We start from the raw sequence: 56,871 nt of genomic DNA on the forward strand, positions 1-56,871 counted from the left end.
CTCCTTCCAAGCCACTGAGGGCAAGGTGACCTGAGCCACACCCGGCCCTCCCGGGCCGGACAACACCTTACGGAGGTGACCTGGGCGGAGGTAAAGCACCAGGGCGGCCTTCGACGGCTGGATCTGTTTCGAGGACGAAGCAGGGTTCACCCGCAGACCGCCCAAGGGACGCACGTGGGGACGGCGTGGCATCACCCCGGTCGTGAAGGTCTCCGGCCGCGGCTCGGGACGGGTCTCGGTCGCTGGACTGCTCGCGATGCGCCCGGGCTTCCGGACCCGACTGTGCCACCGGCTGCGGCGCCACAGCGGGCGCAAGGGCGAACGCCGCAGCCTGTCCGAGCGCGACTACATCGGTCTGATCGACGGGATCCACCAGCTGGTCAGGGCGCCGATCGTGCTGGTCTGGGACCGGCTCAACACTCACGTCTCCTATGCCATGCGCGACTTGATCAGCGCGCGGGGCTGGCTGACGGTGTTCATCCTGCCCGCATACGCACCCGAGCTGAACGCGGTCGAGTACGTGTGGGCCCACGTGAAGCACGGCCTCGCGAACCTCGCCGGCGTCGCCCTCGATCGACTTGCCACGCTCGTCCGCAATCGACTCAAACGTCTCCAGTACCGCCCCGACGTCCTCGACGGCTTCCTCACCGGAACCGGACTCTCCCTCGACCTACCACCCTGAAAAGCCGAAGTCAGTAAGATCCCACGATGAGGATCTGGACGGAGCGCCCTGCCAAAGCCGACGTCGAAGCAGTCGTCTGTCGCTACTTCAGTCTGCTCCGAACCGAGCGGATCCCCGAGGCCGTGGAACTCGTCGATCACACCTCGGTCCGGCATGTGCTCAAGTCACTATGGGCCAGCTCGGTCGAGGCGAACGCCGACGAGGACGCCGACGAGGACAAGGACGACACAAACGGCAGCCCTGCTGCCGACGAGTGGGAGCAGGACTTGTCCTGGCTCCGCGAACTCGATCTCGCGGACTTCCACTGGGGCCACGAAGACACCGGTTTCTACGTCGAGATCACCTACCGCGCGCGGATCATCGAGGTGTCATTGAGCTTCTGGGTCAAGCCCACCGACGCTGGCTGGGTCCTCTCGGGGCCGGCCACCCTCTGGTAGGAGGACGAACAAAAGAGCAGTTCAGACGGTCGCCGACTGGAGCTGGTGCGGCATGTTCCAGCCCTCGGCGAGCCTCGACGGGTGAACGTTGTCTCCCCCGCCGAAGAACTCGCAGAACTTCATGATCAGCGGGTCCCAGCCGAGCGGGTCCACGTAGTGCGTCCCGGGGATGACGAGGTCCTCTTCGACATGGGCGCGAAGGACCTCGACCTCGAAGGCGGTGGCGTGCGGCTCGGGACCGCCGAAGGGGTGGGCCGAGACGACCTTGCACTCCAGCTGGACCGGGCATTCCGCGACCCTGGGGGCTCGGACCAGGTCCGACGCCTGTTCGGTCAGCTGTGCGACCGAGAACTTGTCCGGCTCGTACCGGTAGCCCTGCTTCACCTTGTAGTCCGCCACGGTCGGCTTCCCGGTGGTGAGCGCGATCCGGTCGACGGCATCGACCATCGCCGACGAGGGCAGGTTGAGCACGCACTCGCCTTCTCGCAGCAGGTTCGCGGTGGTCTGGCCGTTGTTGCCGAGACCGAGCATGCAGGACTGGCCCAGCCACCACACCGAGGACATCGGCGCGAGGTTCGCCGTACCGTCCTCGTTGAGTGAGCTGATCAGCACCACCGGAGTTCCGAAGTACAGGACCTTGAGCCCGGGGACGACGGGCATGCGCTGTGCCTTTCGCGAAGTGCCAGACGAGCAGGTCCGCGATCAGGAACACGAACCGTCGCCGACTCTCTCCCGAGCGGGACACCGGCGCTGGCGGAAACGCGACACCGCGTTTCGGGGGTGGCGAGTCGGCGAACACGCTGTTCAGGCACGTGAGGCAGGCAGAAGGGCCACCCAGTCGAGGGCAGCCCTTCTGCGGCTTCTGCGGCGCGGGTCAGCGAGCGAGCAACTCGCGCACGGCGTCGCTCACCTCGGGCAGCTCGCCAGGGAGGGCCCACTGGTAGGCGTCGTGCTCGGTGAGGACGACGGGCTCGGCCTTCTCCACGGTGACGGCGAAGTTGAACTGGCGGGTGGTGCCACCGCGGCTGTTCTGGTAGTCGAAGTGGCCGACGTAGCCGATGACCTGACAGATCGTCAGACCAGTCTCCTCGCTGGCCTCGCGGCGCAGGGCGCCCAGAATCCCCTCCCCCTCTTCGACCGTCCCGGAGGGAATCTCCCACAGGCCGCCCAGGTAGTCGCCGGGGTTGCGCCGCACGAGCAGGACCCGGCCCTCGTGGTTGATCACGGCGGCGGCGACGAAACCGGTGATGCCTGCGGATTCGGCGTCGGCCGCGAGCCGGGCCGCGAACTCAGGAGACGGGGAGGGGGAGGGAGAGGCGGTGGTCACAACAGCTCCTCGTGATGGTCGCTGATCTTGATGGCCGCACGGACGTACTGCTCGGCCAGTTCGAGATCCTGCTCACGATGCCAGACCGGAAGCTTGATCATGTGCGCATGGACGCGCCCTGCCGCGCTCCCACAAAAGGACCGGCGGGATCTTCCTCACCTACGACGGCCCGCCGTCACCCACCAACCCGGCGGCGGAGGCCGACCGTCAGCTCCGGGTCTCCTGCCGGGTGGAGGTGATGAACTGCAGCAGGTGTTCGTTGACCAGGTCGGGGCGTTCCAGGTTGAGGCCGTGGCCGGCTCGTTGCACGATCTCGGCCCGGACTCCCGGGATCAGCGCGGTGACCCGCTGGAGGACGTGGCGCGGGCGGAGCAGGGCGCTGCGCTTGCCCAGCAGGACGAGGGTGGGCAGACGGATGGAGCGAAGTTCCTCGTCGGTGAACGGCCTGGCGGCGGGGCGGGTGTTCGGCTTGTAGCTGCGCATGCCGAGCATCAGGGGGGCGATCATCTCGGGCGGCGAGCTGAGTGCGGGGTTGGCGAGCAGGCGTCCCAGCGCGGGGCGCAGCGGCCGCGGGGCGAGCATGCCGAACAGGCCGCCGATCATGTGGGCGTAGAACCGGGCGGGGACCTTCTCGATGCCGCCGGGGTCCATCGGTGCGATCGACGCGAGGCGTTCGGGTGCGTGGATGGCCTGGTTGAGGGTCAGCCAGCCGCCGTAGGAGAGGCCGACCAGGTGGATGCGGTCGAGTCCGAGGCCGGCGAAGACCTCGCCGAGCCAGGCCGCGTTCTCCTCGGAGCCGGCCGCGACGGCGCGTTGGACGCTGCGGCCGGGGTCGTCGAGCGTGTCGATCGCGTAGACGGGGTGGTGTTCGCCCAGGGCGGCGATCTGCGGGTACCAGTTGGACGGATGTCCGGCGTGGCCGTGCAGCAGCACGATCGGTTCGCCGGCTTCGGGTCCGTCGGGTCCGTCGGGTCCGTAGTGGTGGACGTGGACGGTGCCGTAGCTGGTTTCGACATCGAGTTCCCGACGGGGGCCGGGCCACAGCTCCATCGCGCGGTCGTAGGCCTCAAGGAACTTCGTTCGGGCTTTCTCGCTGACGAAGTGTCCGACGCTGGTCCTGGTCATGTTCCCTCCCGGTGCTCGGAATGCATGAAACAGCAGCACTTGATGGTATGTTTGTACCATAAAAACGTTTGGAGGGAACCCGATGCCGAAGCTGGTGGATCACGAGGAGCGGCGGGCCCACATCATCGACGCCCTGCTGCGCACGGCGGCGGACACCGGGCTGCACGCCGTCACCATGCGGTCCGTCGCGGTCGAGGCGGGCGTCTCGGTGCGGCTCGTGCAGTACTACTTCGACACCAAGGAGCAGCTGCTGCTCGCGGCGCTCACCCGCCTGGCCGCACGGATGGGCGAACGGATCCAAGAGCGAGTCCAGCAACGGATCCAGGAGCGGGTCCAAGAACGGGTCCAGGAAAAGACCCAGGAACGGGTCCGCGACCGCGCCAGGGCGGCCGGGCCCGCGGCGTCACCGCGCGACATCGTCGAGGCGGTCCTGCTGGAGTCCGTGCCGACGGACGAGGAGAGCCGGACCTTCCACCTCGTCTACACCGAGTACGCGGTGCTCTCCATCACCGACCCCGCGCTCGCCGGCCAGTCGTTCCTCACGGCGCCCAACGAGATGGAGGACTTCCTGGTCGGCCAGTTGACCGCCGCCCGGCAGGCCGGGTCCACCGATCCGCGCATGGACGCCCGCCAGGAGGCCGTCGTCCTCCTGGCGGTCTCCGCCGGCCTGGGCCTGAGCGTCCTCCTCGGCCAGCGGACGGCGGACGACGCGGTGGCGGTCCTGCACTACCACCTCGGCCGGCTCTTCCCCGGCTCGTAAACCCTCGACGGCGACGCCATCGACGGAAGCGGCAGCCGACCGTAGGCACCCCCGGCCGGGGCGTCAGAGCCGTTCGGGGACGGGGTTGCCGACGGCCTCGATGGCGCGGCGGACGGGGACCTTCAGCAGGAGGACGAAGCCGATGAGGAAGAAGACCAGCAGCGAGATGATCGCCGAACGGTAGCTGCCGGTGATCTGGTAGGCGAGGCCGAAGACCAGCGGGCCCATCCAACTGGTGCCGCGGTCACTGACCTTGTAGACGCTGAAGTACTCGGCTTCCCGGCCCGCCGGGATGAGGTGGGAGAACAGCGAGCGCGAGAGCGCCTGGCTGCCGCCGAGCACCAGTCCGATCATGCAGGCCAGGGCGAAGAACCAGACGGGCTGGTGGGCGGGCATCAGATACCCGAGGGCGAGGGTGGCCACCCAGCCGACCAGGGATCCGAGGACGGTCCGCTTGGCACCGTAGCGGCGGGCGATCCGGCCGAGGAGCAGCGCGCCGCCGATCGCCACGATCTGGACCAGGAGCACGGCGGCGACCAACGTGGTCTGGTCCATGCCGAGTTCCTCGCTGCCGTAGAGCGAGGCCTGGGAGACGACGGTCTGGATGCCGTCGTTGTAGCAGAGGAAGGCGCCCAGGTAGAGCAATGTGAGCGGGTACTGGCGCATGCCCCGCAGGGTGCGGGCGAGTTCGCGCAGGCTGCCGGCGGCGGGCCGGTCCGGCGTGGCGGCGGGCCGGTCGGACGTCGCGGCGGTACGGCCGGACACGACCGGCGTACGGCCGGGGGCCGCGCCCGCCCGGGAGGGCAGCCGCAGCATCGGGACGATCGTGAACAGCGCCCACCACAGGCCGGCCGAGGCCAGGCAGATCCGCACGGCGGTGCCGGAGGACAGGCCGAGCGCGTCGTGGCCCTGGAACAGCGCCAGGTTGGCGATCAGCAGCAGTCCGCCGCCCGCGTAGCCGTAGGCCCAGCCCTTGGAGGAGACCGCGTCGCGCTCGTCGGGGGTGGCCAGGCCGGGGAGGTAGGCGTAGGAGAGCGCGACCGACACCGCGTACGCGATGTTGGCGACCACCAGCAGTGCGCCGCCGAGCAGGTAGCGGTCGCCGTCGAGGAGGAACATCCCCATCGTGGCGACCGCGCCGACGTAGGCGAAGCCGCACATCAGTTCCTTGTGCCGCCCGGTGCGGTCCGCGACCGTGCCGGTCAGCAGCATCGCCGCGACCGAGAGCAGCACGGAGAAGGAGACCGTGTACGGGAAGAACGACCCGGCGCGCACCGACAGTCCGAGCGGGTGCACGTCGCCGGCCGCGTCGGCGGCGTTCTTGGCGACGGTGGTCAGGTACGGCCCGAGGAAGACCGTCAGGACGGTGGCCGAGAAGGCGGCGTTGGCCCAGTCGTTGATGTACCAGCCGAACCGTATCCGGCGCAGGGCGCTGTCGTCGGCGGCGGCCGCGCGCTCCGGCGGGCCGTCCGGAAGATCGTCCGGCAGACGGTCCGGCAGGTTGTCCGTGGTGCTCGTCATGGGGCTCCCATCACCGTGCTGGAGCCGGTGCTGCCGTCGCTCCAGCAGCCGCGCTCGCCGAGGACGTCCCGCAGGACGTCTATGCGATCGGCCATGATGCCATCCACACCGAGGCCGAGGAGAGCCCTGATCCGTGTGGGATCGTCCACAGTCCAGACGTGAACCTGGAGGCCGAGGCGGTGGGCGGCGCGCACGAAGGCCCGGTCGACGACCCGGACGCCCCGGTGCCGCTCGGGCACCTGCGCGCACACCCCGGCGAACCGCGCCCCGAACCGCGCCCCGGACCGCGCCCCGCGCCCCCGCAGCAGCGGCCCGGCCAGCGAACGCAGCCGCAACCGGGCCACCTCGCGCGGGCCGAGCGAGGTGGCCAGCCGGGGGCCCGCGGCGGCGCGGACGGCGGCGAGACGGCTGTCGGAGAAGCCGCCGACGCAGACCCGGTCCCAGGCGCCGGTCCGGCGGATCGTCTCGACCAGCGGCCCGACGGCGGCCGCCGCCTTGACGTCGACGTTGAAGCGGGCCCCGGGGAACGCGTCGAGCAGGTCCTCCAACAGCGGCACGGGCTCGGTGCCGCCGATCCGGGCCTGCCTGACGGTGTCCCAGGGCAGTTCGGCCACCGCCCCGGTGCGGTCGGTGACCCGATCGAGGCGGGTGTCGTGAAAGGCCACCAGCGCGCCGTCGCGGGTGGCGTGCACGTCCGTTTCGAGGTAGCGGTACCCGAGGGCGACGGCGGCCGCGAAGGCGGCGAGCGAGTTCTCGGGGTGGCCGAGGTCACCGCCCCGGTGCGCGAAGGCGAGCGGCCCGGGGTGGTCGAGGAAGGGGTGCATGTGGTGCTCCGAGCTGCTGGGATGCGCGTTACAGTATTACGCACCCTGTCAAGCAGTAACGCCGGTACCGCCAGTAGCCCCATCAGTGCCATCAGTGCCATCAGCACCAGCAGTACCGCTACCGCGCGGATCGTCGACGCGGCACAGATCGTAGAGGTACGACTTGCCGGCCTTCCAACTGCGCCAAGGGCCGAGCGGAGGGAGCAGCTCCTGGTCGTCCGTCCGCCCCGCCAGCGGCCCGGAGTTGGCGACCCCGTCGGCACCGAGGGTGCACCAGCCCCGCTCCGGCAGCCACCGGCACCACACGTCCAGGTCCAGCCGCTTGTACGACGGCCTGCCGTTGAACACGCCGTCCGCGCGGAAGTGGTACACCAGACCGTCCAGGCGGCGAACGAACTCGATCGACACGGCGGCTCCCCCCATCAGGCACCCGAAGGGCCAGGCTACGCCGCGAGCCCGACGGAGGCAGCGAAAGTACGTTGCACGGCCGCCGACCGGACGCATAGTCTCGCGCCCATCGACGTGTAGCTCAGCAGTAGAGCACCGGGCTCTGGACCCGGAGGGCGCAGGGGCGGAACCTGCCACGTCGGCTATGGACGACAACGCTGACCAGCAGCGCCCCGCCGGGGCCGGGACATCCGTGCACTACCCGCAGCGCCAACTGGCCCTGGCCCAGGCGTTCCTGACCTCACCGGCCGACTCCCACACCAACGCCGAGACCCGGCGCAGCACCGAGACCCGGCGCAGCGCCGAGGCCCGGGTCGCCCGCTGGCGCGCCGTGCTCGCCGGCATCGCCGACGGCCGGCTGGCCATCGGCTCGCGCACCCCGGTGGCCGGACTGCCCGCCTGGGTGACGCCCGAGGTCGTACGGGGCGGCTTCGCCACGTCCGCCGCGAGCGCCGAGGGCCCGCTCCAGCCGTACGAGCGCGAGGCTGCGGCCCGGGCGGGGGTGGCGGCCGAGCGCGGGGCGCTCTTCGCGTACTGCCTCACCGAGCCCGGCCTGTCCCGGCTGTACGACCTGCTCGACAGCGGCCGCTACGAGGCCGCCGTGCCGGAGGAGGCGGCGCTGCTGACGGTGGCGTGGCTCGTACGGGCCGGGGACGCGGCCGGCGCGCTGGAACTCGTCGACGTCCTGGAGCCGTTCGCCGACCGGCTGCGCTTCACCCCCCGGCCGTCCGTACTGCCCGCGCCGGACCCCGAGGCGGTGCACCGGCGCACGGTCGGCGACGCCGTCACGACCCTCACGGGCCGGCGGCCGAACGCCGCCGTGGAAGCGCAGCGCGAGGCGCTCACCGTCTGGCAGCCGTTCGGCGACCAACTGCTGGCCCACTGGCTGGAGACCGCCGAGGCCGGCCGGGTGCTGGAGCGTACGCCCGACAGCGCCTGGCTGGAGCGCGGCGCGATGCTGCTCCGCCGCTACGACGAACTCGCCGCGACCCACACCCGCTGCACCAAGCACCGCGACCCGAAGGAGAACCTCGGCATCCTGCGCGGCGCCCTGGCGGAGACCGCCGCCGGCCGGCCGCTGGACGCGCGCCGCCTCGGACTGCTGCGGCACGCGGTGGCATCCATGGTGCGCCGCCGCGGCCGGCCGGGCTCCGACCGGCACACCGAACTGCGCACCCGCCAGGCCGTACAGGCGGCCCAGCCGTCGCACCACGACCTCGCCCAACTGGTGCTGCGCCGCCTCTCCGGGCTGCACCAGGAGACGGGCGTGGCCGACGTGGCCCCGCTGGTCGCCGACGTCTCGGCGCACGAAGCGCACACCGGCAACACCCGCCTCCCCGCAGGCACCCCGGTGCCCGCAGCAATCCGGCAGGTGGTCGAGGCCGCGCTCAGCGCCCCGCTCGACACGCTCGTGGAACGCGGCATGGTGCCCTCGGCCGAGGTCCTGGCCGAACTGGTCCCGCAGCTCGTCGCCGTGACCACTTCCCAGTCCTACCCGGACGAGACGCTGCGCACCCTGATGGCGGCGAACTACCGGGCGTTCCGCAACCGCCGCTCGCTGCTCCTGAGCGACCTCACCGGGCAGGTGCGGGTCGACGAACTGCCCTGGGTACGGGCGGTGGCCGGACATCGCGTCGGCGAGGACGGCCGCGCACCCGCGCGTACCGCGCTGCACCAGCTCGGCGAACTGGCCGTGCAGGCGTTCCCCGGCACGCTCCTGCCGAACCCGCTGGTGCGCGAACTCGGCGTGCTCGCCCGGCAGGCCAAGCTCGACGCACCGTTCGTGGAGGAACTGGCGGCGGACATCTTCACGGGCACCTTCACCCCGAAGTACCTGGCGGCGGCCCGGGCCGCCGCGGAACTGCTCAGCGGCACGCTGTACGAGCGCTACTACGCCATCGACTACGCGGCCGTCCACGACCTCGCGACCGCCGAGGCGGGCGAGGCATACAAGGCGGGCAAGCCGGGCAAGGCCCCGGCGCGAGGCCGACGCCCCCGCTCCTCCCTCGGGTTCACCGAGCTGTGCGCGCAGCGCGCCGAGGTGTCCGGAGGATGGTCGATCGCGTCCAACGGGAAGATCATCGAGCAGGCCCAGATCCTCACCACCCACAACCTGGCCACCCTGGTCACCCGGGTCGGCATCAGCCCCGAGCCGGGCTGGGACGACCTGGCCTGGCGCAGCTTCACCACCGTGTGCCACGCGACGGCCCGGATCCACGACAACCCGCGGCCGCTGTCCACCATCAAGGACGCGGCGTACGCGTGGCGCCAGCTGGTGTTCCACCTCTCCCTGTGCGAACCCGCCGCGCAGGCCCGGGTCATCGCCGGACTGCGCGGGGAAGCCGCCCGCCACCCCGCCCACGTCGCGGCCCGTCTCGCCCCCGCCCTGGCCGGCCTGCGCCAGGCCGCACGCGGCGGCGCCGCGGACTCGGACGCCGGCCGCCGCCTCCTGGGCTGGACCACGGGACCACACTGGCTCCACCCGGCCCCCAGGACCTGACCACCCCCGCATCACCCGAACCGGCCTCCCCTGCTCCACCAACTCCACGAACCCCACGAACGAGACGACGTGACCGACCAGACGACCGACCGGCCCGCCGAGAAGCCCCACGGCCTCCAGGCGATCTGGGCAAACACCCTGGAGCCGGTGGCCCCGCTGCCCTGGTACCGCAGGCTGTCCCTCAAGGCCGTAGTGGCGGCGACGCTGGCCGTGGGCCTCCTGACCGCACTGGTGGTGGCCGCCGTGACAGGCGCCGGCGCCCCGCCGCGGCACCGGATCGCGCTGCCAGACCGGATCGGGGACCAGGTCCATCTGCCGGACGACGGTTCAGTCCAGACGGCACGCTCCAGCTACCAGCAGCGGATCAGGGCGCTGAGCCCGTACCGGGAGCTGACGGTGGGCGGTTACGGCACGACCGGATCGTCCAAGACCACGCTGCTGCTGGTCGGACTGACCGGGAGCTTCGCGGAGCCCCAGCGGGAACTGAACAAGTACTTCGGACGGCTGGCGGCCTCGGACGTGTTCAACGACACGGTGACGGAACGGCAGAACTACCCGACAGGCCCCCTCGGCGGCGCGTTCGAGTGTGCGGTGCTCACCTACCCGTCCACGTCCGAGACGACCTGTGTGTGGGCGGACGGCAGCACGGTCGGCATCGTCGTCGACAGCACCGGCGAGAGCTCCCCACAGGAACTGGCCGACCGCGCCCGGGACATCCGCGCAGCCGTCGAGGTCCCGGCCGAGGACTGACCCGCCGCCGAACCAGGAAGCCGCCGGCGCCGGCAGGTTCGGCGTCGGCCGCCGGTTCTACGGCGGCCACCAGAAGGTCGCACCTACGGATCCTCGGCGCGGTGGCCGCTCCGGAGCCCGCGAACTGCCCGCTGCCCACTGCCCACTGCCCACTGCCACCGTTTCAGAAGGTCGTCGTCCGCAACTCGCCGCTGACGGGGTCGAGGCCGGCCTTCCACCTGCGCTGCTGCTCGAACCAGTGCACATAACGCGGCGAGGCGCCGCGCAGGTCGATGCTGAGCGGGTAGGGGTCGAACTCGTCGAGGAGCAGCTTGCGGAGGAACTCGACCATGCCGCACGGGAACAGGGTGAAGTCGTCGGGGGTGTGGCGGCCGCAGACCAGGACGGGCCACTTGTCGGGATCCGGGTCGGTGGTCAGCCAGCACAGGATGTCCGGGCCCGAGGTGACCCCCCAGGCGAGGATGTGGTCCGGGTCGATGTCGAGGCCTTCCTGGCCGTCCAGCATCTCCCAGGTGTAGCGGGCGTTCTCCGTCTCCCCCTCGAAGGTGCCAGGGTCCCACTGGATGTACTCCTTGGGGAGCGGCATCAGAACGCAGACCTCGTTGAAGGAACCGCCCCCGTACACCGACATGAAGGCCTTGTAGTCCCGCGGAAGCCGCGTGCCCCACCGCGCCTCGGCCGCCGCCCAGTCGACCTGCTCGTCGGCGCCGGGATCCGCGGGGAGGATCTCGGCCAGCGCTGTGATGCCCGTCGGGTCTTCCACGGCAGTCCCCTTCTCTGTCTCTCGAGTCGCCGAGAGCCTAGGGGACGGTACCGACATGCCCGGAAACCAGCGCCCGGCAGCTGGCACGCCGCAGAAGAAGACGAGTGCACCCTCAGCACGAATCAGGGCGCGAACCCGGGCAATTCCCAGGCCAGGAATACGGGCGAAATCACCGAAAAGAAAAGGTGGAGATAGGAATCGAACCCATCTAAACGGCCCTGCAAGCCGTCGCCTCGCCACTCAGCCACTCCACCGCGGCAACGAGGGAAACATTACACGAGCATGAACGGGGATTCCTCGGCGACGCCGATCTTTCACTCTAGAAGGCTCTTAATGCGTCTAGTGCTATTTCTCTCGACATGGTGTCGACAGGGTCCTGCGGGCCAGCGCGGAAAAGTCACGGTGCGCTAGCCTGTGCCGATATCTCCGACCCGATGGGATTTCACTGATGGCCGTCGAGGAATCATGGTTCACCCGTACCACGGAGCTGCGTTGTGGAACCGCTGCGAACCGGTGCCAGTACAAGAGCCTCCCCCTGCGCGACCTTCCCCCGCTCGGTGTCGTGCGCCGCGCGCGGATCGTCCGCGAAGGCCTGCGTGAGCGCCGCGACGCCGTCCCGACGCCCGGCCGGCCCTCCCGCTTCACCGAGGGGGACTGGGTCCGGGTGAAGGACGAGGCCACGGTGCGCGCCACCCTCGACGCCAAGGACCGCCATCGCGGCCTGTGGTTCACCCGCAGCCAGTGGTCGTTCTGCGGCGGCGTCTACCAGGTCGAACGCATCGTGCGCCGCATGATCGACGACCACTACCGGGTGCGGCGCCTGTCCGGCACCGTCGCCCTGGCCGGCGCCACCTGCCACGGCGCGGACGGGGCCCAGGGCTGCGGACTGGACTGCGCCCTGCTGTTCCGCGACGAATGGCTGGAGCCCGCCCCCGCACCGGTCCCCGCCGCCCGGCCCGCCGCCCTCTGGGCGACCGTGCGCAGCCTCCCGGAGATCCGCGCCACCCTCGACCCCGACGGGCGGCTGGACGGCGTCCCCTTCCAGCCGGGCATGGAGCTCCACGCCGACACCCGCCACAGCGCCACCGAACTGCGCCACCGGTCCCTCGCCTGGTGGCAGCACCCCACCAAGGGCCGCTGGTTCATCCTCAACGGCCTGCGCTGCGGCGGCGAACCGCTCGCCACCGGCTGCGACCGCCGCTGCGCCCTGCTGTGGCACGAGTCCTGGCTGCATCTGGAACCCGCCGCCACCACCCACTGACCTGCCGGGCACCACCAGGCATCACCGGGCATCACCCACTGACCGGCCGCCACCACCCGCCGACCTGCCGGGCACCGCACTCCGCGGTGCCCGGCAGGTTTTCGTCGCCGGCAGGTCCTCGCCGGCCGTCAGCGCCGCCAGCGGTCGCGCACCAGCTTCGCGGCCAGGTGCAGCGGCCCGTCCCGGTCCCCGACGTAGCAGCGGGGAAGCGCGTACACCCCGCTGTGGACCCCGGGGCTGACCGCGCACCCGTACCCGTAGCCGGCTTGCGCCACCGCCTCCACCGCGGCGGCGTCGAGCGAACCGTAGGGGTAGCAGAATCCCTCGACCTCCTGCCCCGTGAGGTCCTCCAGCACGCGGCGGCTGTCGGCGACCTGGGCCGCCAGCTCCCGCGCGCCCAGGCCCGCCAGCCGCCGGTGCGTCAGCCCGTGCGAGCCGATCTCCAGCCCGGCGGCGGCGGCCTCGTGGACCTGGCACGCCGTCATCAGCGGCTTGCGCGGGCCCTGCCGGTCCCAGTCGTTGTATCCGCCCAGCCGGTCGGCCACCACGTAGACCGTCGCCGTGAAGCCGTACTCCGCCAGCGCGGGCATGGCCTCCTCCACGAAGTCGCGGTATCCGTCGTCGAAACTCAGCCCGACCATGCCCGCCGCGCTGCCGCCCCGGTGCGAGCGCATCAGGGCGCCGACCGACACCCCGCGCAGCCCGCGGGCGGACAGCCAGCGCAGCTGGCGGCGAAAGCGCGCAGGGTCGACAGTAATCAGATAGGGATCCTCACTCGTTGACGCCACCGAGTGGTACATCAGCGTCCACGGAAAACGTGCCGCACCTCCACCGGCCGCTTCTTCCGGGCTGTTGCGTGGTCGAATGATTCGCATGTTCTGCTCCAGCTGTCCGGCGGCACCGCCTGTGCAGGTGGCCTTCAGGGAAATTGCATTCTGGCAGCGTCGAACCCGGCTTCCATTCGCGCCAGGCGACTCCGCCCCATTTCACCCGGATGCCAGCCCAGAAGTCGCCCGACGAGTGCCCGGCCCGCACGGCCCGAATACCGGTTCCACTCCGTCCGGAACCGGCCGGCGTTTCACCTGGCCGCGACAGCGGCCGGTGCCCACGCGGCGGCTCTGGCGGCAGCGAGCGAGGCCCGGACCCGCGCTGCTCCTGCGGAGGCGATTCCCGTCGTGCGGCTGTCGCCCGCAGGACGGCTGACGAGGCCCGCACACGCGCGGCAGATGCCGGGTTGAGGGACTGGGTCGTGGCACTGGGCGCACTCGGCGTAGCAGGCCGCTGCGGGCCGTGCAGCGGCCCGGTCGGGCGGCATCTTGTGCTCCAGGCGGTAGCGGAGCACCGCGACCGCCGAGTGCATCGGGGCGGGCAGGCCCGGCAGCAGGGCCTGGGCGAGGTCGGCGGCTGTACTGCCGCGTTCGAGCCATCGGGCGACCAGGGGTGCGAGTTCACGTGCTTCGGCCTCGCCCAGACGCAGGCGTGGTTCGGGGCGGATCACCCGGAACAGGGTGGCGACCGCGTCGCGGAGCTGTTCGTCCGGCGCGTCGTCTTCGGAGTCCCCCTCCCGCCCTTCCGTCCCCGGCGTGGTGACGGGCTCTCGGGACTGCCGGGAGGGGTGGGTGGATTCTTTCGCCGGGTTCTTTACCAGGGCGTCAGCGCCGCCGGTGGTCGCCTCACCGGGCGCCGGACGGGTGGCACCCGGCGTGGCGACCACCGCGAGCGCCGTGAGCTGCGGGGTGTCGTAGACGTGGGTCTCGGTGATGATCGTGCCGTCGGGCATCCGGATCTTCTCGACCCGGTAGAAGCCCGCCTCGGTCAGTTCCTTCAGCGCCTTGCGGATGGCGCTGCGCCCCTGGGGACTGGTGTCGGCCATGTGCCGGCCGTCCTCGCGCCAGCCGTCCGGGCGGGAGAGGAGGTCCGCGAGCAGACCGCGAGCGGTGTAGGACAGCCGCCGGTACTGCAGCATGGTATTGGGCAGCACGGTGAAATCGCGCACGTGGGCGCTACGATGAACACGCATCGGGAGGTTCGTTCCTGTTGCCGGACCCCGGAGCGTTGCCGCGCTGCCGGGGTCACCTATTTGTGGTTAGGCCACGGAACGTACCACAACTACCTGACACACCAAGCGCGTTGACGCCAGCGGCCGGATCATATTCAAATCCTCCCGCCGACGGCCGGCACAAAGTGCGGCCAAGACCCCGCAAGCACCCGGTCAGCGCCGGCGGCCGAGCAGCTCGGCGGTCTCGGCGCGCCGGTTCCAGGCGATGACGGCCAGCGGCACCATGAAGATGAACGGGGTCCCGGCGTTCTCACCGTGCATCGCGGTGAGCTGGGTAACGAACGCGAACACCAGGAAGACGATCAACGCCGTGGCTGCCGGCCCGGCCAGCCGGCGGACCAGCAGGCCGACCGCTCCGGCCAGCTCCACCAGCCCGGTCAGGTACATGAACCAGTGGCCCACACCCATGGCGTCGAAGACGGTCGTGGCGGCGGGGACCGCAAGCAGCTTGGGCAGCGCGCTGGCCACGGCGAAGAAGAGCGCGAGCAGGATCCGCAGCGTCCAGACCACCCGGATCACGGCCTTGCCGGAACTCGCGGCCGTGGTGGTGGTGCTGGTGGAAGTGGTAGCGGCGGTGGCAGTGGCGGTGCTGGACATCTCAGGTCTCCCCGGTCGGCTGTCGTTGCTTTCCCAGGTATGACCGCCACCACCGCCCGAACTCATCGGTCCCGGAAGAAAAATTTTCCGGCAGCCCCAACTCCAGTGCCAGCAGCCCGCCGACGGCCTGCCGACGGCCTGCCGACGGCCTGCCGACGGTCCACCGCCCGCCGATTCAGCCCGGCCCGATCGCCCTCGACCTCTTCGCCGAACTCAGGGTGTGCCGCCGCGTCGACGGCCGGTTCGGCACTGCTGCGTTGACCGTCAACGACGAGTGCGCGCAGAGCACACTGCGGAACCGCACGGCAACTACGGTTCCTGCACGGCCAGAAGGTCGAGCCCGCGGAATCCCCGGTTGCCACCCCGGCACGTTCGCCTGGGGAGGGAGCCGCGGGATCCTCAGCGAAAGGAAGCCCGAAGTGCACCGGACAACTGCGCACCAGCTGCGACGGACGACGGCGTTGCGCCGGATCGGGGTCGGGATCGGGTCGGGCCGGGTCAGGAACGTGATCGCGGCCACGCTGACCGGAGGCGTCCTGCTCCTGGCCGCCCCGGCCCCCGCCGGGGCGGTGGAACTGGACTGGCGGGGCGTCGGGGTCAGCAGCCTGTCCTACATGAAGACGGTGACGGTCAACGGCAACACCTACGACGTCACCAGGGGCCTCGACAACGGCATCTGGTTCCGGTTCAACAACGGTGCCTGGCAGCCGCTGGGCGGCTTCCAGGCCCAGAGCTACTACTCCCCCGCCATCGTGCAGTGGCAGGACCGCGTCATGGTCGCCCACCAAGGGGTGGACAACCAGATCTACTGGACCGCCGTACAGAACCCGTCCGCGAACCAGTGGGAACCGTGGCACCGCATCGAGGGCGACGCCGCCGCCTGGGGCGGCATCTCCCTGGAGAGCCTGGGCAGCACCGTGCTCTTCGACTGGGCGGACGTCAACGGCCTCTACCGGATCACCAGCGTGCACACCCGCCCGGACGGCACCCGCTCGCAGACCGCGATCAGCTTCCCCAACAGCCAGTGGCACGTGGGGCCGCAGGGAAGCGGCACGACGGGTACCCGGCGACCGAGCCCGATCATGGCCTGGAACGAGGCGGCGGGCGGCGAGATGGAGCACATCTATCTGGTCGGAACCGACAACCACGTCTGGCAGATCTGGCGCAACCCCGCCACCGGGGCGACCGGAGCCGCGAGCCAGGTACCGGGCGGGGCCGTGTGCATCTCCGGGGTGTCGGCCGCGCGGATGGGGTACCAGGACTACACCGTCGCCCCGGGCGACCCCCAGTACGCCAACCAGCGCCGACAGATGCTCGCCTGCATCGGGGCCGACGGCTACGTCTGGATCAACACCTCCTCCACCGGCGGTGACACCTGGGACGGGTGGCACCAGCCCGCCGGCGCCCTGGCACCGTCGACGGACACCCCCGCGATCAACGCCACCGTCAACGAGTTCAGCATCGACATCAACTGGAACGGAGCCCGCAGCGGCCTCTTCCCCGACCACGCGATCGTCGAGAAGACGATCCGGTAGCGGGACGAGGGCACCGCGAGCGACGGCGAGGAGGCCCGGACGGCTCGCCGCGTGAGGCATGGGGCGTCGGGCTGTCAGCCGATGGACTTCGCGTCGTCCGCCAGCACTTCGACGAGCCGCCGCTTGACCGCGTCGCGGTGCGGGACCTGCCGAAGCGGCTGCCCCGGCTGCGGCGGGACACCGAGGTCGGTGAGGAGGTAGAGCATCCGCAGGGTGCGCAGTGCGTTGGACACGTATGTCGGAGTGGTGCCCCGAGCCACGGCCCGGAAGTCGGCGCCGATCTCGTCGAGCCAGGCGACGGACTGGTCCGCGGTGAGCTTCGGGTTGGTGAGGGTCAGCGCGATCGCGCGGGCGAGCCGGTCGTCCTCCCGTTCGGCGTACAGGTAGTCGGTGGGCGCGAGGAGCCGCGCGGTCGCGAGGGCCAGCATCTCGACCGGCTCGACCTCGCGGTGGCGGCCGAGGGCACCGAGCAAGTCGGCGCCGTGCGCCACGGCGTGCAGCCAGCCCAGCTGCGCGTCGTGTCCGCGCAGGTCGCTCTCTGCGGGGTACCAGCGGGTGAACGCGTCCAGCCATTCCTGGCGGAGGTCGCCGCGGCTGACGATCATGTCCAGGACCAGCGGCGCGAACGTGCGGGCCTGAATCGGCGAATCGGCGGCGAAGCGGGCCGCCATGTCATCGCCCAGGCGGATCCGGCGGTCGCCGTCGATGACGTCACGCTCGATCCAGGTCCGCAACACGACGTACGGGTAGCCGTCGCGCACCTCCGGGTCCGGATCCCGCAGGCACTCCGCCAGTTCTGCGGTGAGCTCGTCCAGATCGCCGCCCGGGGGCACCGCACATGCGTCTGAGTAGATCTTGTACCAGTCAGTCACGAGCAGCGAGGCTAGCCCGCCGCAGACGGCCTGACCAGTGATTATCCGGATCCACCCACGGCGGCGACCGTAACGGCAGCGGCCTCGGGCGCCCGCGTCCGTCATCCGACGTAGTTCAGGCCGAGCCGCGCCTCACACCGCACCGGACGGGGCTCCACCGCACCAGGCTGGGCCAGTGCACCGGAGTGGGAGGTCGGCCGCACCAGGCTGGGCCACTCCACGGGCTCCTCACCATCCACGACCACCCGGAGAAGACCATGCCCGCATCGGCCCGCCCGGCCACCGACCCGACGGCGGCGAGCCACCGCGCCGTCAGGAACCTGATCGCCCGCTATGCCGAACTCGTCGACGACGGCGACTTCGCGGGCCTCGGCGCCCTCCTCGCCTACGCCACCTTCACCGGCAGCGGCGAACCGGTGCACGGGCGCGAGGCGATCGAGCGGACGTTCCGGGACACCCTGATCGTCTACGCCGACGGCACCCCGCGCACCCAGCACGTCACCACCAACCTCGCCGTCGAGGTCGACGAGCCGGCGGGCACGGCCGTCGCGCGTTCGTACATCACCGTCCTCCAGGCCCTGCCCGACTTCCCCTTGCAGCCCATCGCCGCCGGCCGCTACCACGACCGCTTCGAACTCCGGGGCGGCCAGTGGCAGTTCGCGGAGCGCCGGGTCCGCCTCACCCTGGTCGGCGAGGTGAGCCGCCACCTGCGCCAGGCCGCCGCACCCCGGTAGCCCCCGACCTCACGGGACAGGAAGGCTAGGCATCCGTCCGCACGACCGCCGTGAGGGTCTGCCCAGGGCTGCCGTCGGCGGGCCGCGCGGTCACCGGGTCGCTGTTGCGCCCCGCGGTGCTGGAGGTGAGCGCCCAGCCGGCGGGGTTGACCACGGCCTGGCGGGCACCGTCGTAGCTCCACCGCTGGGCCGCGGAACCGTCGCAGGCGGCGCGCACCACCTGGCCGCCGACGGCCGCGGGTGCGGCCAGGCACTCGTTGCCCTGGGCGGTGTGCAGGCTGCCGTCGCGGGCGAAGACGAAGAGCTGGTTGGCGTTGGGCGTGGTGGCGCAGCGGTAGCTGATGGCGCCGTTGGCGCCGCCGCGGTCGAGGCAGGCGCCGTTGGCGAATCGGAGCGGCCAGCGGGCGGACTGGCCGAGGCCGAGTTCGGTGAGCAGGGTGCCGTCGGGCTGCTTCCGCTGGCGGATCATGTCGTCGCAGGCGCCGCTGGTCGAGGTGCCGGTGTTGGTGGCGGTGAGGGTGCCGCCGTTGCCGGTCATCGGGCCCCAGCGGTTCTCGGAGTACGCGTTGTCGTTGCAGACGTAGGCGGGCCTGTTCCAGTCGAAGTACTCCACCCAGCTGTTCCAGTCGTGCTTGATCTGCTGCGACTTGGGGAGCAGGACCGAGCCGAGGACGAAGGAGGTGCCGGCGGTCTCGTCGGTGACGGTGGCCGTCACCCAGTGGGTGGCGGGGTCGATCCGGACCTGGAAGGCGTACGTGTGGCCGGTGACCGGGCGGCCCTGGTTGACGGTGCTGTTGGCGCACTGGAGGTGCTGGCCCTCGCCGGTGCTGTTCCAGCAGTGCGAGCCCTGGGTGCCGTCGGCGAACTGGAGCTCGGTGTCGGCCCAGGTGGACCAGTTGAACAGGCCGTCGTTCTGCTGCTTGTCCTGGAGGCCGATGTAGGAGAGGTTCCCGTCGAAGTTGAACTGGCTCGACCAGAAGACGTCGCCGTCGCCGGGGGTGGTCACCACCGTGTTGCGGAAGGTGACGTCGGTGAGGACGGTGTCGCCGGCGATGGTCCAGTAGGAGTACGAACCGGGCGTCTGGCCGTAACGGGGCTGGGCCGCGGCGGCCGGCGCCGCTGGCCCCGCGAGGGCCGAGGCCGCCGGTTCCGCGACGGCCGGGGCTCCTCCGGCGGGCAGGCCGGTGAGGGCGAGGCAGGCGAGCGGCAGCGCGCACATGGCGCGGCGCCGGGAGACGTGCGACATCCGTTGCTCCTGACAGGTCAGCGGCGGCCGCAAGCCGTCGGCGCCGCACGGATTCCCCAGCGCGACCCTCACCCACCCGGTCACGGTCCGCAACACATGAGGTCGCCAGGAGTGATCGGGTGCCCCGGAGATTCAACAGGCACCGATCACCCATTCGGCTGATTGGTGCAGGCCGCCTCCCCGAAATGATCGTTCCGGGGCGCGCGCATCCTCCTCGCCGGGGCACCCTCCCCGGCTCGGCTCAACCACACCGGACCGCGCGAAAACCGAACGGGCGATCGGCGATCGGACGCGCAGCGGAGCAGCCGGGCCCGCCGCCACCCGATCGGGCCTCCTCCGGCCGCGACACGGCGCAGCGCCGCGACAACGGCGGTCCGGATGCGGAAGGCTGACGCCACCCTGCCCGGGGCCTCGCGGTGCGGCTGCCACGGCCGGCCGGAGCGACCGGAGCGACCCGAGACCGGAATGGTGGCATGACCGTTCAGGACACCCCGCCCACCGGGACCACCCGGCGCGGCGACTTCGCCGAGCTCCACCGGCGCGTCTCCGACGCCGGTCTGCTGCGCCGGCGTCCCCTGTACTACGCGGGCCGGAGCACCGCGCTGTTCGCCGCCCTGGCACTGCTCCTGGCCTGGTTCGTCGTGCTCGGCGCGAGCTGGTGGCAGCTGTGCCTCGCGCCCCTGTTCGCTTTCGTGATCGGCCAGTTGGCGCTGCTCGGGCACGACGTCGCCCACCACGCGGTGTTCGCCGGCCGGCGGGCGACCGACCTGGCGGGCATCGTGCTGGGCAACCTGGTGGTCGGCATGAGCTACGGGTGGTGGGTGAGCGACCACAACCGGCACCACGCGCACCCGAACCGCGAGGGCCACGACCCGGCCGCGGACTCCCTCCTCTTCGCCCGGACCACCGAACAGGCAGGCCGCACACGGGGGTTGAGGCGGCTCGCGGCCAGGTACCAGGCCGAACTGTTCTTCCCCCTGCTGTCCCTCCAGGCACTCGGGCTGCTCGTCGCCACCTGCCTGACCCTGACCCGCGGCACCGTCCGGTACCCCGCCCTGGAGCGCACGCTCGCCGTGCTGCACTACGCCCTGGCGGCGGCCCTCCTCGCCGTCGTCCTCGCACCGCTCCAGGCGCTGGCCTTCGCCGTGCTGTTCGGGGCGGTCCTCGGCGTGTACCTGGGGTGCATCTTCGCCCCCAACCACAAGGGCATGCCGATGACCGGCCCGGACGCGGAGCGTGCCGACTTCCTCCGCCGGCAGGTGCTGCCGTCGCGCAACCTGCGGGCCGGCCGGTTCGTCCACTTCCTCTTCGGCGGCCTCGGCTACCAGATCGAGCACCACCTCTTCCCGGCCATGCCGGTCGCGGCGCTGCGCCCCACCTCGCGCATCGTGCGCGACTACTGCGCCCAGGTCGGCGTGCCGTACAGCGAGGCGGGCCCGGTCGCCTGCTTGCGGGAGATCCTGCGGGACCTGCGGGCCATCGGCCGTTCCCTCCCCGCCGACCCGGCGCAGTCGGCCCCACCGACCCGGCCTTCCACTCCAGAGCCGACCCGACCGACCGACCCGGAGCCGCAGGCCGCGCCCGAAGCGGAGGCGGCGGCACGGTGAGCGGAGTCCTGTCCGGGCCGGCGGCGCGCACCGCGGACGGCCCGGCCCCCGGCGGCGAACGGCTGCGCGTCCTGATCGTCACCGAGTCCTTCGCCCCGCAGCTCAACGGTGTCGCCCACAGCGTCCTCCGGACCGCCGAACACCTCCTCGCCCGGGGCCACACCCCGGTGGTGGTGGCACCCGCCGTGCGGGCACCAGCCGCGCGGGCCGCGCGACGACACGCGGGCGACCTGCGCCGCGACCTGCACCGCGACCAGCACCGAGAGCAGGCGTACGGCTACGAGGTGGTCCACGTCCCGTCGGTGCCGCTGCCCGGCTACCCGGAGGTGCGGGTCGCGCTCCCAGGGCGCGGGGTGGCCGACGCCATCGAGCGGCACCGCCCGCACGTGGTCCACCTGGCCAGCCCGTTCGCGCTCGGGGCGGTCGGCGCCGCGGCGGCCGACCGGGCAGGGGTCCCGTCCGTGGCGGTCTACCAGACCGATCTGGCCGCCTACGCCAGGACCTACCTGCCGGCGCTGGGCGCGACCGGACCCCGGCTGGCCTGGTGGCGGCTGCGACGGGTGCACACCTTGGCAGCCCGGACGCTGGCACCGTCGCAGGCTTCGCTACGCGCCCTGCTGGCGCACGGCATCCCCCGGGTCCACCTGTGGCCGCGCGGCGTCGACTGCACCCGGTTCCACCCCCGCCACCGCGACGAGACCCTGCGCCGGCGCCTCGGCCACCCCGGAGACGTCCTGGTCGGGTACGTCGGACGCCTGGCGCCGGAGAAGCACGTCGACCGGCTGGCGGAGGTGTCCCGCATCCCGGGGGTCCGGCTGGTGGTCGTCGGAGACGGCCCGTGCCGCGCCCGGCTGGAGACCCTGCTCCCTGACGCGGTCTTCCTGGGGCTCCGATCCGGGCACGAACTCGCCCGGCTCTACGCCTCGTTCGACGCCTTCGTCCACGCGGGGCCGTTCGAGACCTTCGGCCAGACCCTCCAGGAGGCCATGGCAAGCGGGCTGCCCGTCGTCGCCCCGGCGGCCGGCGGACCGCTCGACCTCGTCCGCCCGGGCCACACCGGATTCCTCGTCCCGCCCGGCGCGGCGGACGGGTTCCGGGAGGCCGTCGAACGTCTCGCCCGCAACGACGAACTGCGGGCGGCGTTCGGGCGGGCGGGGCGTGCCGCGGCGACACAGCGCAGCTGGGAGACGGTCGGCGACCGCCTCGTCGAGCACTACCGGCTCGCCCGCACCGAGACGGCCGGGCCACCCCTGCGCCGCTGAGCAGGCCGGCAGGAGAGTGCGGACCCACCCCGAAGAAACGGACCTCCATGCACCACCCCCTCGCCGCCGAGTACGTCCGCAGCCCCGCTCCGGCCGCCGGCACCGCCGTCTTCCTGCACGGACTGGGCGGCTGGACCCACAACTGGGCCCACCTGATCGACCTGCTGCGGACCTCGGCGCACTGCCTGGCCCTCGACCTCCCGGGCTTCGGAAGGTCGGCGCCCCCGCCCGACGGCGACGTCACCGTCGAACGCCAGGCCGCAGCCGTGGCCGGCCACCTCGACCGCCACCTCGACCGTCACGTTGACCGTCGCCTCGGCCGTCACCCCGACCGGAACGGGCACCGCCGCGTGCACCTGGTCGGCAACTCGCTCGGCGGCCTGATCGCGCTGCGCCTCGCCGCCCAACGGCCCGACCTGGTCGCCACCTTGACCCTCATCTCGCCCGTGCTGCCGACGTTCCCGCCCGCCCCGGCCCTACGGGTGGCCCTGCTGGGCCTGCCGGGCGCGCCGCGACTGCACGCCCGCCTCCTGGCCACCCAGAGCCCCGACCGCCAACTCGACGACCTCTACCGCCTGATCTACGCGAACCCCGCCCTCGTCGGCACCGAGCAGCGGTCGGTGGAGGCACGCGAGCGCCGACGCCGCGCCGAACTGCCGTACGCGCAGGACATGCTGGCCGAGGGAGTGCGCTCGGTGGTCCGCGCGTCCCTTCGACGGGGCGAGGCCTCGGCCTGGCACCTGGCCCGCCGCGTCACCGCCCCCACCCTGCTCGTGTACGGGCGGGACGACGCCCTCGTCCCCTTCCGTACGGCGCCCCGGGCCTACGCGGCCTTCCGCGACGCCCGCCTCCTCACCCTGCCCGGCGTCGGCCACGTCGCCATGCAGGAACGGCCGGCCCCCGTGGCCACGGCGATCCGCGCCCTGATCACCGAGGCGAGCCCGCGCGGCACCGTCACTGCGCCGGGATCGGGCGCACCGGGTGCTTGCTCAGGATCGACACGCGGTTGAAGGCGTTGATGGCGATCGCCACCCAGATGACCGCCGAGATCTGGTCGTCGGTCAGGACCTCGCGGGCGGCGCCATAGGCGGCCTCCTGCGCGACGGCGTCCGACAGATCGGTGGTCACCTCCGCCAGGGCGAGCGCGGCACGCTCCTGCGGTGTGAACAGTTCGGTGTCGCGCCACGCCGGCAGCGTGCCCAGGCGCTGCGCGGTGTCGCCGGCCTGAAGAGCGGCCCTGGTGTGCACATTGAGGCAGTAGGCACACCCGTTGATCTGGGACACCCGCAGATTGACCAGCTCCACCACCCTGCGGTCCAACCCGGCCTCCGCCGCCCCCACCCCGGCCGCCTCGGCAGTCGCCCGCAACGCCCGGTAGGCCTGAGGGCTCTGCTTGTCGACGAACACCCGCCGGCGCACCGGGGCAGCGGTCACATCGGTGGTCACATCACTCACGGGAACTCCTCTGACGGATCAGCAGATCAACGGATCACTCGTGGCCAGCATGTCACCACACCATCATAGTTGAAAGTGAAACCACTTTGGAAGGCGAAAGCGGCAACCCCGAAGGCCACAACACGAGCCCGGCTCTCCGGCCGAGGCCCCTCTGCAGGCCCCGGCCGCGTGCTGGTGCACACGCACGATCGCGGAGTCCACCGAGACCACCCAGTCCAGGTCCCCATCGACATCGGCCCGGGCCATCAGCGCGACGAACACCCGTTCCCAGGTCCCGTCGACGGCCCACGTCCGCAGCAGGTTGTAGACACCCCGCCAGTTGCCGCACTTCTCCGGCAGATGCACCCACCGCGACCCGGTCTGGAGCTTGAAGGCGATCGCGTCGATCACCTCACGGTGGTCACGCCACCGGCCACCGCGCTTCGACGTTCGGTCCGGCAACAACGGCTCAATTCACGCCCACTGCACGTCAGTCAACGGCACACCCAGACCAACGACCAGATGATCCAAACGAAACTGCCTAGACCTCGAAGCCGGCACCGCCACCATCCGCCGCTCCCTCCAGCGCGCCGCCTGACCACCCTCCCCACCAAGACCCTCAGCTCCGAACGCCGTATCGCCCTGCCCGCTCCCTGCCTCTGCTCATTGCGCGACCACCTCGACCAGCAGGCCCAAGAACGGGAGAAGGCTGGCGAGAACTGGAATGGAGAGCGGTCACGTCTTCACCCCGCCCGACGGCCACCCGATCGAACCCGCCACCTTCACCCGGCACTTACAGGCGCTCCTCCGCCGAGCGGGACTCCGTCAGATCCGATTCCACAACCTCCACCACTCGACCGCGGTCCTCCTCCTGGATCAGGGCGTCGAACTCCTCGTCATCAACGAAATCCTCAGCCACACCCACATCGATGCCACCGCCACCGTCTACGCTCACGTCCGCCTCCGCCTCCAATGCGACGCCATCGATCTCCTCAGCCGCACGCTCGGCCAAACCTCCGAGGCCGTAATCGAGCCCGACGACGGCGACGACCCACCGCTCTGTGCGGCACCCGTCCGCTGACGTTGCCGTCAAATACTGCCGTCAAGAGCCCTGGAAGCCCCGCCGAATAAGCTCGGCAGGGCTTCCAGGCCTATTAGCGCCAATGTCGGATAGAAACTCACTCCCACACGAAGGCGAGCGGTCGCGGCAAGGCCAGGACCGTCACCCACACGCCCCCAGGTGGGCAGCCCATCGAGCTGCCCACAATTCCCAGGAAGGGCCGAATGCTACCTTAATTCCATGTCGGCGCTTGAGATGCGACAACCCCATCATAATAAATCCAATGAGAGCAATGCTTATAGGTCGCCAATTTCCCAACCAGTCTCAATTGGGACAATCGTGGCGCTGGCAGCGATGACCACTCGGGGTCAATCCGCCAGATGTGAGACTTGCCACACCTGCTCCACGCTCAGGTGCCGCACATCCCAAAGCAGCGCAGCAGTGTCGATAACTTCCTCAGGATGCCTGCGGCTTGCCGAAATTTGCGACATGCCCGCCAAAGAAGCCAGAACAGTGACTGGAACGCCGAGAACGGCCGCGAACCCATCGAGAAGATCAGGGTCAAGTTCCTTGACACCACGTCCTATCGCCCCAATGGTTGCAGCCGACAGATAAACATCAGACATCAAATACATCACCTTGGCCGCCGAAGACCATCCCAGATTTCGGAGGGCGAGCATTCGCACAAAAATCGACCCGAAACCCGGAGGGTACTGCTCAAATGAGCGCATCTTCCCGGGAGGGGCAATATGCGGCACATCGGCCAGAGATCGGGCGTAGTCCCGCAATCGCCGGCGGCTGGAAGCGGGCAAGGTGAGTGCGCGCTGCACCAGTTTGGGGAGCGCACGACTGGCCGCCTCGTCGAAGTGTAATGCATCGTCCGGAAGAGCTAGACCCGCAACGAGGAAGAGGTCATGTCTCTGCATACCGACCTGCCCCGCCAGTCGACTGAGAAATTCCTCGCGAGAGGGTTCTCCAGCACGAATTGGTGACAGCCCGCCGTTGGTGCGTTCGATTTCGCCTACGGGACCGACCCCCTGAATATGAGCGAGGCGCGCAAGGAGTACGTCAGGGCTGGGGCATGCCGGAAGTTCCATTGTCACCGCCACATGGAGATAGGTAGTCCTACGGGGTTTTCAAGCCAAATGGGGGCAGCCTCCACGAGACTGCCCCCCACCAGAGTTCGCTAGTTCAGCGGCCCGGTAGGCCCAGAATAGTAGCTCCAGACATCGTCCGCGAATTCCCACCCGTGCCCTTAAAGGCTCTACGGGTGACATCAAACAATGGTGTGTGCCCTGGAGAATCCGTCGGGCGATGTGGCCGGTCTGCGCCATTGCCGGGCAGATCACCGAGCCGTGGAATCCCATAAATTGCATTCGGGTGCAGTCGTTTATCCCACTGCTGGGCACTACTGCGACGGGCTCAGCTGGACGAGGACCAACGAGACTGCGGAACCGCCTCGGCCAGCACCAACCAAATATCGTAGCCGTCGAAGCAGCCGTCAGCTTCATACCTACAGCCCTTGGAGTCGCGTTCAAACACTGCGACCCCAAGGGCTGAGATAATACAGACGACTACTGCGGATTAAACGCCCCGACCCAAAGGTTCAACTCGGAGCGAATTTCACCTTCTGAAATTGAATCACGGATACTTTCCAACGTCCGCATGATCTTCCTCAGCACAGCAAGATCAGTGATCCGAAGCTTAGACCCAGGATTCCCTTCGGAAAACTCTCGAACCTCATTCGCCACAGATTGAACGTTTTCGCCAGAGTCGACTAGCTCATCAAAGACCCTAGCGCAAATATCATTCGCGTCGCCAAAATCATCACTGCCATCAAGCCATGCAGATACCTGGACTTGGACTCGACGCGCTAGAAGTTCCACTCTCCTGATCAATCCAGAATCGGCCGCAGCATCCAGGATGGACACCAAGGCTCGCGCCCACTCAATAGGCTGCGGGCCAGCATCGTCTGCCACAGAGAGCGTCAGGCACGAACTGCACGCAGAGATCGCCGCTGTCCACCAGCCAGCGGACGCCTCAGAAAGATCGTCCCTGGCCAGCAGCGCAGCGAACCCACTAGGGCTGTCAATGAGGAACACGTCCTCAGGCGACGGAAGAGCCATTACCCACCTCCAAGCAAGCTGAACGGCGTTGCGAACACATCGATGCCAGCTCGCCCAAATGCTGCTTCGCCTATCGGTAGCACCGAATCTTCAGGAGTGAAGTGACCACTCCAGTTGGTTATAGAGGTGCCGAACAAATCATCAAGCTGTCCGGATCCCGCCGATAGGACCGACTCGCCAGGCTGCGCAAGTACTGTGTGAGCCATTTCAATCCGAGGCCATCCGCCTGATTCTCCTCCAGCATGAGCGGACATTACCCTTAGCTCTTCACCAGCAGAACCCCTGACAACGGCCCACTTAAAGTCGGTTTCCCCGCCCAACGCAGCCTGCAGGCCGCTCAGTCCGGTTCCATCACCAAGCACAGTGGGAACGACACCTCGCTGTGCTGCTGCCTTCCGCTCAAGGGCCTGCTTCGCCGGGCTCGCATTATTTGTGAGCTCGCACTCATTGTGCACCAAGATCGGGGTGCTGCCTGCGAGCACATAGTACGTGTGCAGCTGCGAGACGGTCAGGTTGTACATCCGTGCGCGGCCTTCGATGGCGCGGACGGTGGTGACGACGACGCGTTCGCCGGTGTCGGCCTTGAGTGCGTGGCCGGGGGTCAGCTTGCCAGCTGGCACCCAGGCGTGATCGGTGTCGTCCCAGAACGGATGGTTGGCGGTCGTCTTGATCGTGCTTGCGGCACCATCGGTCGTGACATCGAGGTCGATCAGATCCTCGTCGTCATGCACCAGTTGGGCGCTGACGGTGCGGCCTCCATGGTCTGTGGCCGTACCTTGATCCGCGGATTCGACGACGTCGCCGACCCTGATGTCGCTGATCGGCTTGGCCGAACCGTCGGCCATGAGAACCCGAGTGTCAGGTGTGAAGCTACACGTTGTCCCGACGGGCTGCTCTGGCGAGGTCGGGCTGGGCTTGGGGGTGGCTGGCGCCTTGGGGTCAGACGGCCTGGTCTTGAGACGGTTGGGTTCTTCCGGTGCGGGAACCGGGCTCGAGGGCGAGCTCTTGGGAGTGCTCTTGGACCCGAGCTTCGCGAACGCGTTCCTGATGCCTCCGGCGTCCTCAACGGCCTCTATCGCATACCTCAATCCCTTCACGCCCAACTTGACGAGCCCGTAGCCGTCAGCCGCGATTTCAACGACGGTCTCGGTCACCTCGCCAGCGACGTACGCCTTGTCGTCGTGGGGGATGCCGAAGGCGTCCGCCACCGGGTGCTCGGAGGGCTGAATGGGAGTGATGCCGGGGAACACCGAATAGCCACCGGTTTGCTTGGCGACCTCTCCGTTGATCCCGGCCAGGATGTTGTTTCCCGCCGTGTACGGGCTGTACTTCGCGAGCCAGCCGGCCGCGCTGTCCACTGCGCCTGCAACAAACTTTCCCGTGGCCTTGAGCCACCCTGGCCACAGGCCGCTGGGGTCGCTGAGGGTGATCGGATTGTCGTTGGCGTAGGTGTACCCGCCCATCTGACTGGGGTTGCCAGGTTCCAGGAGCGGGTCCGCCGTGAGGAAGCGGCCGAGCGTGGGGTCATAGTTGCGGGCGCCGAGCAGGTTGAGGCCGCTGTTCGTGTCCACGGGTTTACCGAGGTAGCCGTGATTGTCCGCCCACGATGCGGGGACGGTTCCGCGGGGGCTTCCGTAAGGATCGAAGGCTCGCCGGGTGATGGCTTTGCTGGCTGCGTCGATCTGGAGAGTGGAGGTGTTCTGGGGGTTGGTCAGCTCGTAGGTGAGGCCTCCGGCGCTGGAACGGACGATGCTGGTTCCGTCGGGCTGTTGGTAGTAGCGCTTGCCGGTGACGGCGGCGCCGTCGACTGAGAGGGTGAGTTGTTCGGCGCCACCGAACAGGTAGAGGACGGTGCCGTCGGGGCCACGCTGGATGAGCAGGTTGCCCCTGGCGTCGTACAGGTACCGGGAGGTGCTGTCGCCGTTGGACGTGGTGACGGTTTCGGTGCGGCCTTCGGCGTTGTAGGTGAAGGCCTGGGTGGTGCCAGCGGTGGGCTGGGTGCCGCCAGGTCCCCATTTTTGGTTGGGGCCTTGGTTGCAGGTCCATAGAGCGACGCGGGTGCCTGCGGTGCTACTGGTCCCGGGGATGTCGAGGCACAGGCCGGACGCCTTGTTGACCAGGGCGCCGTCGGTGCGGGTGCGCCACTGCTGGCTGGCATCGTTGGTGTCGCAGGTCCATAGCTCGATCTGTGCGCTGGAGCCGGCATTACCTCCGGTCGGGCGGGCGCAGGTGCCGAGGACGCGCACGGTGCCGTCGGTGCCGATGGCCCAGTTCTGCGCTTCGGTGCCATTGCAGGTCCAGGTCTGGACGGCTGTGCCGTTGGCGTTGTGGGCGCCTGCGGCGTCGAGGCAGAGCGGCGTAGTGCCGGTCGGAACGGCGGAGGGCAAGGTGGTGGTACTGGTCGTGGTTCGGGAGGTGGTGCTGCCTTCCGTGTCGTACTGCGGGGTCAGGGTGCTCGTGTAGCTGGGACCGGTAGGAGCGTTGGCCGTGGCGGGCCACTGCTGGTTGGCGCTGCCGGTGCAATACCACAGGCCGACCGGGGTACCGGGGTCCTGGTTCCAGCCGGGGAGGTCCAGGCACAGGGTGGACGCGACGTGGACGAGGGCTCCGTTGGCGCCGTCCTGCCACTTCTGGCTGTCGCTGCCGTCGCACGTGGCCAGCTCGATACCGGTGCCCGCTCCGGCGCTGCCGCCGGCCGGGCGGGCACACTTTCCGAGTGCCCGTAGGGTGCCGTCACCGGGGCGGGTCCATTTCTGGGCGCCCGTGCTGTTGCAGGTCCATGTCTCGACGGGGGTGCCGTCGGCGGTGCGCGCGCTGGTGACGTCCAGGCAGAGCCGTGCGCCTCCGGTTCCCGCCATGGCCGAGGTCAGGCTGCTGGTGGGGGTGCCAGTGCTGGTGGTGACAGTGGTGACGGTGTTCGGCTTGGCAGCCGGGGTACGGCCGTCGCCCGGGTAGACGCTGGTCTGGGTGACGTCGCGGGCGGTGTCACCGGTGACATCGCGGCGGACCTGCTGGGTGCGGTCGCCGAGCATGTTGTACTGGAAGCTCTGCCAGTACGGTGCCGGACCGCCCAGCGAGTTGAGCCCGACGCTGCTGTTGTTGCAGTGCGAGACCTGGCCGGCGCCCGGGGAGGAGACGCTCCCGGTATCGCTCCACGCTTCCACGAGACGGTTCAGACCGTCGTAGCGGAAGCACTGGGTATCGGACACCTGGTCCGTGCCGCCGGAGGACTGCAGCTCGGAGGTGCTGGTGCGGTTTCCGACCTGGTCGTAGCCGTAGCTGGTGAACGAGATCGGGTTGGCGTCGGCCTGCTGGAGCTTGACGCTGCTTGTGGTGAGCCGGCTGGTGGTGTCGTCGTACGTCCGGGCCGTGCGCAGCAGGCCGCCGCGGTCGCCGTACTGGGAGAGCAACAGTTGGCCGAGTGCGTTGTAGTTGGCCATGTCGAGGAGCGCAGCGGTTTCGGTGCCGCTCTGGACGACCTCGCCCTGGAGGTCGAGGGTGTAGCCGAGGGTCTCGGCGGGCAAGCCGCCGTCCGCGTTGTAGCTGAATCCACCGAGGAGACCGATGTTGTCTGTGTAGTGGGCGGTCTGGGTGTAGTCGCCGGCGAGCTTGCCTTCGGCGGCGGGGATGGAAGTCGTCATGGAGGTGGGCTGGTAGCGCGTGGTGTAGCCGTTGATCTTCTGTACGTATGTACTGCCCGTGGCGCCACCGGCGTAGCGGGTGGTGGAGGTCGGGTAGCCCTTGGCGAGGGTGTCGTAGGCGGTGGAGGCGAGCAGTTTGGACTGGTCGCCGGTGTCGGTGCCCTCGTAGCGACCGGTGACGCGGCCGAGCAGGTCGTAGGCGAGGGAGAGTTGCTTGCCGCGGCCGTCGGTCATGCTGGTGACGTGACCGAGGTCGTCGTAAGCGGTGGTGGAGGTGCCTGCATCGGGATCGGTCTGGGACGTGCGTCGGCCCTGGAGATCGTAGGCGTAGGTCCACGTGTTGCCGACGTTGTCCGAGATGGTGGCGAGCTTGCCGCGCTGGTCGAAGGTGTAGCGGGTGGTGGCGTCGCCGGTGCTGCCGCCGTGAAGGACGGAGGCGGTCGTCCGGCCGAGGGCGTCGGTGTAGACCGTACTCGGGGTGCCGCCGCTGGGCGGGGTGGAATCCGTCCGGTCGGCGCCCGGGTAGGTGGTGGTGGTCTGCCACAGCTCGGTGCCCTTGGCGTAGAGCTTGCTGGCGACCTTCCGGCCGGTGCCGTCGTACAGGTAGCGGGTCTGGGAGGGGACGGTGTTGTCAGCCTCCTCGAACAGCGTGGTGCCGGGTGCGGTGAGGGGGTCGTACCAGGCCGCGGTGGCCTTGGTCGCCTGGCCGTGGCTGTCGTAGCGCGTGTGGGCCAGGAGGCGGCCTTGGGTTCCGTTGGCCGGGGTGGACTGAGTCTGACGGGGTTGCAGGAAGCCGTCGTAGATGGTGGCCGATGTGGTGTAGGTACCGTTCTCCAGCTGTGTGTTCGTCGTGACGCTCGGGGGGTTGGCGCGTGTGGACGGGGCCGGGTCGACGCCGTGCATCTCGTAGCTGAAGGTGCGGTCCGCTTTCTTGTCGGCGTCCTTGCTGTTGCCGGGGAGCCAGATGGCGGTGCGACGGCCGAGTGTGTCGTAGACCGAGTCCGTGACGCGGCCGTTGGCGTCCACGGCGCGGGTCACCAGGCCGCGGGCGGGGGATACGACGCTCTTCGCGGTCCAGCCCAGAGGGTTGGTGGTGGTGACTTCGGTCGGGAGGAGGCCTGTCGCCGGGGTATAGGCGGTGCGGTTGACCGCACCCGCGCCGTCGATGCTGCGGACAGCGCGGCCGTAGGCGTCGAATTCCTGTGCGGCCAGGGTCTGGTAGGCGGCGTTGCCCTGAGCGTCGTAGGCCTTGACGGACTGGGTGGCGGTGACGAAGCCGGCGGTCGAACCGTTCTGCCCAAGAACGCCCGGCGGCCCGGGGTTGTTCAGATCAGTGTTGCCGTCGTAGATGAGCCTGCGGTCGCTGACGGTTGTGGAGGAGGACGGCTTGGTCCCGCAGGGGCCGGCGAGGGTCAGGACCCCGCTCGGATAGGCGAGCATCATCGGGTTGGCCGCTGAGGGCGTCGCATAGCTCGTGGTGGTGCAGCTCTGGTCGGCCGTGGTGGTCACATCCGGCTGTGACTCGACCTTGGCGGGCCGTCCGAGGCTGTCGTACGTGGTGCCGGTGCGGGCGGTGCGCCACGTCACTTGATCGGACAGCAGCGAGCTGGAACGCGAGCCGATCGACTGCACCCGGCGGGCCTCAAGCCTTGGGAGCGCTGACAGCAACCCTCCGTCCTTCGAACTCCACGCCGTCCTGTCCCGGCTGGTGATGACGGTGCTGACAGGCGTGTCGGTGAACTGCTTGGCGATGGCGGTGCCGCCAGCCTGTGTGTAGGTGACGGATTCCTGCGCCGTGCCGGCCAACCAGGGGCTGTCGACGGTTTCCTCGCCGAGGGAGTTCTTCAGCTTGACGACCCGGCGGGAGCGGTCCGCCTTGTAGTCATCGTTCATGCCCTGCAGATAGGAGACGGTGGTCTGGCTGACCAGGTCCGGACTGGCGCCGTCCGTGGTGGTGACGGTGCGATAGCCGCGGAAGTCGTTCCAGGTGCGGTACCGGTCGTCGGTCAGGTCGGAGTCGTCCCGGTGCCATGCCGCGCCGCCACCGTAGGTGTAGGCGGTCGTCCGAGCCGGGGAGTTCGCCTTGGTGGTATCCGAGACGGTGACCTTGGCGACCAGCGTCTTGTGGAACCAGTCGGCGACCGGCGCAGCCCCGCCCGGGGTGGTCCAGTACACCGGGTAACAGGCCATCGTGTTGCCGTCGGCCGAGGCGGGCATGGTGCCCTTGGTCCGGGAGCACTCCGGGTCGCGGTAGGTGACGGCGATCGAGGTGCCCGACTCGGTGTTGATCCCGATGATGCGAGGCCGGTACAGCGGCAGCGAGGACACGTCCGAGCTGTCAACGCGGTTGTCCACCTCGGTACCGGCGAAGGTGACCGGGTCCAGGGCGATCTGGCCGCTGCCGCCGGCCGAGGTGTCCTGAGCGGTGTGCCGGATCTGGGACAGCCACATCACCGACTGCAACGAGCCGACGTTCTGCTTGTCCGGAGTCTTTCCGGTCACCGGATCGTAGGTACCCCCGGCAGCGGAGAACAGGTGCGTGAGGTCGTACCGGTCGACGTTCTGCCAGCCGCTCTGCGTGCGCAGCTCGGTGCGGATGGTGCTGAGGCGCTTGGTGGACCAGAAAGTCGGCGAGGCGAGACGGCAAACGTTGGATCCCGTGCCGCTGGTGGTCCAGCCGTCCTGGCAGGCCAGGTCGAACGGGACATCCGGCCAGTTCGAGGCCGTGGCCGCCGACAGGTTCTCCGGCTTGCAAACGGCATCGGAGACCGTGCACCGCTCGGCGGTGTCGAAGTTCACCCGGGCGGACGGCTCGCGGCCTGCGAGCGCGTCAGCGAGCTGGTAGCCGTAGGAAACGCGGGCGAGGTGGCCGCCACGAGAGTAGGGGACCAGGATGCCGGTGCCACTGGCGCTGCCCATGGCGTACCGGTTGGCCTCGGCGGCCCAGTCGTAGCGCTGGAGGTTGCCGTGGGGGTCGACCACGAAGTCCAGGTTCCAGCGCCATCCGAGCTGCTGGTCGCACTGGGAATCCTTGCCCTTGGCTGCGCTGTAGCAGGGGTCGCCGTTGTTCGGGTGGTACACCGGTACGGCCCAGGCACTGTTGGTCGCGCCATCGCCGGTGGTGCCGGGGGCGTGGTTGAGACCGAAGTAGTAGGCGGTGCCGTCCGTGGTGGTGACCTTGAAGTACTCGCCCTGCCACAGGCCGTTCGCCGCGCCCGTCAGCCGCTCGATGCGGGTGCCGTCATCACTCTGCAGGTGGTACAGGCCATCTGCGTCCCGGATCAGTTCGCCATTGTGGGAGCCGAGGGCGAGCGTGGCGTTCCATCCAGCCCAGCACTCGTCACCGGAATCCTTGATGCCGGCGTTCTTGCAGGACTTGTAGGAGCGTTCGAGGAAGCCAGGGCTGTAGGACCAGCCGTCACCGATCCACGAGGCCTGCGAGTTACGGGCGGAGGTCTCGCCGTCCACCGACTGCGAGTTGTACGACAGCGTCACTTCCGGGCCGGCCCCGGCCAATGATGGCGGAGTGGTGACGGGGTAGCCGTAGGTGAATGCGCCGGAGGAGCTCTGCGACCACGAGCCGGACGCGGACAGGTCGGTCGCCGTGTAGGACCCCTGGGAGCTGCCTGTGTCGGAGACTGCCGCGACCGCCATTCCGCCACTGGCCGCGTCCGGGGAGAGCACGGAGTCGAGCTTGGTCGCGGGCACCTCGCCGGGTGCGGTCTTCGCGGCCGTGCTGGCGTCACCGGGCAGGGCGATGGTGCCGCTGACCCTCTTTGCCACAGGGTCGACAACCGACTCCAGCGGCTTTCGGGTGCGGCACTCCGACAGCTGGGGCGTGGTCAGCGCGCAAGCCGGCATCGCGACCAGGTGCAGCCGGGAGGCCCAGCCTCCGCCGAAGGCGTCGGCGATCCCGCTGTAGTCGAGTGAGACGTCCAGGCTTGCGGCTTCCTTGCCGCCGTCCGTGCGCTGGAGGGCGACCAGAAGACCGTCGACGTTCGCCTTCTCGGTCTGGGGCCGGTCAGCGACCTTGACCTCGACGCTGCCTGGCGGGGCGGCCGGTTCAGCGTCTGCTGCGGCCCTGGCCTTGGCACCGACCTGATCGGGGTGGGCTGCGGCGATCAGGACGGGGGTCGCGCCGGCCCGCATCTCGGTGCTGGGCGCCCTGTCGGCGTGGGTGTCCTGGCTGGAGCCGGCCTTCGTGAGGTCGACGGAGACGGTAGCAGCTGCGGGCCAGTTGACCGGCCCGCTGTGGTGGACGGTCAGTTCCCGTGCCCCGACAGAGTGCGGCAGCGCCTTCGACTCGCCCTTGCCGTCGGCATCGTGGCCGCTGACTCGTGGGAGCTGGGGGATTTTCTCCTTGCTCTGGTCGGCAGCGTACGCACGGCCTAAGCCGACGTTCTCACCTGCGAGCGGGACCACCAGTGCCATCACGGCGGTGAGTGCGGCAACGGTGAGCGTGTTCCGTCGCCTGCGACCCCCTCCCCGTTCACGGTGGACGAACCAACTCAAACTGGGCTGCACGCATACCCCCACGTTCGTGAATTCGTAATGGGCCTGGGACCACTTGCAGATGGCAACCACAGCTCGCCCAACATGACGGCGGGAACCGTATTGCCAGACTCTTGGGCAACGCAATAGCGTTCGGCTGCGATTGGCAATCGAATTGACGACCAGTCAGCTGACGATTGCTTAGAAATCGCTCCACAATTGGACAAAGGCGCCCCGCACACCGGCGAGTGTGATGCATCCCACAGTCTGCGCGCGGGGTCAGCCGTGTCGTGAAAGTGATGACGCCATGGGGGAACTCCTTCCCACTCCGCCGCCGCAGCGGCATTACCTGATAAGGCATCTGGCAACCGCGTGCGCCGTCGGGCTCGTCCTGGCCGCACCCGGCGCCGCAGTCGCCGACGACCGCACCTTCGCCGTCCCGCCCGGGTCGGCCGCCCAGGCGCCCAAGCTTCCCGAACCCGCCCCAGGCCCCGTACAAACCGCCCGCCTTCAGGCCAAGAAGACGGGCAAGCCGGTCACCGTCGACGAGCTGACCACCGAGACGTCGCTCACGGTGGCCGGACCCGATGGCAAGCTCACCGCCACCACCCACCTTCAGGCAGCCCGGGTAAAGAAGAACGGCACCTGGACCGCAGTCGACGCCACGTTGGCCCGCAACCCGGACGGGGGCTACTCGCCCACTGCCACGCCGTCAGGGGTTACTCTCTCCGGCGGCGGCACCGGACCACTGGCCACGCTCACCGACAAAGACGGTCACAGCTTCGCATTGGCCTTCCCCGCAAAGCTGCCCGCGCCCACCGTGACCGGCAGCGCCGCCACTTACGCGGAGGTTCTGCCCGGTGTCGATCTGCGGGTGGACGTCACCACGCAGGGCGCGGTCCGCGAAGTCCTGGCAGTCAAGGACGCGAGCGCCGCCGCCAACCCCGCACTGAAATCACTCAAGCTCGGCACCGGAACCACGAACCTCACCGTGTCCGCAGACGCGCACGGCAACCTCACTGCCGCTGCCGCCGATGGAAAGCCCGTCTTCCGCGCACCTTCCCCGCTGATGTGGGACTCCGCGTCAGACACCCCGGCGCCGCCGACTACCCCAACCATCAAAGCCGCCGCAGCGCCTCTCACCTCCTCCACCTCCGGTCCGATCTCCGGAGGTGCCCAAGCAGGCGCGGGCGACAGCGAGTCCTCGACGGATGGACCAGGTCGCGGCGCGCACATCAAGCCGATCGCGGTCGAGGCCACGACCAGCGCCCTCACGCTGACCCCGGACGCAGACCTGCTCGGTGGCAAGGACACCGTCTGGCCGCTCTACATCGACCCGACCTTCCAGCCGGCCCCAACCATGGGCACCAACCACTTCGCCCAGGTGATGCAGGGCTGTCCGACCAGTCCCCAATACGACATCGCGCAGGACAACGGCCAGGGCGTCGGATTCCAACATTACCGAACCAACTGCTATGGCATGGAACGCTCGTACTACGAGTTCAACACCAGCGCCGTGGCACCACAGATGTACATCGACGACGCGAAGATGTACTTCACCGAAACCTACGGCGCCAGCTGGGACTGCGGCCACACCGCCCCCGTCGCCCTGAAGTGGATGAGGGAGGCGATCGACGGCGGCACCGATTGGAACCACCAGCCGACCGTCTACCAGGACATCAGCGGTCAGTGGCCCAAGTCCGCCTACGGAAAATGCGGCTGGCAGACGGTCACCTTCAATGTCACGGACGCGCTGCGCTCAGTCGCCCAGGCAGGCAGCAAGGCCTGGACGGTAGGCCTGTTCGGCGACGAGAACAACTCGACCAACAACGACAACTTCATGCGGTTCGCCCCGAACCCGTACCTCATCGCCACCTACGATCTCCCGCCGAATACCCCCGACTCCATGTACACCAGCCCCCAGCCGATCAACCCGAACGGCTACGCCTGCGGCGGTGGCCAGCCAGGCTGGATCGGGCGGACCGTGCCGCTGGGCAACGGCGCCTCCGACATCACCCTGCACGCCTACGGCTCCACGCCGATGCCGGGCACCAACATCGTCATCGGTTTCCACGTCTGGGACAACATGGCGGCGGACGCCAACGGCAGTCCCGCCACCGTCACCTGGCCCGCCAGCCAGAGCATCAACGGCCGGGGCTGGGGCGACGCCAACATCGGCTTCCCGGTCTCCGACGGACACCAGTACGGCTGGAACGCGTGGGCCACCGACGGACTGCTCGGCAGCACGGGCACCGCCTACTGCTACTTCAACGTCGACCTGACCCCGCCCACCCTCGCCTACATCGCACCCTCCACCGTCTTCCCCCCGATCGGCAGCGGCATCAAGCCCACCGGCCACGCCGGCGACCAGGGCGCCACCATCCGTGTCACCAGCACCGACCCGGTCCCGGGCGGCTGCACCCGCGGCAGCTGCCTGTCCAGCGGCGTGCGCGAGTTCCAGTACAACCTGGACGACAACATCCCACCGACCGGCTACAAGGCCCAGCCCGTCGCAGGAGTGGACGCCAACGGCTTCGCCTACGCGGACATCCCCATCAACCTCAACCCCGACCAGTGGGGCACCCACCGCCTGTACGTGCGCGCCACGGACAACGTCGGAAACACCCAACCCCAGGCCGCGACCTACGACTTCTACGCGCCCTGGAACCCGGCCACCAAAGTCGTCGCCGGCGACGTCAACTTCGACGGCACCCCCGACTACCTCGTCCCCGCCGCCGACGGCTCGCTGACCCTGCTTCCAGGCAACAGCGACTTCACCGCCCAACCCGGCACCGCCTCCACCAAGACGCAGAGCCCCGAACAGGACAGCTGGAACAACTACCTGATCGCCCACCGCGGCTCGGTCAGCGCCAACAGCGTCGACGATCTGCTCGCCTACAACAAGAGCTCCAAGCAGCTCTACATCTACTTCAACGACTCCACCCGCGTGCCCGCCGGAACACCAGGCCACTTCAGCGACCGCGCCGGGATCGCCCAGATCGGCAACAGGACCGACTGCGCCAGAGGCGTCGACGGAACCTGGAACAACCTCACGCAACTGACTGCACTCAGCGCGACCCCCACCAGCGCGGGCCGACCCAACCTGATCACCATCGAGGCGGGCCACCTTCGCTACTACCCTGGCACCACGGTCGGCGGCTGCCTCCTCGCCCAAGGGATCGAACTCGGGGCCGACAACGAGAACTGGAGCAGCTTCACCCTCTTGTCCCCCGGGATCATCGGCAACACCCCGGCGCTGTGGGTACGCGACAGCGTCACCGGCGCGATCAACACCTTCCCCCTGCCCCTCACCGACGGCGCCCCGGCCGCGAAGTCCCTGCATGTCCCCACTCACCAGGCCCTGGTCTCCGCGGTCAAGAACCCCGCTGGCGCCAACATGTGCGCCGACGTAGACCGTGGCCTCCCCGACAACGGGACCACCGCCCAACTGTGGGACTGCAACACGACAGGGGCCCAGGCCTTCACCCGCGGCATCGACAGCACACTCCACGTCCTCGGCAAGTGCCTGGACATCAAGGACGCTGCCACCGGTAATGGCAGCGGCATCCAGCTCTGGGACTGCAACAACACCGGCGCCCAGAAGTGGGCCGACGGCCCTTACACCGGCACCCTGCAGAACCCGCAGTCCGGCCGCTGCCTCGCCGTCCCCGAGGGCAAGAACGACCCCGGCAACCACCTCATCCTCTGGGACTGCCTCGACGACGTCAGCCAGAAGTGGACCAGCCCCACCGCCCAAGCAGTGCTGCCACTCGGCGCGAGCTCCGCTGCGTACCCGACCATCGACTCTCCCGGCGACATCAACGGCGACGGCAACCCCGATCTGATCACCACTGACACCAACGGCATCTTCACCCAGTACCTCGGCACGGCACCCGACGCAGGGCTGCCCCGCTTCGGCACCCCGCGCGCCCTCCCCTCCGCCACACCTGCCAGCTACAACATCAGCTCCGCCCAGAACCCGAACCGGTGCTTCGACAACTGGGGCGCTGGCAACGGAACCTCCTTGCTCATCTACAACTGCTGGAACGGCGCCAACCAGAAGCTCACCTTCGCCGCCGACGGCACACTGCGCACCGGCGGACGCTGCGTCGCCACGAAGGACAACGCAACCGCCAACGGCACCGCCGTCGTCATCCTCGACTGCACCGGAGCCACCGGCCAGGTCTGGACCCTGCGCGCCGACGGCACCATCTACAGCCCCACCGCCAACCGCTGCATCGAACTCCCCGGCTGGAACGATGCCAACAGCACAGCCCTCGACATCTGGGACTGCGTCGGCAACCATGCCAACCAGCGCTGGACCATCTACCCCAACACCGCCTGACCACCACCCCTGACCAGCCAACCCGGGGCCTGCGGCACACCCAGTGCCACAGGCCCCGCCCGTATCAGCTGCCCCGGCAGCGACCATCAGCCACACCTTGCAGTACGACTCGAATTCTCGAAGAGCCTGGAACAGAAGCAACTCCGCGTTTCGCTACGGCACGTCTACCCGCAGTGCCCGACTCCCGTGCGTACGTCTGCGAGAAAACGTCGCCGCTGCGTACGACCACGGCGTGCAGAACGTCCGCACCCCGATCGGCGAGGTGCGGACGCCCGCCCTCGGGGATCCCGCTGGCGGGCCCTGCCGGTCCTGGCGCCACCCCGGCCACGACGCCACGACGGGATCCGGACGCGTGCAGGACCGGCGCTAAGGAGCCGTCCGGCGGGCGGCCGTGCGCCGCAGCACGATCTGGGGCAGAACAAGCCAGGTGGTGGTGAACCAGAGCAGGACGGCTGCGCTGAGGGCCCACGCGGCGACCGGGTTGCCGGTGGCGGTGCTCAGCAGGAGCAGCAGGGCGGCGGCGATGGTGAGGGCCAGGGTGACGAGGCCGGTGGCGATGAAGTGGCTGGCGATGTGGATGAGTTCGGGTTTCATGCCGTGACGGTCTCGCTCCAGAGCCGGTCGCCCGTTCCTGAGGCGTCTCGTCCCTCACCACGGTGTCGTCTCCCTGTGCGCGGGTGCGCGATGCAGACAGGTCGGCGGGCCGATGCCGGCCCTTCGGGCCGTCGGGTCAGGGGCGGTCTTCGTGGTGGCCGCAGAGCCAGGCCAGCGCTTGGTAGGCGCCCAGGGCGTACGCGGCGTTCGCGCCTTCGTCCGCGCCTTCGCCCCCACCCGAGGCCGAGGCCAAGGCCGAGGTGTCGCGCAGACGGACGGCGGCGGCCTGGCACTCGGCCAGGAGCTGCGCCCGGCACGGCCCGGTGGCGCCGAGCGCGGCGGCAGCGGTGAGGGGCGCCGCGACCTGGGCGCCGGCGGCCCACCGGTAGGCCCCCAGGATCCCGTGGTCGAAACCGGTCCACGGCTGCGGGCGGCCGTTGGCCGCCTCGATCGCGTCGAACACCTCGTCCAGCAGGCGCACCCCTACCGCCGGGATCGTCGTCTCGTCACTGGTCATGCCCGCAACCTACGTCGCCCGGACGCGGCCCGCCCCCGGGCGCCCGGTCCGCCCCGGGGCCGGCCGGACGGACGCTGCGCAATCGGGTGAACCCCACGACAGCCGTCGCGGTGCAGCCGACCGATCCCGATCCAACTCGGAGCGCGGTGCGCAGCGCCGGGAGCAGGGTGGCCTCGGCCCAGGTGAGGAAGGCCGGCCGGCTGTCGCCGCCGACCTCTCCGAAACTCGGCGCGCAGCGCTGTTCGGTCATCATCGTGTATCCGATCTGCGCCCGAACGCGGCAGGCGCCCGCACCACCGCTGTTCGTGACGGCCCGTGCTCAAGGGTGGCTGCGAATCACTCAGTCGCCCGTTTCGGGCAAGGCGATGCGGCACACCTGTCCGGCTTCCAGCTCGACGACGACGGCCAGCACCGGGCGCAGCCAGCGCACCATCGACCGCGCGCCCGGATGCGGCTTTCGCAGCCGCCCGGCGACGGGCGACCCGAGCTCGGCCCGCTCCTGCCCGGACAGCTCGCGAGTCACCAACCGCCGACCGTCGACGAGCACCACCAGCAACCGCCCCGGCTCGCCGGGCTCGTCCGGTTCGCTGACGGCCCCGACCACCCAGCCCCTCACCGCAGCCCGCCCGGACACCGTTCCAGCGCGGGCGGCACGATCATCGACGGACTCCCTCCGTGCACGAGGTGTGATCACCCGAGCATGGCAGCAGGCCCCGACGGGCGCGATCCATGCCGTCGTCGGGCAGCACCGGAACCAGGAACGGGCACCGGGGAGCGCACGGGAACCGGTCAAGGGCGCTCGCCTCGAAAGGCCCACCTCCGGATGTGGGTCCGCCGGCGATGGCCGAGGCTCGGTGCATGGCATCGATCATCGTGCTCTTCGAGCTGGAGCCCGACGGGGCCATCGGTGCGGAAGGCACGGACGGTGCGGAAGGCGCCGAGCCCGCCGTGATCACGGTGCACGCCGCCGGGGCCGATCCCGACGTGCCCGAGGACCCGCAGCCGTACACGCTGTGCGGGCTGGAGACCGGCCCGATGGAACACACGCACTACCGGCCGGTCCGGCCCGGCGAGCCCTGGTACCCGCCCACGCTCGCCGACCAGCGGTGCCAGGAGTGCGAGCGCGCCCTGCGCACGCAGTGACCGCCGCGCCGGGGAGAGGCGGGCGACCCCGCCCGGAGCCTGCAACTGCACGTCAGCGCGCCCCGGCAGGTACGGCGTCACGGCCCGCGCGGGTTTCACCCCGTCGCGGTACCTGGGGTGATCGCCCGCCGGCGCCACGTCTCCACCGATCACGGGCGTCGTGCTGGGGCGGGGCACGCCTTCAGGTTCTCTGCCGTCGCGCACGCGGCCGGTCGGAGCCCGTCCGCCGGGGGTGGCCCGGGCTGGTCCGGATGCCACCGAGCGGGTGCGGCGGACCGGCCCAGCAGCGACGTTGAGAAGATGGACATCGTCGTCGTACTTGAGCTAGACATGCCGACCAACGTGCGGCTCCTCGGCCCCGACCACACCCCGGCGGACCCGGAGAGCCCGGTGCGCCGCGTACACGTCGCCCCCGCGGAAGCCTCGGGCACCTGCGGCCTCCGCACCCTGTGCGGCCTGGACACCGACGGAATGACCCTCGCCCCGCACCGCTACGCCCACCAACCTCCACCGCACTGGCTCACCTGCAGCACGTGCCAGGCCGCCAGGCAGGACCCCGCACCCGACACCACCGAAGCGGCCGCCCAGGAGCAGCGCGAGGACGACGCCCACCCGGCGGAAACCGCCGCACACTGAGCACCGCACCCACCGCACCCACCGCACCCACCGCACCCACCGCACCCACCGCGTCGAGCGCGCGAGCGGCGGCCGACGGCCGGTCGCCTCCTCAGCGCGAGCCGACGCTTCGGACCGTGCGCGCAGTGGGCCCGGTCCGGGCAGTCCGGCAGTCCGGCAGGCTGCTCATCGGCCGCTCCCCCGGCCCTCGGCGCACGCGTTACATTGAGGCGCAAGGGGCGGCAGATCCCGAACGGGGTGGCTGATGCACTCGATCACCGACTGGCTGGACGGCCTGTCCGGCCCGGTCGTGTACGCGGTCGTCGCCGCCCTCGTCTTCGCCGAGGACGCCCTCTTCTTCAGCTTCCTCATCCCCGGCGAGAGCGCCGCCGTCCTCGGCGGTTTCCTCGCGCACCAGGGCAGGGTGTCCATCGGCTGGCTGGTCCTCGCCGTGGTCGGCGCGGCCATCCTGGGGGACTCCGTCGCCTACGAGATCGGCCGCCACATCGGCCCGGCGGTCCTCGACACGCGCATGCTGCGACGCCATGAGGAGCAGGTCGACAAGGCCCGTGACCTGATCCGCCGGCGGGGGCCGGCCGCCGTGTTCTTCGGCCGTTTCGTCGCCTTCTTCCGCCCCGTGGTGCCGACGCTGGCCGGCGTCTCCCGCATGCCGTACCGCCGTTTCCTCCTCTTCAACGCCCTCGGCGGCCTCGTCTGGGGCGTCGGGTTCACCCTCCTCGGCTACTTCGCGGGGGCCGCCTACACCAAGGTCGAGGGCACGGTCGGCGGCGTCGTCGCCGCCCTGCTCGCCGCGGCGGTGGTCATCGCCCTCATCGTCTGGCGCGTACGCCGCCGCAGGTCCGCGGCCCGTACGCGGTCCCGCCGTACGCAGTCCCGCGAGGGCCAGGACGAGAAGCACTGACGGCCGGACCGCCCTGCCGACCGCACCGCGCGCGCCGGGGCCCGCGAACGGCCAAGGCGGCGCGCCCGGCGACGGGCCCGCCCCGGGAACCGCGCCGGAACGGGGCCACACCGGTCCCGGCCGCGCCGAAACGGTCCGTGCACGAGCGAACACACCGCGCACGCGGGGTTTCCGCATCAGGGCCATGAATCGGCCCGGGGCGGGTAGCCGAGCGCTGCCGCCGCCGGCGCTCGGTGCCGCTGCGGACAACCCGGCGCCACATGACCGTCGTCACCTCCTGGTCCACCGCCGTCACGCTGCCCGAAGGCCCGTTCCCCGACGTGACCGTCGAGGCGCAACTGCGCTTCGACACCTCGCTGCCGTACGCGGTGTGCCTGGTCTTCCCGCCCCTCGGGGGCGGCGGGGAGGCGCAGTGGGTCTTCTCGCGTGACCTGCTGGACGAGGGCCGCCACGCCCCCGCCGGCCACGGGGACGTGACGGTCGCGCCCGGGCGGGCGGGCCGGGTCCTGGTCACCCTGTGCGCCGAAAACGGCCGGGCCGTGATCAGCATCCCCGCGGACGCCGTGACGGCCTTCCTCCTCGACTCCTTCGCCCTGGTGCCGGCCGGCACCGAATCCGACCACCTCGACATCGACGCCGTCCTCGACCGGATCCGGTCCTGACCCGCCACGGTCGACGGCGACGACTGCTCGGCGAAGGGCCGGGCATGCCCGAGCGGGGAACCGACCCATTCCGCTGCGGGCGGGATGGTTTGCCCGGCCCGCAGAGCGGTACACGCGGATCATGGGCGCGGCCGGAGAAACGACGGCTCCACCACCCCCGGACGGTCCGGCATCACCATCGAACGGCCGGACCGGCCCCTCCTGACAACCGTCCCAGTCACCACACGGGAGGACCTCGTGATCGTCCTCGGCGTCATCCTGCTCATCATCGGTTTCGTCACCGGGATCTCGATCCTGTGGACCATCGGCATCATCCTGGCCGTCATCGGCCTCGTCCTGTGGATCGCGGGCTCCGTCGGGCACGCCGTCGGCGGGCGTCGTCACTACTACTGATCCACTCGTCCTACTTTCTGCACCACCCGCCCCAACCCCTGATCCGCCCGTTCACCGGCTCGTGCGGCTGTCAGCCCCGGCACCACGTGGGTGCCGACGCCGACAGCCGCACGGCGCCGCCCGCCGCCCGCCGCCCGCCGCCCTCAGCGGCGGAGGCGGCCGGCCGTCAACGACGGTGGCGGCCGGCGCTGCGGCCGGGCGCCGGGACCACGCCCGGGGCGGGGAGGAACAGCCGGGCGACCTCGCGGCCCAGGTTCACGCCGATCGCCACCGCCATCGCCGTGGCCGTGGCGCGCCCGACGCCGACGAGCCCGATCTCGGGCTCGCCCCGGACGAAGGCGAGCAGCCCGAAGTACAGCAACGAGCCGGGCAGCAGCGGCCCCAGGGCCGCGGTGACGTACGGCAGTGAGGAGCTTCCCCGGTAGCGGGCCATGAGCTGGCCGGACAGGCCCACCAGCCCGGCGGCGAGGCCGGTGGCCATGATGGGCTCGCCGCCGGCGTTGACCAGCACGCCGTACGTCGTCCAGCCGACCCCGCTGTTGAGCAGGACGGCCGGAAGCGTGCCCGGCTCGGTGTTGAGCAGCACCGCGAAGGTCAGGGTGAGCAGGAGCGCCGCCATCAGTTGGAGCGGCGGGTTCGACGCGGCGACCGGGGCGGGACGGGTCGCCAGGTCGGCGCCGTTGTTGACGCCGATGTAGAGCACGGTCATCACCCCGACCACCACGCCGGCCATCATGTACAGCGTTTCCATCAGGCGTGCGGCCGCGGTGAGGTAGAAGCCCGCGAGGCCGTCCTGCGCCGCCGCCACCATGGGCCATCCGGGCAGGAGCGTGTACAGCCCTCCGGTGATCACCACCGATCCGCCCAGGTTCAGCCCGTTGAAGGACAGCAGGATGCCGATCGCCGCCGCCGGGGTCGCGGCCGTCGCGATCCGGTAGAACTCCGGGAGGTCGTGGCGTCCGACCAGCGCCGAGAGCCGGTCGCCGGCCAGTGCCGCGGCGACGGCGCTGACGAACACCAGCCAGGCCCGGGCGTCGGCCCGGCCGCCGACCAGCAGCGTCGCGGCGCCGGCCAGCAGGCCGGAGGACAGGACCAGGAGCCACGCGGGGTAGTGGCGGCAGTGCCGGCGCACGGCCCTCAGCCGGTGGTGGGCGTCGTCGACGACGAGTCCGCCGGTCGTGATCTCGGTGACCAGCCGGAAGAGCACGGCCAGCCGCGCATAGTCCCCGGCCGGGTGGCGCACGGACCGCTCGACCGTCACGGGCGGCTCCGAGGGGCCCGGCTGGTACGAGATCGCCACCCGGGTGAAGGTGACCTGGGGGTCGCAGGGCTGGGCCCGGTAGGCCTGCGCGACGGCGAGCATGGCGGCCTCGACGTCCTCGGCGGCCTCGCCGCAGGCCAGCATCAGCTCGCCCACCAGCAGTGCGAGGTCCAGGACGGCGGCCACCGCGGCCGGCCCCGGGTCGTCCGCACCGGGTTCGCCGGTCACCAGCGGGCGGTCGGTGGTCGGGGTGCGCAGCAGCGGCAGCATCAGGTCCGGCCAGGCCGCCGTGCCGTCGGCATCGGCGGGTCCGCTCTCCGCCCCGGGCGGCGCCGGCCGGCCGGGCGCCCGGCCCTCCCCCTGAACTCGACCTTCCCCGGAGACGGGGGCGGGGCCTTCCCCGGGGGCGGGGGCGGCCCCGGGGGCCTCCTCCGGACTCGCCTGGGGCGGGACTCTTCCGGTCCGGCTCGCCGGCCCGTCCGCCTCGGCCCGCACGCCGAACTGCTCGTGTTCCGGCATCGTCGCTCCCTGCCGCACCCCCCACCTGATGACCTTTCGCACCCACTCGACTACCCGCAGCCATCATTTCGTGAACGTCCCGACCGGAGCGCGGGGGTCCGTTCACGCCCGCCGTCCGTGGGTCGGCCCGCTGCCTCCAGACCAGGGCCCGGGGAGAATCAGCAGGTCAGCGGTCCGACGCCGGAACCTGGGAGGGCGGAGGAGCACCGAGCCGGGGCCGTCCGGGTGAAGCCCGGGGCGGTGGGCGAGCCCCGTCCGGCGGCCCCGCCGCCACGGGATATGGCTATCGGGACACACGATCGGAGCGGACGGGAGGAGCGGCGTGCGGCTGTCGAGGTGGAGGGCGCGGGCCGGGCGGCGGGCGGAGCGGGCCGCCCGGAACACGGCGGTCGCGCTGGACCGGCGGTTGCCGCTGTTCGACGGGGCCAAGGGCCTGCTCCGGAAGGTCTTTCCCGACCACTGGTCCTTCCTGCTCGGCGAGTTGGCGCTCTACACCTTCGTGCTGCTGCTGTTGACCGGCGTCTTCCTGACGTTGTTCTTCACACCGTCCATGGCCGAGATCGTGTACGCCGGAACGTACCCGCCGCTTCGCGGGGTGCGGATGTCCCAGGCGTACGCCTCGACGCTGTCGATCAGTTTCGACGTGCGCGGCGGCCTGCTGATCCGCCAGATCCACCACTGGGCGGCACTGGTGTTCACCGCCGCGATCTGTGCGCACCTGCTGCGCATCTTCCTCACCGGCGCGTTCCGCCGCCCCAGGGAGGTCAACTGGCTGGTGGGACTGACACTGTTCCAACTCGCCCTGCTGGAGGGTTTCGCCGGCTACTCGCTGCCCGACGACCTGCTCTCCGGCACCGGTCTGCGCACGGCCCAGGGCTTCATCCTGTCGGTCCCGCTGGTCGGCACCTACCTGAGCTTCTTCCTCTTCGGCGGGGAGCTTCCCGGGCACGACATCGTCCCCCGGTTGTACAGCGCGCACATCCTGCTGCTGCCTGGTCTCCTGCTCGGCCTGATCACCGCGCACCTGATCCTGGTCTTCCACCTCAAGCACACCCAGTGGGCCGGGCCCGGACGCACCAACCGCAACGTCGTCGGGAAGCCCCTCTTCCCGCACTTCAGCGTCCAGACGGCGGGCCTGATGGCGATGGTCTTCGGGGTGCTGGCGCTGGCCGCCGCCCTCGCCCAGGTCAACCCGATCTGGCTGTACGGGCCCTACCGCCCCGACCAGGACTCCACCGACGCGCAGCCGGACTGGTACATGGGGTTCATCGAGGGCGCGCTGCGGCTGATGCCCGGGGCCGAGACGCGGCTGTGGGGCCACACCGTCGCCTGGAACCCGCTGATTCCGGCCGTGCTGTTCCCGCTGCTGTTCTTCGCCGCCCTGTACGGCTATCCGTTCTTCGAGCGCTGGATCACCCCGGGGAGCGGCGAGCAGCACCTGTGCGACCGCCCCCGCAACCGGCAGACCCGCACGGCACTGGCTGTCGCCGGGACGTGCTTCTACGTCGTGCTGCTGGTCGCCGGCGGCCAGGACGTCGTCGCCCGGGCACTGGACGTGCCGGTGGAGGGCCTGAACTGGTTCCTGCGGGTGGGCCTGTTCGTCGGGCCGGCGGCGGCCTTCTGGATCACCCGGCGCCTGTGCCTGGCCTTGCAGGAGCGGGACCTCGAACGGGTGACGGAGGGAGACGAGACCGGATTCGTGCACGAGGCCGTCGAGGGTGCCTTCCACGGCGAGCACCGGCCGCTTCCCGCCGGCCTGCGCTACACGCTGGCCCTGCGCGACGCCCCGCTTCCCCTGCCGGCGCCGGGCGAGGGCGCCTCGCGGCGCGCACGGCTGCGGGCCGCCCTGAGCTCCTGGTACTACCGGGACAACATGGCGGCGGTGGACGAGCCGCAGCCGGAGCCGCTCGCGCCCGCCGACGCGGGACGCGTCGAGCGGTGAGCGGTCAGCGCTGACAACCGACTGCCGACCGGCCGGACTCACTGCCCGCGCTGGGCGTGCTGGAAGACGAAGCCCACGACGCCGGCGCCCGTCACACCCGCACCGATGAGGAAGAGCCACAAGGCGTACACCAGCCCCAGCCCGGCGACCGCGACGCCCGCCGCGGTGAGCAGCGGGTAGTAGCTGCGCGGTGCGAAGAACTCCAGCGGCCCGACACCGGTGACGATCTCGGCGTCGGTGCGGTCCTGCGGCCGGCTCCCGCGGCGGGAGTACTGGGTCCGGAAGAAGAACGCGATCAGCGTGGACATCATGAAGGCCACGACCAGCGCGGCCTTGCCGGCCGGCTCCCGGGCGAACCAGCCGTAGATCGAAGCGGCGACGGCGAAGAACAGCGCGACACCCGCGAACAGGTAGGACTCGGTCTTCACCGTGCGTTCTCCTCGCCTTCGAGCGCCATGCGCGAATACTCCGGGTGGTGCAGGTCGAAGGCCGGGCCTTCGGAGCGGATGCGGGGCAGGGCGTGGAAGTTGTGGCGCGGCGGCGGACAGGAGGTCGCCCATTCCAGGGAGCGCCCGTAGCCCCACGGGTCGTCCTCGGTGACCGGGACTCCGTACCTGGCGGTGCGCCACACGTTGTACAGGAAGGGCAGGGTCGACGCGCCCAGCAGGAACGCACCGATCGAGGAGACGGTGTTCAGGGTGGTGAAGCCGTCCGAGGGCAGGTAGTCCGCGTAGCGGCGCGGCATGCCCTGGGCGCCGAGCCAGTGCTGCACGAGGAAGGTGATCTGGAACGCGGGCAGCAGCATCCAGAAGTGGATCTTTCCGAGGCGTTCGTCCAGCAGCCGGCCGGTGATCTTGGGCCACCAGAAGTAGAAGCCGGCGAACATCGCGAACACGACCGTCCCGAAGAGGACGTAGTGCAGGTGGGCGACCACGAAGTAGCTGTCGGTGACGTGGAAGTCGATCGGGGGCGCGGCCAGCAGGACGCCGGTCAGCCCGCCGAGGAGGAAGGTCACCAGGAAGCCGAGGGCGAACAGCATGGGCGTCTCGAAGGAGAGCGAGCCGTTCCACAGGGTGCCGATCCAGTTGAAGAACTTCACCCCGGTCGGCACCGCGATGAGCAGCGAGGCCAGGGAGAAGAACGGCAGCAGCACCTGGCCGGTGGCGAACATGTGGTGGGCCCACACGACCGCGGACAGCGCGGTGATCGCGATCGTGGCACCGATCAGTCCGTAGTAGCCGAAGACCGGTTTGCGGCTGAACACCGGGATGACCTCGGAGATGATGCCGAAGAACGGCAGCGCCACGATGTACACCTCGGGGTGGCCGAAGAACCAGAACAGGTGCTGCCACAGCATCGCCCCGCCGTTGGCCGGGTCGAAGACGTGGGCGCCCAGCTTGCGGTCCGCCTCCAGCGCGAACAGCGCCGCGGTCAGCGGGGTGAAGGCGAGCAGCGCGAGGATCGACGTGAACAGCACGTTCCAGGTGAAGACCGGCATCCGGAACAGCGTCATGCCCGGCGCCCGCAGGCAGACGATGGTGGTGATGAAGTTGACGGCTCCCAGGATCGTGCTCAGACCCGCCACGATCAGCCCGACGGCCCACAGGTCGGCGCCCGTTCCCGGGCTGTGGAGCGGCCCGTTCAGCGGGGCGTAGGCGAACCAGCCGAACGACGCGGCGCCGTCGGTGGTCAGGAAGCCCCCGACCACCATCAGGCCGCCGAACAGGTACACCCAGTACGTGAACGCGTTCAGCCGGGGGAACGCCACGTCCGGGGAACCGATCTGCAGCGGCATCACGGCGTTCGCGAAACCGGCGAACGTCGGTGTGGCGAACAGCAGCATCATGATCGTCCCGTGGATGGTGAACAACTGGTTGTACTGCTCGTTGCTCACCACCTGCAGTCCCGGCCGCATGAGCTCCGCGCGCATGAGCATCGCCAGCAGCCCGGCGAACAGGAAGAACCCGAACGCCGTCGTCAGGTACAGGTTGCCGATGGCCTTGTGGTCGGTCGTGCTCAACCACCGCAGCACCGCCGAGCCTTGACGCCGGCGGGCCACGCCGGGCGCCGGGCGGGCGGCGGCCCGCCGCCGGGTCTGCGCCATCCGCTTCCTCCTCCTGCCGGGGCCACCCGCACCCGCAGGAGAAAAACGCGGAGACGCTCGCCGGGACACACGCTGTGTCGCCATGCAATCACCCACCGCCCCAAGGGCCCCTGAACCGGAGTCGGCGTGGCGGCCCCGGCCGGGCGCGGATGACGAAGTCGGCGCACTGGTGCGGTCCGGCGAGGCGCCGCCACGGGTCAGCCGCGGGTCAGCCCCGGATCAGCCGCGCGTCAGACGCGGGTCAGCCACGGGTCAGCCGCGAGGCGTCGAACCCGGCCCAGATCGTCTTCCCGTGGCTGTGCGGTTCGGCGCCCCACCGGTCGGCGGTCGGCGGTCGGCAGCGGCCTGGCAACGGCCACCGCAAGGGCCGGCCACGGAACTCCCCCAGCAGGGCGGCTCGGTGCGGCTGCTACCCCGCGCTGCTACCCCGCGCTGCTACCCCGCGTCGCGCGGCGGCAGCCCTCGGGTGATCCGGTTGAACAGCTCGGCCAGCGGCTCGCCGAGGTCCTGACCGAACTCGGTCAGCCCGTAGGTGACCTGGGGCGGCGTCGTCGGCTCGACCTTCCGCCAGACCAGGCCGTCCTGGACCAGCGCGCGCAGGGTCTGGGCGAGCATCTTCTCGCTGATGCCGTGGATGCTCTCGCGCAGCTCGTAGAACCGGAGGTCGTTGCTCTGCAGGGAGATCAACACCCAGATGCCCCACCTGCTGGTCACGTGGTCGACCACGTCGCGCGCGGGGCAGTCGGTGTGAAACACCTCATACCGCTTCCCGGCCTCGCCCTGCCTGTGCTGCACACCTACCACCATGTCCTGAGCTTACGTCAAGGTATGTCCTTACCAAGGGTTAGCCCCGGCTCCTAGCGTGAGGACCACCGAGGCCACAGCGGCCACGGCGGACGTCGAACGAGGAGTTGACCATGATCGTGGTGACCGGGGCTACCGGCAATGTGGGCCGGCCGCTGACGCGGGCGCTGGCCGAGGCGGGCCAGCAGGTGACGGCGGTGTCGCGGCACGCGGCGGCGGTGCCGGACGGTGTCCGCCACGTGGCGGCCGACCTGGCCGGGCCGGCCGGCCTCGAACCCGCGCTGGCCGGGGCGAAGGCGCTCTTCCTGCTGCTGTCCGGCGACCTGCACGCCGCCGGGGCCAACCCGGCCGACCTCATCGGCCAGGCCGTGGCCGGCGGGGTCCGCCGCATCGTCCTGCTCTCCTCGCAGGGCGTGGCGACCAGGCCCTTCGGCCCGACGCGGATCGCGATGCGCGAACTGGAGGACGTCCTGCGGGGGTCCGGCGTGGACTGGAGCATCCTGCGGCCGGGCGGCTTCGCCTCCAACGCCCTGTGGTGGGCCGAATCCGTCCGCGCGCAGCGGGTCGTCGCCGCGCCCTTCGGCGACGTCGGGGTGCCGATCGTCGACCCGGCGGACATCGCCGACGTCGCGGCGGCCTGCCTGCTGGAGGACCGGCACAACGGCGGCGTGTACGAGCTGACCGGCCCGGAGGTGATCACCCCGCGCCAGCAGGCGCAGGCCATCGCGGCCGCCCTGGGCTCGCCGGTACGGTTCCACGACCTCACCCGCGACGAGGCCGGCGCCGCCATGGCCCAGGGCATGCCGGTGGAGCTCGCCCAGGACACCCTGGACATCCTCGGCTCCCCGAACCCGGCCGAGCTGCGCGTCAGCCCGGACGTCCAGCGGGTCCTCGGCACCGCCCCGCGCCCCTTCGCCGCCTGGGCCGCCCGCAACGTCGCCGCCTTCCGCTGAGCCTGCCCAACCGGCCCCGTCGGCACCACACCGGCTCACGGCCGACGACCGACTCCGGATGGTCCGGGTGTGGAACCGCCGATCCCGGGCAGACGCCGTCCGGGGCGGACCGAGCCCCCACTAGCGAGAGGAGTGATCCGATGAGTGCCAAGGACAAGCTGCACAACGCGGCCGAGAAGGTCCACGGCAAGGCCAAGGAAGCCGCCGGACGGGCCACCGGCGACCGGGTCGTCGAGGCCGAGGGCCGGGGCAAACAGATCAAGAGCGACCTGAAGCAGGCCGGCGAGAAGATCAAGGACGTCGGAAAGGACTGACCCGGCACACGGCGGCCGCGCCCGCGCGGCCGCCCCGGCCCGGCCCGGCCCGGCCAGCTCAACGGTCCCCGCCCCCGGCCCGAGGGACCCAGGAACCCGTGGAGACGCCGCAGTCCCGCGTGACCGGCGAGAGCGCCCGGCCGCCACGCGCTGGTCGGCCCGAACCCTCTCGGGGTTCGGGCCTGACGGTGGCGGCCTGCGCACGCGGCGGGTGTGCGGCTGGGGTGTGATCAGCCGATCTGGCCCCAGGGAGAGAAAGGACCGCCGGGGGTGGCCTGGCTGCTGCCGGCGACGTTGCCGTTGGCGGAGGTCACATAGATGGCGATGGTGTTGAACTGGCTGAACACCACGCTCGGGTCGCTGGCCACACCTGTGGGGTCACCCGCGTCCGCGATCGTGACCCACGATCCGAACGGTCCGCCCGGGGTGTTCTGGTTGCTGCCCTGGATGGTGCCGCCCGTAGTCCGGGCGTAAAGCACCATCGTGCCGTTGGGCACCTGAAGCGCAGCCGGCTTGCCGACGAACCCACCACCCGTCGAAAGCTGCTGCCAGGGAGAGAAAGGACCACCCGGCGTGCCCTGACTGGCACCGACGACATTGCCGCTGACGGACGTCACATAGACCGCGATGGTGCCGGACTGAGTGAACACCACACTCGGGTCACTCGCCACACCCGTCGGATCACCCGCATCCGCAACCGTGACCCACGACCCGAACGGACCACCCGGCGTGCTCTGGTTGCTGCCCTGAATGGTGCCGCCCGTAGTCCGGGCGTAGAGCACCATCGTGCCGTTGGGCACCTGGAGCGCAGCCGGCTTGCCGACAAACCCACCACCGGTCGAAAGCTGCTGCCAGGGAGAGAAAGGACCACCCGGCGTGCCCTGACTGGCACCGACGACATTGCCGCTGACAGACGTCACATAGACCGCGATGGTGCCGGACTGAGTGAACACCACACTCGGGTCACTCGCCACACCCGTCGGATCACCCGCATCCGCAACCGTGACCCACGACCCGAACGGACCACCCGGCGTGCTCTGGTTCGTGCCCTGGATGGTGCCGGCCGCAGTCCGGGCGTAGACCACCATGAGGCCGCTGGGTGTCTGGAGCGCGGCCGGCTTGCCGACGAACCCACCACCCGTCGAAAGCTGCGCCCACGGAACGAAAGGACCGCCGGGGGTGTTCTGGTTGGTGCCGTACACGTTGCCGTCCGCACCGACCCGGTACAGGGCGATGGTGCCGTTGCTGGTGAGCACCGTCGAGTCGGCGGTGCCCCGGGCGTTCGGGGCCTGCGGCGCGATGGTGAAGGCGCCGCCCTGGTAGGTGTGCTCCTGGCCGTCGATCTCGTTGGCGATCATCGAGATGTTGAACGTGCCTGCCGCCAAGGGAGCGGTGTCGAAGGGAACTTGGTAGTTGGTGGCGCCGCCGCTGGTGGCGCGGAAGCGGTTGTAGTAGCCGTTCGGGCCGGTGACCACGTAGTCGAGCCAGTTGATGATGCCGCTCTGCGTCGGGTGTGCCGTGAGGTTCAGCGTGCCGGACACGGTCTGGCCCGAATTGAAGCCCCACAGCAGGACGTTGAAGTCGGCGGGGATGGCGGGAGCGAGGTTCTTGGAGCGCAGCAGCTCGAAGGAGGAGGTGGGGTAGCCGTCGATGGAGGACCAGTGGGTGTTGGCCGAGTACTCCTTGGTCGGGACGCTGCTGTTGTCCTCGGCGATGTACGTGAAGTCGCCGGCGGCCTGGTTGGTCCAGCCTGCGAACAGGTTGATGTGCTTGCCGGCGACGGCGAGGGCGTCGCCGGGCTGGAGCTGGGACCAACTGCCGAGCTTGGTACTGTACTTCGGGTCGTCGATACCGGGTGCGGGGTACGTGACCGGCGGGCTGCCGGGGAGTTGCCAGGCCATGTCGACGAGGCCACCGCAGTCGGTGCGGTACGGGCCGCCGACCGCGCTGTCGGAGAACGACTGACCCTCGTTGTAGGTGACCCCGTGGGCGACCCAGTCCCGGGCGCGCTGGACCATCTGGGCGCCGGTGAGCTTGTTCCCGACACCGGTGCCGAGGGTGCCGGTGGAGGTCGGCGCCTTGTTGCCGTCCGGGTAGTAGGTGCCGTCCGCGGAGGCGGGGGAGGCCGTGAGAAGACCGGCGGCCACGGCGGTCGCGGCAAGCACGCAGACGCGGCGCAGGGCACGGGCAGGACGGGGCGTGCTGGGCATGGGGGTCCCCTTGGGTGTGGGCGGGCGAGCGATGGTCAGTGCGGGTGGACGGCGGCGGCGTACCGGCCGGCCGTTGCTGCGGTGAGGGCCCGGGCCAGAAGGTTCTCGGCGAGGGCGTGCGCGGTGGCCGGGCCGTCCGCGCGGACGAAGAGCACCAGGGCGATGCCGTCCCGGTCCGGTACGGCGCGGACGTGTTCGAGCCCGTGCTCCGGGGTGGCGTGCGCCCACAGGATGTCCTCGACGATCCGCGCCTCGGCGGTCGTGGTGGGCGCACCGCTGATGTCCACGACGGTGGCCCGGACGGCGAGCACGGCGATCAGTCCCAGCCGATGCCGCTGGCGGACGGGCCGGCCGCAACCGGCGGCACGACGGTGGAGCCGTCCCAGCCGATGCCATCCCAGCCGATGCCGTCCGCGGCCCCGCCGGCCACGACCGCGGGGACGACGGTGGAGCCGTCCCAGCCGATGCCCGCCGGCGCCGTGGTCGCGGCGGTGGCGGAGGCCGCGGGCGCCAGGATCCCCGACAGGGCGACGGCTGCGACGGCGGTGGCGAGCAGGCGGGCGGTCTTGGACATGGCGGCACCCCAGGCGGCTTGAGTGGCAGGAGATCTGATCGACAATCAGATATTCGGGAGGCTGTGCGACGGTTGCCCCGCCGCCCTCCCGGTGACCACCATCCTGCTGGCACCGCCCGCGCCCCGGAAGGCGAGAGCCCCGTCAGCAACCGGCCTGGCCGCTTCAGGACCCGACGCCCTGCCGGACCCCGTCCGGGGCAGGGCTGCTTGTGGAGTCGAAGCCGGGCTGGGATGATCCCGATGTGTCGCACGGCGGCACGGCACGTTCGACGTCGCACCGGGGGGCTGCGCGCATGCTGGACATGCTGGGGTTGGACCGTGTCTCGGAGGACGTCTACCGGGCCATGCTCTCCGATCCGCAGGGCGGCGTCAGGGAGTTGTGCGACGAGCTGGGCCTGCCCGAGCCCGCCGTACGGGAGGCCCTCGACCGGCTGGCCGATCTGCAGCTGCTCCGTGCCTCCCGGGAGGCACCCGGGGTTCTGCTGCCGGTGAGCCCGGCGCTCGGCCTGGAGCTGATCCTGCACCGCCAGGAGCAGGAACTGCTGCGCCGCCAGCAGGAGCTGGAGATCGGCAAGGCCGCGGCCGCCCGGGCGATCGCCGAGTACGCCGACCTGCGGCCGAACACCCCGGCCGAGACCGCCGAGCGCCTGGTGGGCCTGGACGCGATCCAGGCCAAGCTGGAGATCCTCGCCCAGGAGGTCACCGGGGAGTGCCTGTCCGTGATGCCCGGCGGAGCGCAGTCCCAGGCCAGCCTGGACGCCTCCCGGCCGCTGGACGAGGCGGCCATGCGGCGCGGGGTGGCGCTGCTGACGCTCTACCAGGACAGCGTGCGGCACGATCCGGCGACGCTCGCCTACGCCCGCTGGATGACCGAGGAGAGCGGTCTGGTCCGCACCTGCCCGACGCTGCCGCCCCGGATGCTCATCTTCGACCGCCAGGTCGCCGTGGTCCCGATCGACCCGGCCCACACCCGGCTCGGCGCCCTGTGCACGCGCGAGCCCGGGATCGTCGCCTCTCTGGTCGCCCTCTTCGAGCGGACCTGGCAGGCCGCCGTCCCGCTCGGCGCCGACCGGCGCAAGGACACCGGGACCGGCCTCAGCGCCACCGAGCAGGAGCTCTTGCGGCTGCTCGCGTCCGGCCTCACCGACGAGACCGCCGGCCGGAACCTGGGCCTGTCGGCACGCAGCGTCCGCCGCCAGATGGCCGGGCTGATGGAGCGCCTCGACGCGTCGAGCCGCTTCGAGGCCGGCCTCAAGGCGGCGCAGCGCGGCTGGCTCTGAGCGACCGCTCCCCCGGCACCCGGCCGGCTACGACTGCCGGGCGAGCAGGTCCTTGATCACGGTGTCGAACCCCCGCGGGGGGCGACCGAGAAGGTCGGCGACGTCGTTCGTCGCCCGGTCGTACCGGTTCTCGCCGTGCAGCCTGGCCATCGTGGCGATGTGGTCGAACACGTGGTCCGGCAGGCCCTGGCTCTTGAGGTCGTGCTCCAGCCACTCCTGGTAGGGCACGTCGACGTAGGTCACGTCGCGGCCCAGGGCGGCGGAGAACTCGGCCGCGATGGCCGTCATGTCGCGGGATCGAGCCCCGGTCAGCTCGTAGACACGGCGGGCCCGGGGGGCAGGATCGAGCAGGAGTGCGGTGACGACCTCGGCCACGTCGGCGGCCGCGACCGGTGAGGTCCGGGCCGAGCCGAAGGGGAGGCGGATCGTGCCGTCCCGCCGGATCGAAGCGGCCGCCACCTTGGTGAAGAGCGGATTCTCCATGAACACGGTGGGCCGGACGTGGACGACCGGTGCCCCGGACCAGTCGAGGACGTGTTCGGCGAGGTAGTGCAGCCGCTGCTGCCGGGACTCGGCGTCGCTGGTGAGGTCCATCTGCGAGACGGTCATCTGCGAGATGCTCACCAGCAGTTCCAGGCCGGCGCTCTCCCGGGCGGCG

Annotated in this window: 50 protein-coding genes and 2 tRNA genes (1 of these 52 only partly in view); 23 read left to right on the forward strand and 29 right to left on the reverse strand. The window is 70.4% G+C overall.

Annotated features, from left to right (window positions below):
• Window positions 1-121: 121 nt before the first annotated feature.
• Complete coding sequence (locus tag AB0R04_RS31025) at window positions 122-682, forward strand: transposase (RefSeq protein ID WP_363377024.1); 561 nt, start codon at window positions 122-124, stop codon at window positions 680-682.
• Window positions 683-708: 26 nt separating this feature from the next.
• On the forward strand, window positions 709-1,119 hold the full coding sequence (locus AB0R04_RS31030; RefSeq protein WP_363376970.1) for a hypothetical protein: 411 nt from the start codon (window positions 709-711) through the stop codon (window positions 1,117-1,119).
• 21 nt (window positions 1,120-1,140) lie between these two features.
• Here the strand turns inward: AB0R04_RS31030 and AB0R04_RS31035 are convergent, their stop codons facing one another.
• The 3 genes from AB0R04_RS31035 to AB0R04_RS31045 all read right to left on the reverse strand — a co-directional run bounded on the left by AB0R04_RS31035 (window position 1,141) and on the right by AB0R04_RS31045 (window position 3,571).
• A complete protein-coding gene (locus AB0R04_RS31035) occupies window positions 1,141-1,779 on the reverse strand; it encodes a flavin reductase family protein (RefSeq protein WP_363376971.1) in 639 nt (212 codons plus the stop codon).
• A 214-nt stretch (window positions 1,780-1,993) separates the two neighbouring features.
• Window positions 1,994-2,446 carry an NUDIX domain-containing protein gene (locus AB0R04_RS31040; protein WP_363376973.1) on the reverse strand — a complete coding sequence of 151 codons (453 nt, stop codon included), beginning with the start codon at window positions 2,444-2,446 and terminating at the stop codon, window positions 1,994-1,996.
• A gap of 207 nt (window positions 2,447-2,653) precedes the next feature.
• The gene (locus tag AB0R04_RS31045) at window positions 2,654-3,571 is read right to left on the reverse strand and encodes an alpha/beta fold hydrolase (protein ID WP_363376974.1); all 918 of its coding nucleotides are present in this window, start codon (window positions 3,569-3,571) and stop codon (window positions 2,654-2,656) included.
• An 82-nt stretch (window positions 3,572-3,653) separates the two neighbouring features.
• On the opposite strand from AB0R04_RS31045, the gene AB0R04_RS31050 reads away from it, so the two are divergent.
• Window positions 3,654-4,331, forward strand: a complete 678-nt coding sequence (locus AB0R04_RS31050) for a TetR/AcrR family transcriptional regulator (protein ID WP_363376975.1) — start codon at window positions 3,654-3,656, stop codon at window positions 4,329-4,331.
• Between the two features lie 63 nt (window positions 4,332-4,394).
• Here the strand turns inward: AB0R04_RS31050 and AB0R04_RS31055 are convergent, their stop codons facing one another.
• The 3 genes from AB0R04_RS31055 to AB0R04_RS31065 are packed head-to-tail and all read right to left on the reverse strand — an operon-like array spanning window position 4,395 to window position 7,084.
• Window positions 4,395-5,852 carry an MFS transporter gene (locus AB0R04_RS31055; RefSeq protein WP_363376976.1) on the reverse strand — a complete coding sequence of 486 codons (1,458 nt, stop codon included), beginning with the start codon at window positions 5,850-5,852 and terminating at the stop codon, window positions 4,395-4,397.
• Entirely contained in the window at window positions 5,849-6,676 is an 828-nt protein-coding gene (locus AB0R04_RS31060) for a glycerophosphodiester phosphodiesterase (RefSeq protein ID WP_363376977.1), read from the reverse strand. The genes AB0R04_RS31055 and AB0R04_RS31060 overlap by 4 nt, the downstream gene beginning before the upstream one ends.
• A 48-nt stretch (window positions 6,677-6,724) precedes the next feature.
• Window positions 6,725-7,084 carry a hypothetical protein gene (locus AB0R04_RS31065; protein ID WP_363376978.1) on the reverse strand — a complete coding sequence of 120 codons (360 nt, stop codon included), beginning with the start codon at window positions 7,082-7,084 and terminating at the stop codon, window positions 6,725-6,727.
• A 110-nt stretch (window positions 7,085-7,194) separates the two neighbouring features.
• On the opposite strand from AB0R04_RS31065, the gene AB0R04_RS31070 reads away from it, so the two are divergent.
• The 3 genes from AB0R04_RS31070 (at window position 7,195) to AB0R04_RS31080 (ending at window position 10,373) form a co-directional block, all read left to right on the forward strand.
• Window positions 7,195-7,266 (forward strand) — tRNA-Gln (locus tag AB0R04_RS31070).
• Window positions 7,267-7,268: 2 nt separating this feature from the next.
• Window positions 7,269-9,623, forward strand: a complete 2,355-nt coding sequence (locus AB0R04_RS31075) for a hypothetical protein (protein ID WP_363376979.1) — start codon at window positions 7,269-7,271, stop codon at window positions 9,621-9,623.
• A 69-nt stretch (window positions 9,624-9,692) separates the two neighbouring features.
• Window positions 9,693-10,373, forward strand: a complete 681-nt coding sequence (locus AB0R04_RS31080; protein WP_363376980.1) for a hypothetical protein — start codon at window positions 9,693-9,695, stop codon at window positions 10,371-10,373.
• A gap of 163 nt (window positions 10,374-10,536) precedes the next feature.
• Here the strand turns inward: AB0R04_RS31080 and AB0R04_RS31085 are convergent, their stop codons facing one another.
• Both AB0R04_RS31085 and AB0R04_RS31090 read right to left on the reverse strand, forming a co-directional pair.
• Window positions 10,537-11,136, reverse strand: a complete 600-nt coding sequence (locus tag AB0R04_RS31085) for an SMI1/KNR4 family protein (RefSeq protein ID WP_363376981.1) — start codon at window positions 11,134-11,136, stop codon at window positions 10,537-10,539.
• A 183-nt stretch (window positions 11,137-11,319) separates the two neighbouring features.
• Window positions 11,320-11,390, reverse strand: a tRNA-Cys gene (locus AB0R04_RS31090).
• A gap of 194 nt (window positions 11,391-11,584) precedes the next feature.
• On the opposite strand from AB0R04_RS31090, the gene AB0R04_RS31095 reads away from it, so the two are divergent.
• Window positions 11,585-12,397: a hypothetical protein gene (locus AB0R04_RS31095; RefSeq protein WP_363376982.1), complete on the forward strand. Its 813-nt coding sequence runs from the start codon at window positions 11,585-11,587 to the stop codon at window positions 12,395-12,397.
• A gap of 128 nt (window positions 12,398-12,525) precedes the next feature.
• Here the strand turns inward: AB0R04_RS31095 and AB0R04_RS31100 are convergent, their stop codons facing one another.
• The 3 genes from AB0R04_RS31100 to AB0R04_RS31110 form a co-directional block, all read right to left on the reverse strand.
• Window positions 12,526-13,185, reverse strand: a complete 660-nt coding sequence (locus AB0R04_RS31100) for a polysaccharide deacetylase family protein (protein WP_208869253.1) — start codon at window positions 13,183-13,185, stop codon at window positions 12,526-12,528.
• A gap of 290 nt (window positions 13,186-13,475) precedes the next feature.
• Window positions 13,476-14,417, reverse strand: a complete 942-nt coding sequence (locus tag AB0R04_RS31105) for a hypothetical protein (protein WP_363376983.1) — start codon at window positions 14,415-14,417, stop codon at window positions 13,476-13,478.
• Window positions 14,418-14,609: 192 nt separating this feature from the next.
• On the reverse strand, window positions 14,610-15,053 hold the full coding sequence (locus AB0R04_RS31110) for a DoxX family protein (RefSeq protein ID WP_363376984.1): 444 nt from the start codon (window positions 15,051-15,053) through the stop codon (window positions 14,610-14,612).
• A gap of 419 nt (window positions 15,054-15,472) precedes the next feature.
• Here AB0R04_RS31110 and AB0R04_RS31115 point away from each other — a divergent pair, with 419 nt between their 5' ends.
• Entirely contained in the window at window positions 15,473-16,588 is a 1,116-nt protein-coding gene (locus AB0R04_RS31115; RefSeq protein ID WP_363376985.1) for a hypothetical protein, read from the forward strand.
• A 74-nt stretch (window positions 16,589-16,662) separates the two neighbouring features.
• Here AB0R04_RS31115 and AB0R04_RS31120 read toward each other — a convergent pair whose 3' ends face one another.
• Complete coding sequence (locus AB0R04_RS31120; protein ID WP_363376986.1) at window positions 16,663-17,460, reverse strand: DUF2785 domain-containing protein; 798 nt, start codon at window positions 17,458-17,460, stop codon at window positions 16,663-16,665.
• Between the two features lie 257 nt (window positions 17,461-17,717).
• On the opposite strand from AB0R04_RS31120, the gene AB0R04_RS31125 reads away from it, so the two are divergent.
• Entirely contained in the window at window positions 17,718-18,194 is a 477-nt protein-coding gene (locus tag AB0R04_RS31125; RefSeq protein ID WP_363376987.1) for a nuclear transport factor 2 family protein, read from the forward strand.
• Window positions 18,195-18,219: 25 nt separating this feature from the next.
• On the opposite strand, the gene AB0R04_RS31130 is transcribed toward AB0R04_RS31125, so the two are convergent.
• Window positions 18,220-19,440 carry a ricin-type beta-trefoil lectin domain protein gene (locus AB0R04_RS31130; RefSeq protein ID WP_363376988.1) on the reverse strand — a complete coding sequence of 407 codons (1,221 nt, stop codon included), beginning with the start codon at window positions 19,438-19,440 and terminating at the stop codon, window positions 18,220-18,222.
• 473 nt (window positions 19,441-19,913) lie between these two features.
• Between AB0R04_RS31130 and AB0R04_RS31135 the strand changes: the two genes are divergently transcribed.
• The 3 genes from AB0R04_RS31135 to AB0R04_RS31145 all read left to right on the forward strand — a co-directional run bounded on the left by AB0R04_RS31135 (window position 19,914) and on the right by AB0R04_RS31145 (window position 23,319).
• Window positions 19,914-21,047, forward strand: coding sequence for an acyl-CoA desaturase (locus tag AB0R04_RS31135; protein ID WP_363376989.1), 1,134 nt, complete (start codon window positions 19,914-19,916; stop codon window positions 21,045-21,047).
• Window positions 21,048-21,109: 62 nt separating this feature from the next.
• A complete protein-coding gene (locus tag AB0R04_RS31140; protein WP_363377025.1) occupies window positions 21,110-22,309 on the forward strand; it encodes a glycosyltransferase family 1 protein in 1,200 nt (399 codons plus the stop codon).
• A gap of 47 nt (window positions 22,310-22,356) precedes the next feature.
• Window positions 22,357-23,319: an alpha/beta hydrolase gene (locus tag AB0R04_RS31145; protein WP_363376990.1), complete on the forward strand. Its 963-nt coding sequence runs from the start codon at window positions 22,357-22,359 to the stop codon at window positions 23,317-23,319.
• On the opposite strand, the gene AB0R04_RS31150 is transcribed toward AB0R04_RS31145, so the two are convergent.
• Window positions 23,264-23,764, reverse strand: coding sequence for a carboxymuconolactone decarboxylase family protein (locus tag AB0R04_RS31150; protein WP_363376991.1), 501 nt, complete (start codon window positions 23,762-23,764; stop codon window positions 23,264-23,266). The genes AB0R04_RS31145 and AB0R04_RS31150 overlap by 56 nt on opposite strands.
• Window positions 23,765-23,827: 63 nt before the next feature.
• Entirely contained in the window at window positions 23,828-24,208 is a 381-nt protein-coding gene (locus AB0R04_RS31155; RefSeq protein ID WP_363376992.1) for a transposase, read from the reverse strand.
• A 259-nt stretch (window positions 24,209-24,467) separates the two neighbouring features.
• Between AB0R04_RS31155 and AB0R04_RS31160 the strand changes: the two genes are divergently transcribed.
• Window positions 24,468-24,824 carry a tyrosine-type recombinase/integrase gene (locus AB0R04_RS31160; protein ID WP_363376993.1) on the forward strand — a complete coding sequence of 119 codons (357 nt, stop codon included), beginning with the start codon at window positions 24,468-24,470 and terminating at the stop codon, window positions 24,822-24,824.
• Window positions 24,825-25,171: 347 nt separating this feature from the next.
• Here AB0R04_RS31160 and AB0R04_RS31165 read toward each other — a convergent pair whose 3' ends face one another.
• The 3 genes from AB0R04_RS31165 to AB0R04_RS31175 form a co-directional block, all read right to left on the reverse strand.
• Complete coding sequence (locus AB0R04_RS31165) at window positions 25,172-25,906, reverse strand: hypothetical protein (protein ID WP_363376994.1); 735 nt, start codon at window positions 25,904-25,906, stop codon at window positions 25,172-25,174.
• Window positions 25,907-26,377: 471 nt separating this feature from the next.
• Window positions 26,378-26,905: a hypothetical protein gene (locus tag AB0R04_RS31170; protein ID WP_363376995.1), complete on the reverse strand. Its 528-nt coding sequence runs from the start codon at window positions 26,903-26,905 to the stop codon at window positions 26,378-26,380.
• A gap of 23 nt (window positions 26,906-26,928) precedes the next feature.
• Window positions 26,929-35,001, reverse strand: coding sequence for a ricin-type beta-trefoil lectin domain protein (locus tag AB0R04_RS31175; protein WP_363377026.1), 8,073 nt, complete (start codon window positions 34,999-35,001; stop codon window positions 26,929-26,931).
• Window positions 35,002-35,368: 367 nt separating this feature from the next.
• On the opposite strand from AB0R04_RS31175, the gene AB0R04_RS31180 reads away from it, so the two are divergent.
• A complete protein-coding gene (locus AB0R04_RS31180) occupies window positions 35,369-39,406 on the forward strand; it encodes a ricin-type beta-trefoil lectin domain protein (RefSeq protein ID WP_363376996.1) in 4,038 nt (1,345 codons plus the stop codon).
• Window positions 39,407-39,772: 366 nt separating this feature from the next.
• Here the strand turns inward: AB0R04_RS31180 and AB0R04_RS31185 are convergent, their stop codons facing one another.
• From AB0R04_RS31185 to AB0R04_RS31195, 3 genes are all read right to left on the reverse strand, one after another.
• Window positions 39,773-40,000, reverse strand: coding sequence for a DUF6328 family protein (locus AB0R04_RS31185; RefSeq protein ID WP_363376997.1), 228 nt, complete (start codon window positions 39,998-40,000; stop codon window positions 39,773-39,775).
• A 136-nt stretch (window positions 40,001-40,136) separates the two neighbouring features.
• The gene (locus AB0R04_RS31190; protein ID WP_363376998.1) at window positions 40,137-40,517 is read right to left on the reverse strand and encodes a hypothetical protein; all 381 of its coding nucleotides are present in this window, start codon (window positions 40,515-40,517) and stop codon (window positions 40,137-40,139) included.
• A 340-nt stretch (window positions 40,518-40,857) separates the two neighbouring features.
• Window positions 40,858-41,121 (reverse strand): hypothetical protein, encoded by a 264-nt coding sequence (locus AB0R04_RS31195; RefSeq protein ID WP_363376999.1) that lies wholly within the window; start codon window positions 41,119-41,121, stop codon window positions 40,858-40,860.
• A 254-nt stretch (window positions 41,122-41,375) separates the two neighbouring features.
• Between AB0R04_RS31195 and AB0R04_RS31200 the strand changes: the two genes are divergently transcribed.
• From AB0R04_RS31200 to AB0R04_RS31220, 5 genes are all read left to right on the forward strand, one after another.
• A complete protein-coding gene (locus tag AB0R04_RS31200) occupies window positions 41,376-41,660 on the forward strand; it encodes a hypothetical protein (protein ID WP_363377000.1) in 285 nt (94 codons plus the stop codon).
• 300 nt (window positions 41,661-41,960) lie between these two features.
• Window positions 41,961-42,296 (forward strand): hypothetical protein, encoded by a 336-nt coding sequence (locus AB0R04_RS31205; protein WP_363377001.1) that lies wholly within the window; start codon window positions 41,961-41,963, stop codon window positions 42,294-42,296.
• 244 nt (window positions 42,297-42,540) lie between these two features.
• Window positions 42,541-43,197 carry a DedA family protein gene (locus tag AB0R04_RS31210; RefSeq protein ID WP_363377002.1) on the forward strand — a complete coding sequence of 219 codons (657 nt, stop codon included), beginning with the start codon at window positions 42,541-42,543 and terminating at the stop codon, window positions 43,195-43,197.
• A gap of 260 nt (window positions 43,198-43,457) precedes the next feature.
• Window positions 43,458-43,859, forward strand: a complete 402-nt coding sequence (locus AB0R04_RS31215) for an SsgA family sporulation/cell division regulator (protein ID WP_363377003.1) — start codon at window positions 43,458-43,460, stop codon at window positions 43,857-43,859.
• 237 nt (window positions 43,860-44,096) lie between these two features.
• Window positions 44,097-44,252, forward strand: a complete 156-nt coding sequence (locus AB0R04_RS31220; RefSeq protein ID WP_167745913.1) for a DUF6131 family protein — start codon at window positions 44,097-44,099, stop codon at window positions 44,250-44,252.
• Window positions 44,253-44,418: 166 nt separating this feature from the next.
• Here the strand turns inward: AB0R04_RS31220 and AB0R04_RS31225 are convergent, their stop codons facing one another.
• Window positions 44,419-46,032, reverse strand: coding sequence for a threonine/serine exporter family protein (locus AB0R04_RS31225; RefSeq protein ID WP_363377004.1), 1,614 nt, complete (start codon window positions 46,030-46,032; stop codon window positions 44,419-44,421).
• Between the two features lie 322 nt (window positions 46,033-46,354).
• On the opposite strand from AB0R04_RS31225, the gene AB0R04_RS31230 reads away from it, so the two are divergent.
• Entirely contained in the window at window positions 46,355-47,974 is a 1,620-nt protein-coding gene (locus AB0R04_RS31230; protein WP_363377005.1) for a ubiquinol-cytochrome c reductase cytochrome b subunit, read from the forward strand.
• A 38-nt stretch (window positions 47,975-48,012) separates the two neighbouring features.
• On the opposite strand, the gene AB0R04_RS31235 is transcribed toward AB0R04_RS31230, so the two are convergent.
• The 3 genes from AB0R04_RS31235 to AB0R04_RS31245 form a co-directional block, all read right to left on the reverse strand.
• Window positions 48,013-48,402, reverse strand: coding sequence for a cytochrome c oxidase subunit 4 (locus AB0R04_RS31235; protein ID WP_363377006.1), 390 nt, complete (start codon window positions 48,400-48,402; stop codon window positions 48,013-48,015).
• Window positions 48,399-50,078 carry a cytochrome c oxidase subunit I gene (ctaD, locus tag AB0R04_RS31240; protein ID WP_363377007.1) on the reverse strand — a complete coding sequence of 560 codons (1,680 nt, stop codon included), beginning with the start codon at window positions 50,076-50,078 and terminating at the stop codon, window positions 48,399-48,401. The genes AB0R04_RS31235 and ctaD overlap by 4 nt, the downstream gene beginning before the upstream one ends.
• Before the next feature lie 435 nt (window positions 50,079-50,513).
• The gene (locus AB0R04_RS31245) at window positions 50,514-50,885 is read right to left on the reverse strand and encodes a helix-turn-helix domain-containing protein (protein WP_063352484.1); all 372 of its coding nucleotides are present in this window, start codon (window positions 50,883-50,885) and stop codon (window positions 50,514-50,516) included.
• Between the two features lie 110 nt (window positions 50,886-50,995).
• Here AB0R04_RS31245 and AB0R04_RS31250 point away from each other — a divergent pair, with 110 nt between their 5' ends.
• Together AB0R04_RS31250 and AB0R04_RS31255 are read left to right on the forward strand one after the other, a co-directional pair.
• The gene (locus AB0R04_RS31250) at window positions 50,996-51,835 is read left to right on the forward strand and encodes an NAD(P)H-binding protein (protein ID WP_363377008.1); all 840 of its coding nucleotides are present in this window, start codon (window positions 50,996-50,998) and stop codon (window positions 51,833-51,835) included.
• A 140-nt stretch (window positions 51,836-51,975) separates the two neighbouring features.
• Window positions 51,976-52,149, forward strand: coding sequence for a CsbD family protein (locus AB0R04_RS31255; RefSeq protein ID WP_063352486.1), 174 nt, complete (start codon window positions 51,976-51,978; stop codon window positions 52,147-52,149).
• 230 nt (window positions 52,150-52,379) lie between these two features.
• Here the strand turns inward: AB0R04_RS31255 and AB0R04_RS31260 are convergent, their stop codons facing one another.
• From AB0R04_RS31260 to AB0R04_RS31270, 3 genes are all read right to left on the reverse strand, one after another.
• Complete coding sequence (locus AB0R04_RS31260) at window positions 52,380-54,167, reverse strand: hypothetical protein (protein WP_363377009.1); 1,788 nt, start codon at window positions 54,165-54,167, stop codon at window positions 52,380-52,382.
• A 227-nt stretch (window positions 54,168-54,394) separates the two neighbouring features.
• Window positions 54,395-54,670 carry a hypothetical protein gene (locus AB0R04_RS31265; RefSeq protein ID WP_363377010.1) on the reverse strand — a complete coding sequence of 92 codons (276 nt, stop codon included), beginning with the start codon at window positions 54,668-54,670 and terminating at the stop codon, window positions 54,395-54,397.
• Window positions 54,671-54,675: 5 nt separating this feature from the next.
• Window positions 54,676-54,933, reverse strand: coding sequence for a hypothetical protein (locus AB0R04_RS31270; protein ID WP_363377011.1), 258 nt, complete (start codon window positions 54,931-54,933; stop codon window positions 54,676-54,678).
• Between the two features lie 293 nt (window positions 54,934-55,226).
• Between AB0R04_RS31270 and AB0R04_RS31275 the strand changes: the two genes are divergently transcribed.
• Complete coding sequence (locus tag AB0R04_RS31275; RefSeq protein WP_363377012.1) at window positions 55,227-56,213, forward strand: LuxR C-terminal-related transcriptional regulator; 987 nt, start codon at window positions 55,227-55,229, stop codon at window positions 56,211-56,213.
• A gap of 27 nt (window positions 56,214-56,240) precedes the next feature.
• Here AB0R04_RS31275 and AB0R04_RS31280 read toward each other — a convergent pair whose 3' ends face one another.
• Window positions 56,241-56,871, reverse strand: partial view of an NAD(P)H-binding protein gene (locus AB0R04_RS31280; protein ID WP_363377013.1) — the 3' portion only. 284 nt of this gene lie beyond the right edge of the window; only the last 631 of its 915 coding nucleotides appear in the window; its start codon lies off the right edge, out of view — the gene reads right to left on this strand; it ends in the stop codon at window positions 56,241-56,243.

Source organism: Kitasatospora sp. NPDC056731 (assembly GCF_040687675.1).
GTDB lineage: Bacteria > Actinomycetota > Actinomycetes > Streptomycetales > Streptomycetaceae > Kitasatospora.

Bases quoted from the DNA above. Each gene is read 5' to 3' on its own strand.
- AB0R04_RS31030 (WP_363376970.1), top strand. From the start codon at position 709: ATGAGGATCTGGACGGAGCGCCCTGCCAAAGCCGACGTCGAAGCAGTC.
- AB0R04_RS31035 (WP_363376971.1), bottom strand. From the start codon at position 1,779: ATGCCCGTCGTCCCCGGGCTCAAGGTCCTGTACTTCGGAACTCCGGTG.
- AB0R04_RS31045 (WP_363376974.1), bottom strand. From the start codon at position 3,571: ATGACCAGGACCAGCGTCGGACACTTCGTCAGCGAGAAAGCCCGAACG.
- AB0R04_RS31050 (WP_363376975.1), top strand. From the start codon at position 3,654: ATGCCGAAGCTGGTGGATCACGAGGAGCGGCGGGCCCACATCATCGAC.
- AB0R04_RS31055 (WP_363376976.1), bottom strand. From the start codon at position 5,852: ATGACGAGCACCACGGACAACCTGCCGGACCGTCTGCCGGACGATCTT.
- AB0R04_RS31060 (WP_363376977.1), bottom strand. From the start codon at position 6,676: ATGCACCCCTTCCTCGACCACCCCGGGCCGCTCGCCTTCGCGCACCGG.
- AB0R04_RS31075 (WP_363376979.1), top strand. From the start codon at position 7,269: ATGGACGACAACGCTGACCAGCAGCGCCCCGCCGGGGCCGGGACATCC.
- AB0R04_RS31095 (WP_363376982.1), top strand. From the start codon at position 11,585: ATGGCCGTCGAGGAATCATGGTTCACCCGTACCACGGAGCTGCGTTGT.
- AB0R04_RS31105 (WP_363376983.1), bottom strand. From the start codon at position 14,417: ATGCGTGTTCATCGTAGCGCCCACGTGCGCGATTTCACCGTGCTGCCC.
- AB0R04_RS31110 (WP_363376984.1), bottom strand. From the start codon at position 15,053: ATGTCCAGCACCGCCACTGCCACCGCCGCTACCACTTCCACCAGCACC.
- AB0R04_RS31125 (WP_363376987.1), top strand. From the start codon at position 17,718: ATGCCCGCATCGGCCCGCCCGGCCACCGACCCGACGGCGGCGAGCCAC.
- AB0R04_RS31130 (WP_363376988.1), bottom strand. From the start codon at position 19,440: ATGTCGCACGTCTCCCGGCGCCGCGCCATGTGCGCGCTGCCGCTCGCC.
- AB0R04_RS31135 (WP_363376989.1), top strand. From the start codon at position 19,914: ATGACCGTTCAGGACACCCCGCCCACCGGGACCACCCGGCGCGGCGAC.
- AB0R04_RS31145 (WP_363376990.1), top strand. From the start codon at position 22,357: ATGCACCACCCCCTCGCCGCCGAGTACGTCCGCAGCCCCGCTCCGGCC.
- AB0R04_RS31160 (WP_363376993.1), top strand. From the start codon at position 24,468: ATGGAGAGCGGTCACGTCTTCACCCCGCCCGACGGCCACCCGATCGAA.
- AB0R04_RS31175 (WP_363377026.1), bottom strand. From the start codon at position 35,001: ATGGCACTGGTGGTCCCGCTCGCAGGTGAGAACGTCGGCTTAGGCCGT.
- AB0R04_RS31180 (WP_363376996.1), top strand. From the start codon at position 35,369: ATGGGGGAACTCCTTCCCACTCCGCCGCCGCAGCGGCATTACCTGATA.
- AB0R04_RS31185 (WP_363376997.1), bottom strand. From the start codon at position 40,000: ATGAAACCCGAACTCATCCACATCGCCAGCCACTTCATCGCCACCGGC.
- AB0R04_RS31190 (WP_363376998.1), bottom strand. From the start codon at position 40,517: ATGACCAGTGACGAGACGACGATCCCGGCGGTAGGGGTGCGCCTGCTG.
- AB0R04_RS31200 (WP_363377000.1), top strand. From the start codon at position 41,376: ATGGCATCGATCATCGTGCTCTTCGAGCTGGAGCCCGACGGGGCCATC.
- AB0R04_RS31205 (WP_363377001.1), top strand. From the start codon at position 41,961: ATGGACATCGTCGTCGTACTTGAGCTAGACATGCCGACCAACGTGCGG.
- AB0R04_RS31210 (WP_363377002.1), top strand. From the start codon at position 42,541: ATGCACTCGATCACCGACTGGCTGGACGGCCTGTCCGGCCCGGTCGTG.
- AB0R04_RS31215 (WP_363377003.1), top strand. From the start codon at position 43,458: ATGACCGTCGTCACCTCCTGGTCCACCGCCGTCACGCTGCCCGAAGGC.
- AB0R04_RS31225 (WP_363377004.1), bottom strand. From the start codon at position 46,032: ATGCCGGAACACGAGCAGTTCGGCGTGCGGGCCGAGGCGGACGGGCCG.
- ctaD (WP_363377007.1), bottom strand. From the start codon at position 50,078: ATGGCGCAGACCCGGCGGCGGGCCGCCGCCCGCCCGGCGCCCGGCGTG.
- AB0R04_RS31245 (WP_063352484.1), bottom strand. From the start codon at position 50,885: ATGGTGGTAGGTGTGCAGCACAGGCAGGGCGAGGCCGGGAAGCGGTAT.
- AB0R04_RS31250 (WP_363377008.1), top strand. From the start codon at position 50,996: ATGATCGTGGTGACCGGGGCTACCGGCAATGTGGGCCGGCCGCTGACG.
- AB0R04_RS31255 (WP_063352486.1), top strand. From the start codon at position 51,976: ATGAGTGCCAAGGACAAGCTGCACAACGCGGCCGAGAAGGTCCACGGC.
- AB0R04_RS31260 (WP_363377009.1), bottom strand. From the start codon at position 54,167: ATGGTCCAGCGCGCCCGGGACTGGGTCGCCCACGGGGTCACCTACAAC.
- AB0R04_RS31270 (WP_363377011.1), bottom strand. From the start codon at position 54,933: ATGTCCAAGACCGCCCGCCTGCTCGCCACCGCCGTCGCAGCCGTCGCC.
- AB0R04_RS31275 (WP_363377012.1), top strand. From the start codon at position 55,227: ATGCTGGACATGCTGGGGTTGGACCGTGTCTCGGAGGACGTCTACCGG.